The organism is Pseudomonas sp. SED1 (genome assembly GCF_034044025.1).
In the GTDB taxonomy this organism is placed as follows: domain Bacteria; phylum Pseudomonadota; class Gammaproteobacteria; order Pseudomonadales; family Pseudomonadaceae; genus Aquipseudomonas.
In genome coordinates this window covers 57,374-115,044 of record NZ_JAXCIS010000177.1, presented here as the reverse complement: position 1 = coordinate 115,044, position 57,671 = coordinate 57,374, and the positions used below count along the sequence as shown (strand labels likewise).

Sequence of the window (57,671 nt, the reverse complement as noted above, 5' to 3'; positions counted from 1 at the left end):
CGCCATGAAGGGAATCACGAAACCATTGTCACGGTACAACCAGGCCAGAAAACGATAGGCCGGATTCAGCTCCGCCATTTGCTGGTAGGTGGCGGGGCCGGGCAAATGCAGTTGGGCAAAATGTTCCGGGGTCATGGCCATGATGCCAACACCGATCAAGCCCACCACCACCGCGTAGAAACCACCGGCGCGCCACAGCGGCGCCAGCACACGGCGGTTCTCCACATCCTTGGTTTCAGCCAGGCCGAACACCGCATCACGTTGCCGGCCCTGGGCAATCACCGTCTTGCCCTCACGTTCGCAGGCGTCGCCAATCAGCATCACCTGCATATCCTGGGTGAGGAGCAGTTCGCCCTGGCGGCGGGAGCTGCTGATCCACTCATGGTCGCCAGGGCGCTTCTTGCCGAACAGGTCGATGCCTTCGGCAATCACCGTCACTTCCCCGGTGGCGTCCTGCAGGCGGAAGTCGTTGCAGCGAGCCTCGGCTGAGACCTGGCTCCAGCTCCAGTCGCCGTCCTTGTCTTTGGTGCCTTCTTCGATGATCCACACATAACCCGCACAAGGCTTGCCATTGACCGGGGAGATCAGCGGTGCGTCGACGATCACCTTGCCGTTCACTTCAACCAGGCCCATGGCCAATGAGCGTATCTGGCTGGTGGCCAGGCGTTGTTCGGTGCGATAGAAGTTGGGGCCGAAGCTGGCCAGCAAGCCAATCAAAATGCAGACGGGGAAAAACAGCGCAACCAGGATCGTCGGGGCGTAAACCATCAGGCCGATGAAGCCGGCGAGAAAGATCAGCGCCACTAGGGTTTTCCACGCCGGCTTTTTCGCGACAACACCCGCCTGAGTCGTTTTCATGCTCCCGGCACCTCAAGCTTCACGCCTTCGTAGCGGGTTTCTTCGGCACTGATGGCCAGCAGCGGGATGCGCTGGTAGCCGAGCATTTTTGCGAAGAACAGATCAGGGAAAATCGCGATGGCGATGTTGTAGAGGTTGACCGACTCATTGAAGAACTCGCGGCGGTCGGCGATACGTTCTTCCACCGCCGAAATCGCCTGCTGCAACTCCACCATGTTGGGGCCGGAGATCAGCGTCGGATAATTCTCGGCCACCGCAATCACCGACTTGAGTGCCGTATTGAGCTGGTTGGAGGCATCGACCTTATCGGTGAGGCTGCTGGCGTTGAGGTACGCGGTACGGGCGTCGCTGAGGCGGGTGAACAGCGCGTTCTCATGGTTCATGGCGGCTTGCACCACGCGCATCAGGTCGGGAATCTGGTCCGCCCGTTGCTTGAGCAGCACGTCGATGTTGGCGAAGGCTTTATCCACATCGTTGCGGCGCATCACCAGGCCGTTGTAGACCCCCACCAGCCAGCCGACCAGGCCGACGACAATAATCAGCACGACGATACCGGCGATCAGCAGTTCGATGTTCATGGTGACGGCATTCCCTGGCTAGTTATCCACAGGGCGCATTCTAGGGGTAAAGCGGGGGAATACTCCCGGAATTAGTCCACAGAAACGGCAAGAGCCGATGTTCGGTAGCCTGAAAAAGCAAAACCCCCGAAGAACGGGGGTTGGGTACCAACAACATAATTTGACACAAACCCTCGCGTAAATCGGGGCCTGTAGGATGATTCGGGGTAAAGACAACAGCAACATAGATTGACACAGATGGGCTGTGCTTCAAATACAGGGCCCGGCTGCTCACAACATAGTTTGACAACAGCTAGAGTAAGCAATCATGAAGGGTGGCTTTTGAGAATTAAAACTGTCGCGTGTGAATTATAACCATCGCAGGTGCCGCTTGATCTCGGTTGGCACCTCACGTGACCCAGCTGGAATCAGACTTAGCTCGTTCAACGAGTTTCCCTGGCGGTATTAGAAGAGATGCAACACACCAACGCGGGCTCAGGTGCTGCTTGGCCGAAACAGCGAGGACAACGTCTGCTCGCGGATCCCCGAATCAGGTTGCCGGACGAGCCTGGCAGCGCGGATTGGCTGAACTATATCGCTGAATGTCTCAGAGTGAGCCATGGCTACGTAAAGGCCGATGTTGGTGAGTTGGCCGTGAGCTGTACCGCTGTACTTTTGGTATCAAGCGACTGGTGGTATTGCTGTTGAAGCTGGCCTATGTGGAGTGTCGCAACTGGCGCTGAGCAGTCGCAAAAAACATAAGCACAAGGACTTGCAATGCCCGTTCGATCTACGTGCTGCAATGAAGACAAATGTCGTGAATTTCACTCGTGCTGATCGTCACAAACGTGTCATTGCTACGGTCTTTCACTCCTCGTTGCCCGCAAAAGAGCGAGCAGCGGTCAAAGATATCGAGGCTCTCGGCATGGACGCACCTCAGGCAGTCAAGCCGTGTCGTCGGGCTCCAGTCACGAATCTGACCGATGAGGAAAAAGAGAATGTTTTCCTTGAGTATATGGATAACGTGCACCTCCCAAGCCCAAAAAGCCGAAGTGACCACGCAGAGCATGTAGCGGAGAAGTAAAAGATCTACCGCCTACCTAAGAGTTAGTCGAAGAATCGCTTAATTTTTCTTTGACTCTGTCTTGTAGGTTTTACGCATCTCAGATCGGATTTCTTTTATGGCTCCGATCAGCGGAGCGAAATAAAGTCGTGGAGCGTTCTTGGCGATTTGGCGAAGCTCTGCGGCTAATGTGGATTTCATGTTCGGAGACTCAAAGGTTAGCATTTTTATATCTAGTCCCTTTTAGGTGGACTTTCAAGGGGCCGCGGCAGGGACGGTGCCGGCAGCTGGCTACGACAGTGGATTAAAATGAAATGCCTTCAGACACCTGAATCAGCATTTCTTCGACTAGATGTGTGCCGTGAGATGTAGTGACCATTGCCGATGGGCTTTTTCCCAAAAAACGGGCTTTGGGTTTGGAAAGCCATTGTTTGGCTTTCCCTTCGTCCCCGAACATGATCTCGGCCATGGCGGTGATGTGTGCGAACCGGAACAGGCGATCGCTCTCATCCAACGTTAAAAGCTGATTGCCTGCCAATTTTGTTTTGAGCGTTTTGGGGTGAATGATTCTGTCGCGTTCTTGCGGACTTATGGTTCCATTAGCACACAGCAACGTAATCAGGCCGGCCGAAAAGCCAGCTACTATCATGTCGTGAATGTCTTGATCCGATGCGTTGGAAGAGATATGGAGATACGCCTCCAAACGCTTGCGGTAAGCATGATAGGCATCATCACGCAGGACTCCAGCAAACATGGGCCGCACTGATGTTGCGTTGTGCACGGGCGTCAGCACTGCTGTGCCATTCGCTACCGTTAGCTCCAGGTCGTCCCCAACACCTAACCCCATTTGGTCAAGCAACTCTTGAGGCAGATCAATGATGATGTCGCCAGAACCGTCCTCAGTTTTCAGGCATTTGACTATCCAACGCTCAGTTTCACTCATGATCGTCCGGCCCTCATCCGCCCTCAGAGAATGACACACATCATTATGCTTGGGCGCAGAGCTGACCAAAGGAACGCGCAATCCGCTGTAGACAGGCACTGCCGCTGCTCGAACGCTGGATAGCGAGTGAAACAGCAAAAAATGGGTCAATGGCTTTACCTGCCTTTCCACCTTCACATGGTTAAAAGCCTGAGCGTGATCAGGTAACTATACGAAAAGGATATGACATGCACCCTGATGAGCTTTATGTTTCCGTCGACGTCGAGACTTCTGGGCCTATACCAGGCGAATACAGTCTGCTTTCCATTGGAGCTTGTCTTGTAGCCCAACCTGAAACGTCCATCTATCTTGAACTACGACCTGACAGTCCAAAACACGATCCCGAAGCACTGGCAGTATCGGGGCTGAGTCTGGAGAAGCTGGAGCGCGAGGGCCTTGCTCCGCAACAGGCAATGCTGACATTTGATCAGTGGCTGAAATCGTCCTGCCAAACGGGGCAAAAGGTCATTTTCGTAGGACTCAATGCACCGTTTGACTGGTCATTCGTCAATTACTACTTCCACAAATACTTGGAAACCAACCCCTTTGGTTTTACCGCTATCGACATGAAGGCCTACTTCATGGGCGCTGTAGGTTGCAGCTGGCAGGAAACAAAATCATCCAAAATGACCGCTGCGCTGAAGCCACTCAGCGAACCGAACCATAACGCATTGGATGATGCCCGCTTTCAGGCAGAGCTTTTCGCCCTAATGCTAGCGGGTAAAGGTAAACGCTGACCTGCCTCCCACCGCACGGACTTGAAGCTCATCTGACCCAGGTTGCCTCAACATATCTGCCGTCCCTGAACGACCACGCCTTGATACCTTCTGGTTTTTCGGACTTGCCGACGATAACGGCTATTGGGTGCGGCAGATCCTGCGTGTAACGTGCAGCAAATCTGGAGAAACTTTCGATGTCTGCCGGAGAGATCACCGGAACGGATTGGGGATGCGTATGCCAATAGCCCACCAGACGTAAGCCTTGTTCGTTGGCAGCCTGAATCTCCTGACGGCACCGCTCCGCATCCAACTCTAGCCAAGACCAGCCTGACCGATCGGCGCGATCAGGCAACGTGGCCAAGGCCAGCCGCAACCCTTTCGGATCAACCGGGTTGACGAATAACTGTCCCCCTCGCTCCACGCCAAAAAGGCCCTGCCGATGACTATCCAAGATGTCCGCGACAGCTTGGGACACCAACAGCTCGGAATTCACCTCCGGCCATCGCCAGCGCCATGCGATATCCGTCATACCGTTTCGTCCTTATCTTCCGGCCATCCGCGCTCGAGTAGGATTTGCTGCGCCCCCTCTGGCAGTTTGGGCCCATGGTATTGGCCTCCTAGGCTCAGCACATCTTCAGGCCTGTAAATGCTGCTGACCCAAGATGCAGTGGCGATGTTGCCCGTCAATGCGCGTAAGGCCGTGTGCGACACCATAGAGGCGATATTGGTCATTCCCAGCGAGCCGCCTGGGATAAAGCTCTCGCCACACGCGGGCAGTGGAACAACACCGCCTCCCGGCCACTCTGTAAATCTATGCAGAAAATCGCCGACGTCCGTGAACAACTGACGGCCATCAAAGGTGCCGGCTGGTGCGAATAGAGCATGGCCTACCTGGGTATACGGTTCGCTCCAGGCTTGCAAAAGCCCCCAAGGAGCGCCGCTGGATTTAGCTCGCCATACAGTGACCTCCGACTGCCAGTCTGCTGTCGTGATCACCACCAGATCTGCGTTATCGAACACTTCTGGTTTGCTGCTCATCACTACTTCGGCAAAAGTCGAATAAGCGGTGCATTCTGTCGTCGGAAGATCTAACAGAATCTTGTCCCTCAACGCTGAGGCTTTCAGTCTCCCTAGGCTATCCGCTCCCAGAACGTGCCTCCCCAGATTGGCTGACACCAAAGTGTCAGGATCGATGAGGGTAAGGTGGCCGACACCGGATCGTGCCAATTGTATTGCCACCGCACTGCCTAATGAGCCAACGCCAACACAAACGACTCGAGCATTTTCAAGGTGCTGTGCAGTGCCGCTTATATCGCGGGACAGGATGGACGCTCGATCAAGCACGTCCAGGGCAGTTGCTCGGACGAGCGCCGGAGTATCTGCATTTGCGATAGCTGGCCGGCGGCGCGCTGTACGCAAGCCAAACTTTGCTCCCCGCTCCTGCTGTACGCCGAGCGAGCGCACATTGAGGCAATATGTTGGAGCATCTGCCCCTCCTGGAAGCTCCAGAACAATCCATCGACTCGCCAACGTTCCATGCAGCTCAAACCATGCCAGCAATTGCTCGGCATCGTCTGGTTGAAGGTGTGGCTTTAGCCACAGCAATAAATCTTCTGGATCCGGGGTGCGGATATCCGGATAAGTCTGAAGCTTGACGTAAAAACCGGGAGTTTCGGCCGCGCGAATGACAGCAGAGCGCCCGACAACCCGTCGGTAATGCCCTTTGAGTGCAGCTACATTCGATGCTAACCAAACCGTTTCCTGACCGGATGGCACAGCTCGGCGCGGATCGCTGACCGCAAACAACTGCGAGGCAGCCTGAGGTCGATCCAACAGTAAGAGGTTCTGGAATGACTGACCGTGCTGAAACGACCAGTAGGTAGTGATCTCATTCTGAAATTCGATATCGCGCGTTGCCTGGTTTGATCCCATCTTGGACAACGAAACGATCTGGGCCAAGCGAGCAAGGCTGTCCTCCACCACGACCTCCGGGGAACCCATGATGGGGCGTTCCTGAAAGCCATGAAGGCAAAGCCCCGACTTGGTGGCATGCGGCCAAACCAGCCATGGAGAGGGTTCGACGTTCAGCCGCAAGAGTCCACGGGGAAAGTTGGAGGGGAAACCGATACGCAGTCGCCGCTCCTGCCCCGTGTAATCGATGGGCAAGGGGAAGTGAAAGCACGCCGCTTCGTCAGCCCGCATGGGTGCGGGCTGGAGCAATGCATCGGCAGCATCCTGACCTAGGGTGTTTCGCAGTGCGGCAATTCCGCGCTGCAATGGCGTCTTAATAGGATCAGCCAAGGCGTCCAACTGGCTTTACGCTCGACTGAGAGGTTCCGCCACCGCTGGCCCCTCCGAAGAGCGAACCCATCGAAGCAGTGTTTCGAGTAGTGCCATCCGGTCGACCGGGCATCGTCCAATTCGCAGGGATTTCATTGTTCACTGCTGTGATGAACGCCGGCGCAATACCGAAGTTCTTTTTCACTGCCTCGGCAAAAGAATCATTGGATTCAAAACTTTCCAAACCTAATGACACAGATGCACTGGCGTCCGCATGCCACTTGGCGAATGCCTGACGGTAGCCTTGCCCCTCGCCCGGTCGATTCCACTTCTCTGCAAAGTTTTCGCCGTTATCGGCAGGGTTGCAGACATAGCAGTCGCTACCTCTATGCGCGATGTGCTGCGGCATTCTGCGAACGATTTCCAAAATTGCATCGAGCGGTGCCAGAGGCTTCGACTGCGACTCCTTTACGACATCCAGGTATGCGTGCGTGGCTAGGGTGGTGATGACCGCAGATATTGGGCGAGTATCAGCGCTCCTTGTCTTGATGGCCCATTCATCGCGATGCCGCTTGAGCAGCTTAATGGTCGCACGCAGGGGATCTTGATCGATGTAATCCTGATAATGCGGCAAAGGATCTTGTGTCGCGGCATCAAGCATCCGCTGGCTTTTGGCAACTACCAAGCTTTCCAGAGAGATTTTTTGGGCAGAAGCAACCTGCAACCAATTCGAGTAAGGGATAGGGCTGCTTGCTTTCCACCCTGTGACCCGATCCGGAACCTCCAGCTTACCTTCGCCGTTTGCTTCGCCATTTCCGTTGATCGCGCGGGCAGGCGTGACATCGATGTGGAAACCTGGATTTTCGTCGGCATAAACGATCCGGATGCCACGACGTAATTGCTTAACTTCTTCTTGAACGCGGGAGCCTTCCCTAAAACGCTGCTCAATCGCTTCTAGAACTTCCTTTGCACCAGCGCCCTGAGCGTGGGGAAGCCAAATAATCGCGTCCGCATCAATGGTGTCCAGATCCGCAGGCGCGCCGGGGATTGGCTTGATAGTCGTTTTTAGCCGCATCGAGCCTTGAACGAAGATATGGGCTTCAGCGAGCAGCGGGTTGTCGGAAGCCGAGAGAATTTTTTCCAGTTGGGAGTAGCGGTCATTGATTTTTTCGTACTGCGCTTCCGACAGCGAGATTTCCCGCGCGGCGCGAAGCAGAAAATATTCCCAACTGCTGCGCTTGGTCTGTTCGTTGCTCAAAAGCATTTACCTAGCCTCCTGGGCCACCGAGCCCAATTGCAGTGTTTGCGTAAACCGATCTTGGTTTTCTTTGTCCCGATCGAAGATCAGGTACGTATGTTGATGCTGTGTTGTGAGCAACGCACCAAACTCGATGGCCAATGCCGCAGGAATGGCGGCGAAGACGTGGATAGGGTCAGGAGTCAGAGCCTCAAGCTGGCTCAGTCGTATTTGAAGTGCGTCGCGAAAGGCATGAATCACCCGACGGTTTTGTACCATCGCATAGCTTGGTTCTGGGATCGACAGCTCTGCAATACGTGCATCGGGCAGAGCGTCGGTCACGTCGCGAACTGGAACCTGCGCAGAAATGGAGAGCACCAGCGCCAGTGGCCCGTCGCCGTCGGGGGGAGGTGTAAACAAAAAAGCGGGCGGCTCAGCGGACTGATCGGGCCAGCGCAAGAGATGCTCGCGGTGAAAGGAGAAGATCAAGCGCTTTGAACGGTCGCCGATACTCTGGCCCAACATCATCAAAGCCGGGATGTCGGCCAAGCCGACTACTGCTAGCGCAGGCGAGTCGCCATAAGTGCCGCCGCGACGCTTGAGTTGCTGCTCCAGCTCATACTGGACGCTGTCTTTGACGTTCTGCCAATAGGTAGTGTCCCTGCCACGTGGTCCGGGCGCAGCGAAGGCGATTTTGATGCCTTGATCGAAGGCGGTTAATCCCTCGGCGGACATCGCAGTCAACAGATCGCGAACGGGGATATCGTTGATCGTCTGAAAATGCTGACTCTGGACGATGAGAGGAATGGCTCTGCCACCATCGGGGGTCGTTGCGGCGAGTCGGATGCGTTCGAGGTACGCTTGGTGCAAACCGCTCAGATCATTTTCAGGGTAGCCATCTGCGTCACGATCAATTTTGTCATGACAGCCTGGGCACAGGAGCATCAGGTTAGCAGTATCGTTAGTGTGCGCCTCAGCATCATGATCCGCGCGTCCCCGAGGCCCCTTGGGACTGGCGGGTAGGATATGCGCCACTTCGCCCCATTTCATTGGCTTGCCGGCACGATAGTCGAACGTTAGATCTGTGCCGCACAGTTCACAATGACCAGCGGTCTGTGTCCATACGATCCGCTTCGTCTCATCATTCGTGTTAAAGCGCCCGCTCGCGGGCTTAGCGTCTTCTTGTTCTGCCATTCGACCTACCCCCGAGAAACATCCATGATTGAAAACGATGATGGCAAGATAAGATCATATTAGGGTCATTTGTCCCGATTTCAAGAGAGATCTGAGGGTGACGAATGCTGAGTCGCCTTTAAGCAGGATGCTTTTTTTGGCTCATCGAAATGGAGTGGTGGCAGCGTTCGTTTTTCTGGCAAGTGCTGGTGGGTAATGGCACTGACCACAGCGTATGTATCGAAATTAGCGAGTTTATGCAAAAGACATAAACTTGCTAATTTCGATACATACCGCGCGTAGGACTGATGAAAACGGGCTATGCAGCTCAAACGAGGCTGCAAGCGCAGCCCCTTTCGTATGCATTTTTACGCGTCAGTGCTTGCCAGGCTCAACGGACAAGTGTCGACGACGCATGAGGTGATAGGCCGCCGGGATCACAAACAGCGATAGCAAGGGTGCCGTAACCATACCGCCAATCATCGGGGCGGCAATGCGGCTCATAACCTCGCTACCGGTACCGCTTCCCAAAAGTATAGGTAACAAACCAGCGATAACCACTGCCACGGTCATAGCCTTAGGTCGAACGCGCTGGACAGCGCCTTCACGAATCGCGGCCATCAACCCGCGTTCTGTGTTGTCACCGAGGTCTTGACGCTCGGTCCATGCATTTTTCAGGTAGAGCAGCATGATCACGCCAAATTCGGCAGAAACACCGGCCAAGGCGATAAAGCCGACCCCGGTGGCAACCGACAGGTTGAATCCCAACAGATAGAGAAACCATGCCCCACCAGTCAGTGCGAATGGCAGAGTGGCCATGATCAGCAAGGCCTCATCAAAGCGAGAAAACGTTAGGTAGAGCAGCACGAATATGATCAACAGCGTGGCAGGCACCACCAGTTTGAGTCGTGCGTTGGCCCTTTCGAGAAATTCGAACTGTCCTGAGTAGCTCAGGCTCATACCGGGCTGCAACTTAACCTGCTCGCTGACGATCCGTCGAAGATCGGCGACTACTGAGGCAATGTCCCGGCCACGCACGTCGATATACACCCAGCCTGAAGGTCGTGCGTTCTCACTCTTGAGCATCGGCGGACCATCGCTGACCTTGATCTTCGCCACAGTGCCAAGGGTGATCTGACTACCCAAAGGTGTGTAGATCGGCAACTGCTCCAGGGCACCGAGTGAGTCACGCCACTCGCGAGGGTAACGGACGTTGATCGGGAAACGAGCCAGCCCTTCAATCGTCTCCCCGACGTTTTCACCGCCGATTGCGCCGGCCACGATCGACTGCACATCGGCAATATTTAACCCATAGCGGGCCGCAGCTTTACGATCTATATCCACGTCAATATAGCGGCCACCGGTCAGTCGTTCGGCCAACGCTGAACTGACACCTGGCACGTCCTTGGCCACACGTTCGACAGCTTGGGTTACGGCATCGATCTCCGTCAGATTGGTACCGGCAACCTTCACACCAATCGGGCTTTTGATACCGGTAGCCAGCATGTCGATGCGGTTACGAATCGGCGGTATCCAGATGTTGGTCAATCCTGGGACACGCACCACTCGGTCCAGCTCCTCCACGAGCTTTTCCTGGGTCATGCCTGGCCGCCACTGTTCGTGTGGTTTGAATTGGATGGTGGTTTCGAACATTTCCAACGGTGCGGGGTCAGTCGCGGTTTCAGCGCGGCCGGCTTTACCGAAGACGTGTTCGACCTCTGGGACTGTCTTTATCAGACGGTCAGTCTGTTGAAGCAGTTGCGCGGCCTTCTGCGCCGATAATCCCGGCAGAGCTGATGGCATATAGAGCAGGTCCCCTTCGTCCAGCGGGGGAAGAAACTCACCACCCAGACGAGAGATCGGCCACAACGCGCTGACAAAGACCAGCAACGCAACCAGCAGCGTTACTTTGGGTCGACGTAACACGGCGTCCAGAGCGGGCTCGTAGATCCGGATCAGCCAACGATTTAACGGATTCTGCTGCTCATTGGGAATTCGTCCACGAATCCAATACCCCATCAACACCGGTACGAGAGTTACCGACAGTCCAGCCGCTGCGGCCATAGCGTAGGTTTTGGTGAACGCCAATGGACCGAATAGACGTCCTTCCTGAGCCTCCAGCGTGAACACCGGAATGAACGACAGGGTGATGATCAGCAGACAGAAGAATAATGCAGGTCCTACCTCGGCAGCCGCTTCGGTCATCACCTGCCAGTGATGCTCACCCTTGAGTTCCTCCCCAGGGTGGGCCACATGCCAGGCTTCTACCTTCTTGTGGGCGTTCTCGATCATCACCACTGCGGCGTCGACCATAGCGCCGATGGCGATTGCGATCCCACCCAAGGACATGATGTTGGCATTGATGCCTTGGTAGCGCATGACGATGAAGGCAATCAACACCCCCACTGGCAGGGAGATAATTGCCACAAGGGATGAGCGCAGGTGCCAGAGAAAGATCCCGCAGACCAACGCGACGACGATGAACTCTTCGATCAGCTTGTGGCTGAGGTTTTCCACGGCACGATCAATCAACTTGCTGCGGTCGTAGGTGGTGACGATTTCTACCCCGGCCGGCAGACTGCTTTTCAGCTCGTCGAGTTTGGTTTTGACCGCCGCAATGGTTTCACGAGCATTCTTACCGCTGCGCAGAATCACCACGCCGCCGACAGTCTCACCTTCGCCATCCAGTTCGGTGATGCCTCGACGCATCTCAGGCCCCAACTGAATCGTGGCAACATCGCCCAGAGTGACCGGCACACCGCCCGTGCCCAGTTTGAGTGGGATAGCGCGAAAGTCATTGAGCGTCTTCAGGTAGCCGGAAGCTCGTACGATGAACTCTGTCTCCGCCATTTCCAGCACGGCCCCACCGGTTTCCTGATTGGCCTTGCCGATCGCCTCGGTCACCTCAGACTGCGTGATACCCAAGTTCGCCAACTTAAGCGGATCGAGCTGGACCTGGTACTGTTTGACCATGCCACCCACGGTGGCCACTTCCGCAACGTTCGGCAGTGTCTTGAGCTCGAACTTGAGAAACCAATCCTGTAGGGCTCGCAGTTGCGCCAGATCGTGCCCACCGCTGCGATCAACCAGCGCGTACTGAAAAATCCAGCCAACCCCTGTGGCATCAGGTCCTAAGGCGGGCTTGGCACTGGCCGGAAGGCGACTCTGTATCTGGCTCAAGTACTCCAACACCCGCGAGCGGGCCCAGTACAAGTCAGTTCCGTCTTCGAACAGCACGTAAACGAAGCTGTCGCCAAAGAAGGAATAACCGCGCACAGTCTTGGCCCCAGGCACTGAGAGCATGGTGGTTGCCAATGGATAGGTCACCTGGTTCTCGACGATCTGTGGGGCTTGGCCTGGATAAGGTGTACGGATAATTACCTGAACATCCGACAGGTCTGGCAATGCATCGATGGGCGTACTTTGAACCGCCCAGATACCCCATGCCGTGACGAACAGCGTCGCCAGCAACACAAGAAAGCGGTTGGCCACCGACCAGCGAATAAGGGCCGCAATCATGGCTGGTTCCCAGAGCGTTCAAGACGCTCAACGCGCAGACCATCATCCGTCTGGCTGACAGCAATCCGAACCTTGTCGCCCGTTTTTAGGCCCTTCATCAGAGCTGGAGTGGCGAGAGGGAAAGTCATCGTCATGCCTGGCATACCCAATGTCTTGAAGGGACCGTGGGCGAGCGTGACTTCTTTGTCGTTGATCTCAACGATCTGACCATCGGCCTCATGCAAGGCTCCGACGGTTACAGTAGATGGCGAAACGTCCAATGAGCTTGCGACAACGCCCTTGAGGCTGGCCTCCGAGTCGAGCAGGAATTGGCCAGAGGTCACCACTTTCTGCCCCTCTTCCAAGCCTTTCAATATCGCCGTCTTGCCATCGTTATCCTGGCCTAACTGCACCTCCACCGGGCGATATCGACCAGCGTCTTCAGAGAGCATGACCAACGCACGTCGACCGGTACGAATGACGGCCTCGCTCGGCACCCACAAAACACTTTGCTCCGTCGAACGATTGAGGCTTACCTGTGCGGTCAAACCTGGTCTGAGTCGACCATCCGGATTGGGTAACTCAACTCGAACGCGAAGTGTGCGACTGTCCGAACTGGTTTCCGGAAGAATCGCACTAACGATGCCCTTGAGCACAACTCCAGGGAACGCGGAAAAACGCGCTACAGCTGCTTGCCCTACGACGATTGACCCAGCTTCCGACTCTGGTACAGCCACGGCCAGCCAGACACTGCTCAAACCATTAACACGAGCCAGCGTCTCGCCTGCGGCCACCGTCATACCTTCACGCACACTCAGTTCTTGAAGCACACCACCAATAGGGGTGGTCAGAGTCAGGTTCGGCTGAACCTTGCCACTGCGCTCAACTTGAGCAATTAACGAAGTTGGCATTCCGGTAAGCCGCAATCGCTGACGGGCCGCTGTCAGCAAGCCAGCATCGCCAATACGCTTGAGGGCGAGAAATTCCTCCTGCGCAGCTGCCCACTCCGGCACCAAGATATCTGCCAAGGCGGCATTCGCCTTCAGCACATCACCAGGTGCATGGGCATACACGCGCTCGACAAAACCCGCCGTACGGGCCTGAATGACTGCAACGTCCCGTTCGTTGAAGGCCAGCACACCTACCACGTTCAGTGTCGAGTCAAATACGCCTCGACTGACGCTAGCCAGTCGCACACCAAGGTTCTGAGTCAGGCTTGGATCAATTCGAATGGCAGCGCTGTCCCCCTTGGTATCTGCGTATTGAGGGATCATCTGCATGTCCATGAAGGGTGACTTACCCGGTTTATCGAATTTCTGTTGTGGGTACATTGGGTCATACCAATACAGAACTTTTCGATCGGCAGAGGCTTTGGGTTCCTGATCCGACACGACACCAGCTACTCCGCTCATTCGCGGTTGAGCAAACCAGTAACCACCGGCAACACCCAGGGCAATCGAGATGCCGACGACTAAAGTCCCTTTCCAGACTTTAAAAATCATTGAGCGGACTCCCCGTAAGAGAAATACAGGCGAGCGCTGGTAAGAGCACGTTGCTCTTCAACGTCAATCTGCTTGAGACGGGCTTCGATGAGTTCGCGTCGGGCGGCCACAACCGAGTTCAAATCACCCTTGCCGGAGCGGTAGCTGGCCATGGTGAGTTCGACCTTTTCTTTAGCCAGCGGCAACAAGCTTTCCTGATTACGGTTGACTGCACGATTGAGGCGCTCGTAGTCGGCCAGCTCATCCTCCAGTTGCTGGGTATGCTCGCGTGACAGGGCTTCGCGCTCAGCCTCAAGTTGGTTTAGTTCGGCGTGCTTGGCCGCAATCTTGGGGTTTTGCCGAGAGTCAGGAAACAGCGGGAGATCCCATGAAAACTGCACGCTGACCATGTCACCGAATTGTTGGCCTCGATGCTGATAATCGAATTCCCAGCTCCAGTCAGATTGTTTTTCCGCCTCAGCTTCACGGATCTTGGCTTGTGCTTCACGGGTCATCGGCACAAAAGCCGCTAATTCGGGGTGATGTTGCAGCTTATGGGAGTAACCAGAGGTTTCGATGGGCCAATCAGGCAAGCTGCCCACCGGTTTGTCATTGGCGGCAGGGCCAATCCAGCGCTTGAGGGCAGCCCGGGCCTGTGCACGTTGGCGAACTAAATCATCCTGCTGCTCCGCCAGTTGAGCAGCTTCCTGTTTAGGTGTCACCGCATCGGCGGGTTGGGCGCGGCCACCCGCAATCTGAGATCTGACGGTATCGGTCAGAAGACGGTTTTCTTTGTAGAAGTCCTGGAACATCGCATCTTTACGCTCAACCGAGTAGCTACTGATCCAGGCCAATGCCGTGGACTGTCGGACGTTTAGACGCGCCACTCGGCGCTCGGCGGACGCTCGATCAACAGCCGCATCCGCGACCTCGATACGTGCTTTGCGCTTGTCGCTGTTGGGCATCTCCTGCCTGATCCCGACCACTTGCATGGTCATGAAGTCCTGGTCGATGCTCCATCTGTCGGGACCACCAATGGGGTAGTTCTGCACGCCCAGCAGCAACTTGGGATCTGGAAGTTCGCCAGCGGGAATGGCCGCGCTGGTGGCTGCTTGAATTTTGGTGTCTTGTGCGGTCAACGACGGTGCATTGTTTTCGGCCAGCCGCAAAGCTTCATCGAGTGTCAATGCGCCAGCGAGGCTCGGCAATGCCAGTACGCTTACCGCCAGGCCGGCCACGAGGGACCAACCTGTGCAATAGCACTTGGAGTTCATGTTCACGATTCCTGTGATGATCCACCGCGCGCTTCATAAGACATGCGCGCAGATATGCCATCCCGCTAGCGCGGAATGAGGCTCAGTGTGGTACAGGAATCAAGTACGGGGCGGTCGCCATACCCCTGAAGGGGTTTGTACGAGAGGGAAATGGCTGGAGAAGGGCAGAACGAGAGGACTGGACAAGGTGATAGGAGGCTTAATGATCGAGACTTGCAGCATACCGCCAGTTTTGCATTCCTGACCCGGCTTACAAGGTTTGCCATGCTCGGTGGGACTTTTCATGTCGTGGCAGCAGTCTTGCCCCATACCATCCATCATCGCCATGCCCATGGTTTTCATCGGGCATGGTTCAGTCGATGCCTGAACACCCGCCATCCCACTGAGGGGAAGCGCCAAGCTAATCAGGAAAATCAGGCAAAACCGCAGATAGTATTTCATGGGCTGGAGTGTAGACGGTGCAAATGGCCCTTACAATTCACCCTTAAGACTCCTTTATTGGCTACCACCAACCGCTATGCCGCGCTCATTTCCATTACTGGGCTTAAAGTACCTAACCATGCGACGAGACAAATAATGATGACTGCCATTGAAAATTCGAGCTTCATGCTACGGCGCAAGGCATTGACCGCGACAGCATAGTCTCCATCTCGGACAGAACGTTCCAAGAGCGGGCTTAGGTGAAAGCGGTTGAGCGTCGCTAATACAATCATCCCGGCAAAGAGCAGGACCTTCAAAAATAGCAACTCGCCATAAGTGCTGAGCATCACCTCATCGAGATTTGGCCCAACGATAAATAGATAGTTCGCCACTCCCGTAATGCTGATGATCACTACAATCACCGCGCCGGCCGATTCAAACCCTGTCAGTACCCGAGCAAGAATTCGTGCTTCTCGCTCACCTTTCAGTGATTTCAAACGCAGCAGCAGGGCAAATGCCGCTAGCGCACCCAACCAACCGCCTGCGGCCAAAAGATGGAAGATGTCGCTAATAAAGTGCCAGTAGCGACTGCTTCCCTCGTCCATTGCTCCGTGCCCCGTCCATGCCAGCGTCGCTAGCGCAGTCGCGCCACATACGGTGACAATCCAAAGACTGAGTGTCGGAAAGCGCTTGTTGAGGGAAACGCCAATAATTGCCGTCACCAACGCCCCTATTCGTACCATCCAGGTCAAACCGACGTCCGTCCCCATGAGAATCATTTGAAAAATATGGTGATGTAGCTCCATGAAGCCAGATACGCCACTCATTGATTTCGCAAGCAACAACATGGCCGCAAGGGACAGAGCTACACCTACAACAGATGTACCGTAAAGAAGCGACTCAAAATTCAAAACCGCTCCCGATACTCTTTCTTTACCCCTCAGGCTATAAAGACCGAAAATTGCCAGTCCAAATAAGAGCATAAGGTCGAAATAAAGAGCAAAGCGAACAGCGATATTTATTGAGTCGCTCATGAATCATTTCACTTTGAAGGAAAAGTTACCGGTAATCGGGTGAGTGTCCGATGAGACGGCACGCCATTCGACTTTATAAGTACCCGTGGTCAATGGCGATGCGGGCGTGATAACCATCGTCTTCGGATCACCGCCACCTGCAACGCCGGCTTTTACGCCCATAGGGGAGTTCGGCATGCCAGGCATATCGGTCATGATCAGTTTGGCACCAGAGAACTGAGTCGTTAGATTCTCAGAAAAGTGCAGTTCAATTTTAGAAGGAGCCGCCGCATCCGACCCTTCAGCGGGAGTAGAAGAAACCAGCTTTGGATGCGCCTGAGCAACTGCACTCAGAAGCAAACCCGCAGTCAGCGCAACAGCTACGGTGGTAGTTTTAAGGAATGACATGCAAGACTCCTCACAGCAAGAGCTGTTGGTTCTAGGTTTTTTAGGGAATATCTAGTTTTTACTTTTTGACGCTTGTTAAAGCCACTGGCGAATACCTAGCAGATTCCGTGTCCTAGGGCGGGCTGGACAGGAAGAAATCACAAGAACTCTAACGTCACAGTGCGAGTACACGATGCCACATGAACGCAAACTATTCGATTACATTTCAGTCAGCTTGAGGCGGGATTTTGGACACTGATAAGCGCGTATACAGGTCCGAATACGTGACTCCCTTTGCGACGCGCCAAGAGGTTTCCGTCATCCACGAACGTTCCCTTTGAGCTAACCAGATGCTGCTAGATATACATGAGCAACGGGCCTTACGCCTTTTTTTCATCCGCACAAGGGAGTTCAATATGAAAGGCTGTTTTTCCGCTTGATGACGTACACCAAATCTTGCCGTCATGCGCTTCTATAATTGATCGAGTGATCGACAAACCTAACCCTGCATTACTTGGGCTCCCTTCTCTACGAGCCGGGTCCACGCGATAAAAACGATCGAACAACTTTTCAAGATGCTCAGGCGCGATTGGCTCTCCAGGGTTCTCCACGGAGACCGATATTGAAGTTCCCTTCTGCCGGATATCGACACTAATACACTCCCCTTCGGGGGTGTACCGGAGTGCATTTGAGAGCAGATTAGAGATGGCCCTGTCGAGCATAAGGACGTCACCTCGGACGCTCCCCCTCCCTGTGACTTTGAGGTCGATCCCTCGCTCATCAGCAAGCAAGCGGTAGTATTCGAGTAATTTCTCTACTACCGCTACCAGGTCTATTGGTTTGTTTTCATGTGTAATCAGACCGTTATCTGATTTCGCCAGAAAAAGCATGTCATCAATCATCCGGCCCATACGTTTTAAATCATCAAGATTTGAGTACAGATTGTCTTCGTAGTCCTCAATATTCCTTTTTCTAGATAAAACCACTTCAGTGTGAGTCATCAAATTACTGACCGGCGTTCGTAATTCGTGAGCAATGTCCGCAGAGAAGTTCGATAAACGAACAAACGCATCGTCCAATCTGGATAACATTGCGTTGAACGACAACACCATCTGCTGGAGCTCTTTAGGAACGGGACCTAACGGAATACGCTCTTTGAGTGATTTAGCTGACATTGAAGCCGCGACCTGAGTGACTAGGCGGATAGGCCGTAGGCCACTACTCGCGACCATCCAGCCCAGTGCAGCACTGACCAGCGCGCTGATCACCAGCCCTATCCAAAACCAGCGTTCAAGCGTCTCGAAGAAAGCCATATGTTGAGTAACATCAAAGATCAACATCACGGTTAATGGTTTTTCTTGCCCTGTCACAATGGCTTGTGCCGTCACGCCTCGAAATACCTGCTCCTCGTCTCGCCACTCCCAGACATTGCTGTTTGTGATCGTTCTGAAGTCCTCAGGAACTACGATCGGACCTGGATCAGCAAACAGGAGCTTGCCGTCACCATCGATGATGAGGGCTGTCAAATCACGATGAGCACCAAGCAGAGCCTCCAGCTCAGGCTTAACATCACTGAATTGATCAATGCTGTTCAACCCAGTCAAAATTCTTTGCGTCGAGTGAAGCTTTTCGTTCAGCGCCTGCTGATCCAGCATCTTGAAGTGATGCCGGCTGAGGTTGTTAAAACTGAGTCCGGCGACGGTGAGCACAGCTGTTACAGCAAGCATGAACATCAGGCTCATGCGGGTAGTCAGTGACATTCGCTTCATTCCGACCCCGAGTCCGGTGCGTCCAACATGTAACCCATCCCCCGAGAGGTGTGGATCAGCTTGACCTCAAAATCATCATCAATCTTCGCTCTGAGCCTCCTGACCGCGACCTCGATGACGTTGGTATCGCTGTCGAAGTTCATATCCCAAACTTGGGAAGCAATAAGTGACTTGGGCAGAACCTCGCCTCGACGACGGAGCAGCAACTCGAGTAACGCAAACTCTTTGGCTGTCAGATCTATGCGCTTGCCTCCTCGAATAACCCTGCGCTTGAGTAGGTCCACCTCCAGATCAGCCAATTTCATATAGGTTTGTGAGGGCGCACTAGTGCCGCGACGCAACAGCGTTCGAACGCGTGCCAGCAGCTCTGAAAAGGCAAAGGGTTTAATCAGGTAATCGTCGGCCCCCAGCTCAAGCCCTTTTACTCGGTCCTCAACGCGGTCTCGCGCCGTGAGGAAGAGCACCGGAACATCTTTCCCGGATGCGCGCACTTTCTGAAGTACTTCCCAGCCATCCAGCCCAGGCATCATCACATCAAGAATCAGCAGGTCATACGCCTCGCTCAAAGCGTGCTGAAGCGCGTCTTGGCCATTGGTAAAGCGATCAACATTGAACCCCGCCTCAGTGAGTCCTTGCTGCAAATAGATACCTATTTTTGGTTCGTCTTCCGCAACCAGAAGTCTCATGGGGGTGGCTCTCAAATAATTGTGAGGCTGAGTCTGCAACGAAATGCTTCTGCCAACCAGCAACTGACAGAAAAGTAATATTGGCTTCAGGTAGTTGTCAGCGAGCGGCGTCTAGGGTTCAAACATGAGTACTTCCTGGTGCTCGACCGACTCTTCAGCATGAAACCTAGGGGGAGCCGGAAAATAAATCCATAAGGAGCTGTCCCATGAATAGCCTAAAAGTCCTTTTCTTTGTGAGCTCCATACTCGTCTCGGCTTCTGCGTTGGCTGAAGGTGGCGCAGACCGGATCGCGGAGCGTATGGAGAGCCTGCGCGACAAAGCAGAAGCAACCTTGGTACAAGCTGAAAAAGCCCCTGAAGGACAGCGCCATGTACACATGGCCGAGCATATGAAAATGCTGGGCGAAATCATGAGCCAGCTCCATCAAGATCACCCAAACGCATCAATGTCACCTCAGCAGCACCTTGCCTGGATGGAAAAACACGATGCTATGGTTGATGACGTTTTGAGCCAAATGCAGCGCGAGCACAAACTGATGCTTTCTGAAAACCATCAGTGACCAACCGGTCTCATTGGTTTTTCGAACCGGTCCTCTAAACACGGCGTCATTCGGATGCCGCGTTTTCTTTTGAAAACTTACAGAAATGTAGTGTTCAGGTCAGTTAAGTGGCAGCTCCGCCTCTTTAGCATAGCCAGTGATTCGCTCTTAACCCACGAGGTCACCATGAAAAATAAGCTTATTACCCCAGTTATTGCGGCAATCACCCTACTCTTCGGTGCTACGGCGATGGCCAGCGCAGGTCATGGGAAAGAGGATATTGGCCAGCCTGGAGTCGCCTCTGAGGTTACTCGCACGGTTGATGTGGAGATGGGTGATATTTTCTTCAAAACTAAAAACATCGACGTAAAGCCCGGTGAAACAGTTCGCTTTGTACTTCACAACAAAGGGGCGCTGCTGCACGAGTTCAATATCGGCCAGGCCGCTGCTCATGCGGCGCACCAAAAAGAAATGGCGAGCATGTTCCAGAATGGAACGCTTACACCCATCGGTGCCGGGAAGATGGCGGGCAACATGGGCCACAGCATGGGAGGGATGAAGATGGTCGGGATGGAACACAACGACCCGAACAGCGTGCTGATCGAGCCAGGTGCAACCAAGGAGTTGATCTGGACCTTCAACAACACAGCTGGACTGCAATTTGCCTGCAATGTGCCAGGCCATTACCAGTCTGGGATGGTCGGTCAATTTGACTTGAACTAAACCTGAGCCGACCGCTAAAAGCGCGTCGACGCAAGAGTTGGCTACGCTCTGTGGCAGAGATCAGAGCAACTCGCACATTAGGGTTTAGATCATGAATAACCATAAGCATTCGGTTGGAAGCACCACTTCTCCATTCTGGAGGCGCAAAACAGGCGTTGTACTGATCATGCTCATTGCGATCGGTGCCTTCTACGTGGTGCGGGAACATTTCAGCCACGTTTATCCGTATTTGCCCTATCTCATTCTGTTGATCTGTCCATTGATGCATTTTTTTGGGCATGGACATAGCGGACATGACCATGGCGATCAGGCAGCAACCAACAAGGACGAGAAATAGCTATGCACACGACACCGAGCCACCACGATCACGATCACGGTCCCGCCCACGCTGCCTCGCCCCCTGACGGCGATATACGTGACCCGGTGTGCGGTATGACGGTTACGCCTCCAAGTAAATTTAGCGAGTCTTATCAGGGACAGATGTATCAATTTTGCAGCCAGAAATGCCAAGAGAAATTTCGGGCAGATCCAGAACACTACAGTGGCAGTCATCCCAGCACTGAACCCAGCATCGGCGCTACAGAGCCGGCGCTACAAGTAGCCACTGAATTTACCTGTCCTATGCACCCGGAAATAAGACAGCCAGGGCCCGGCAATTGCCCTAAATGTGGCATGACATTAGAACCGGTCATGCCCGTGCTTGATGAAGATGATCAATCTGAACTCCGGGATTTCACCCACCGCTTTTGGTGGTCGCTGCCTTTAACCGTGGTAGTGACCCTTCTAGCCATGGCGGGTCACTCATTACAACTGTTCCATGGTTCGGTCCAAAACTGGATAGAGTTCGCTCTTGCGACGCCGGTCACCTTATGGGCAGGTTGGCCCTTTTTTGTAAGGGCCATAGCATCTGTTAGAAATCGCGGTCCAAACATGTGGACTCTGATTGGTTTGGGTACTGCCGCAGCCTATCTTTACAGCGTCGCGGCAACCCTATTTCCCCAAAGTTTTCCCACCACCTTCATGCAAGATGGACGTATCGGCGTCTACTTCGAAGCCGCTGCGGTCATCATCTCGCTCACCTTGCTTGGGCAGATTCTTGAGCTCAAAGCACGTTCACAAACCTCCGCCGCCATTAAGTCCCTTCTAGGCCTGTCTCCCAAGACTGCACGCAAGATCAACGCCGATGGTCAGGAGGAAGACATTCCTCTTACCCATGTTCACTTGGGAGACCATTTGCGGGTCAGACCTGGTGAAAAGGTGCCAGTTGATGGCTCCGTACTCGAGGGAGAAAGTGCGGTGGATGAATCCATGCTCACTGGTGAACCGGTGCCGGTAATGAAAAGAGCAGGGGATAGTTTGATCGGCGCCACGCTTAATACTCATGGGAGCTTGGTGATGGAGGCGCAAAAGATCGGCGCCGACACCATGCTGTCGCAGATAGTACAAATGGTCGCTCTAGCCCAACGCTCCAAAGCGCCAATGCAACGAATGGCCGACTCGATTGCCGGCTACTTTGTGATGGGGGTTATCGCGATTGCGTTGCTAACACTCTTGGGCTGGGGGATCTTCGGTCCAGAACCTAGCTGGGTCTTCGGCCTGATCAACGCTGTCGCCGTACTTATCATCGCTTGCCCCTGTGCACTGGGTCTCGCAACACCCATGTCGATCATGGTTTCGACGGGTAAAGCCGCCAGTATGGGTGTGCTGTTCAGGGATGCCAGTGCCATCGAAAACCTTTGCAAGATCGACACACTGATTGTCGATAAAACGGGGACCCTGACAGAGGGACGGCCGGTATTTCACAGTGTGGAGGCCACACCAGATTTCAACCCACACGATGTTCTTCAACTGGCCGCTAGCCTTGATCAAGGCAGCGAACACCCTTTGGCTCATGCCATCGTCGATCACGCCCGAACTGAAAATGTTGCGCTCACCAAGCCTGAATCGTTTGAGTCCGGGTCAGGGATTGGAGTCAGTGGCCTCGTTGATGGTAAGAAAGTACAGCTGGGCAACACTGCACTGATGGAAGCTGCCGGCGTGAGCACTAAGGTCTTACAAGACCGTGCAGAGTTGTTGCGCCTTGAAGGCATCAGCATCATCTATCTAGCAGTTGACGGGGTCTTGGCAGGATTACTGGCGGTCTCAGACCCGATAAAACCGACCTCTAAAGAAGCAGTCACCAAGCTTAAGGCTGATAACGTAAAAATCATCATGGCCACCGGAGACGGGCTCACCACCGCACGTGCTGTCGCCAGGGAGATGGGTATTGAAGAGGTTCATGGTGAAGTGAAACCTCAGGACAAGGAGCGCCTGGTGGCGGACCTCCAGCAATCCGGTCGAAAGGTTGCCATGGCCGGCGACGGTATCAACGACGCACCGGCCTTGGCGCGAGCAGACGTGGGCATTGCCATGGGTACAGGGACTGACGTCGCGATGAATAGCGCGCAGCTCACGCTGGTAAAAGGCGACCTGATGGGGATTTTACGGGCACGGGCACTTTCGGTTGCAACGGTGAAAAACATGCGGCAAAACTTGGGGTTCGCCTTCCTTTACAACTCAATGGGTATTCCCCTCGCCGCAGGCCTGCTCTACCCACTGACGGGGCACCTTCTGTCGCCAATGATCGCTGCGTTAGCCATGAGCGTCAGTTCTGCATCTGTAGTTTTCAATGCTTTGAGACTGAGGAATACCCGAATAGATTGAGCGTAACCGATGCTCGCAGCCCGTTAATACATAACCCTTGACCTTGCCATTGTGTCAACGTTGATGCTGGTGTTGCGGTGAAAAGAGACCGCTCAGCACAAGAGGAATAACCATGTTCGTCTTAAACGTATCAGGCATTGGTTGCGGTAGCTGCGTCAGCAAAATCACCAAAGCAATTCAGTCACTGGACAGCAAGGCTACGGTTTCCGTGGATCGCGCGGCAGGTAAGGTAACCGTTGAAAGCAGCGAAAACCCAGAGCAGGTCCGTAAAGCTGTGGAAGCACTGGGTTTCCCCTCCCAAATCAGCGCCTGAGGCGCTGATTCCATCGCTGGGTGAGGTTTATTAGTCACCTCGTAGAGCTTTGAGTAGCCCCTTAAATGCTCCATTCAATCGAGTAAAAGCAGTTTCGAAATGAATCGAATTTTCCGTATATTTTGCGACCTCGACCTGTTGATCCACAGTATTTTGATCAATGGAAGGTTGGTTCGGCGTGCTGTAAAGCAACGCGCCGCTATGAATATCACTTGCTAATTCGTTTACGGCAATATGTTTTGGGTTTGTTGTTTTCAAAGAGAACGGAGTAGCAAAACCTCCTTTTGTCTGGCTAGCCAGGACAGCGGAAAAGTCCAAATCTCTGGCCTTAAAATTAGGAGTGTCGGCATTAGCGATATTATTGCTAAGCACCTCAGCTCGTTGGCTGCGAAAAAGTAATGCTCTTTCTGCGGAGCCAAGCGCTTTTTCAAAATTAATACTCACCGGTGGCCACCTTTAGTTACGCTAAGTTACGCTGCCATTTAACATTCCCACCTATATCAAACACTCAAGTGCTTAACGTAGTGCATCCGAGTCGAGATACAATTCAAGTGCGAACGAAAAAACGTCAAACCTCCGCGAAAGTGACCGGAAGCTTACACAACGCACAGGTAAGTTTTAAAGAATAAATGTCGGTTATGTGACGCTGGATGGCTTAGACCTTACGGACTAATCACTCTGTATCTCAAGAGAAATATCGCAACCTGACACAACTGTAATATTGGCCTAAGCTTCCTGTCAGGGGATGAGTCTTATAGTCCTATTGAGCCTCAAGCTCACCCCTTAGAGTCAACGATTGATGTGGATTCAGGGGGCATCAATACTCATCCGAGGAACCCCAAATGAATCCTATCAAAACCTTGTTCGTCATCGCTGCTCTGACCGTCTCTTCTTTGGCTATGGCCGAAGGCGGTGGTGACCGGACTTTCGCACGCATGGAAGTGGCCAGGAATAATTCGATGGAATCGTACAGAGTGGCTCAAACGCAAAATGCCCAACCTCCTGTCGCTGAAAGCAAAGCCAAGGCGATGGACCACAAGAATTGCTAAATAGCTGGGCCCTCCAAGCTGACAGAAATGTAATCACTGCGGTGGTTTAAATGTGGCAATTTCTGAACTCGCTTGCCGTAAGAGTTTGTCTTTTATGACGGTGGGCAAAGCTGATCCGGGCAACTCATGATCGGTTGTTTCGCACGGCTTCCCTTTTGACTGATTGGAAATAAACGGCATGCATTCCAAAACCTCTAGACGGACATTCGTAAAAGGCTTGGCCGCTGGTGGCATTCTCGGCGGCTTTGGCCTTTGGCGCACTCCTGTATGGGCGGTGACAAGTCCTGGTCTGCCGAGCGTACTCACCGGCAATGAATTTGATCTGTTTATTGGTGAAACCCCGGTAAACATCACCGGCTCGCCGCGAACAGCCATGACTATCAATGGATCATTGCCAGGACCTTTGCTGCGTTGGCGCGAAGGAGAGACGGTCACTCTGCGTGTAAAAAACCGCCTGGACCAAGACACCTCAATCCATTGGCACGGGATCATCCTGCCGGCCAATATGGACGGTGTACCTGGCTTGAGTTTCCATGGCATTGCACCCGACGGCATGTACGAGTACAAGTTCAAGGTTCATCAGAATGGTACGTACTGGTACCACAGCCACTCGGGCTTACAGGAGCAGGCAGGGGTTTACGGACCAATCGTTATCGACTCGAAAGAGCCTGAACCTTTTCAATACAACCGCGACTATGTGGTGATGTTGACTGACTGGACCGATGAAGATCCTAGTCGTGTCATGGCCAAGCTTAAGAAACAGTCGGGCTACTACAACCACCATAAACGCACCGTTGGTGATTTCATCGACGATGTCAGTAAGCAAGGTTGGTCAGCAACAGTAGCTGACAGGAAGATGTGGGCTGAAATGAACATGAGCCCAACCGACCTTGGAGACGTCAGCGCAGATACTTACACCTATCTCATGAATGGCCAGGCGCCCAACGGTAACTGGACCGGTATTTTCAAGCCGGGTGAGAAGCTACGCCTACGCTTTATCAACGGCTCGGCGATGAGCTATTTCGACGTCCGCATTCCTGGTTTGAAAATGACCGTTGTGGCCGCCGACGGCCAACACGTGAACCCAGTGAGCGTTGACGAATTCCGCATCGCCGTAGCTGAAACGTATGACGTGATCGTAGAGCCTGCCAGTGAAGAGGCTTACACCATCTTCGCCCAGTCTATGGATCGGACGGGTTATGCACGCGGAACCCTCGCACTTCGTGAAGGGCTAGTTGCTCAGGTACCTGCTATAGATCCACGTCCAATCGTCACTATGGATGACATGGGGATGGGCGGTATGGCTGGTATGGACCATGGCAGCATGGCCGGTATGGGCGGCGCCGAGAAGAAGTCAGGTGAAATGTCGGGCATGGCTGGCATGGACCACAGCAAGATGACCGGTATGGACCAAAGCGACATGACCGGGATGACCGGCATGGACAGCGGTGACATGACTAACATGGCGGGTATGGATCACAGCAAGATGGCGGGCATGGACAAAGGCGACATGTCCAGCATGGCCGGGATGGACCACAGCAAGATGGCTGGAATGGGTAGTGGTGATATGTCAGGGATGGCTGGCATGGGCGGTATGGGTGGAGAAATGCAGACACACCCTGCCTCCGAAACCAACAACCCCCTGGTTGACATGCAAGCCATGAATCCAACGCCAAAACTAAACGATCCTGGAATAGGCTTGCGGAATAATGGTCGTCGAGTGCTCACTTACTCCGACTTGAAAAGCACTTTCCAAGACCCTGACGGCCGCGAGCCAAATCGTACCATCGAGCTTCATTTGACCGGTCACATGGAGAAGTTTTCGTGGTCGTTTAACGGCATAAAATTCTCTGACGCCGAGCCGCTTCGCCTGAAGTACGGTGAGCGTCTGCGCATCACCTTGGTGAACGACACCATGATGACCCACCCCATCCACCTTCACGGCATGTGGAGTGACCTCGAGGATGAGAACGGCAAGTTCATGGTGCGCAAGCACACGATCGATATGCCGCCAGGTACCAAACGCAGCTATCGAGTTACCGCTGATGCCTTAGGCCGTTGGGCCTATCACTGCCACCTGCTTTTCCATATGGAAATGGGCATGTTCCGTGAAGTACGGGTTGATGAGTAAAGGAGACGATCCGTGAGCACATACCTTAATCGTAATTCCCTGGTGGGTTGCCTCTTTGCCATTGGCCTGCTGGGTGGACTCTCGTCCATGGTGCTGGCAGAGGAAAATGGCGGCGATCATTCAACCAATGTTCCTGCTACAGCAACGGACAAGCCAGCAATGACGGCGAACGATTCAAAGCTAGATCACGGGGCAATGGACAATAGCAAGATGAGCCATGAGTCGATGGATCATGACCAAAAAACCAGAAAGGCAGATTGAGATCATGACCAGTAAATTTTTACGCCCAACGTTGATGGCACTTGCAGTCTCTACCAGTCCTGCATTTTTCTTCATGGCCCAAGCTGCTGAGGAGATGGATCCGTCGATGGCGATGCCATCAAGTGCGAACGCGAAGCCTTCAACTGCGCAGAAATCCAAACCAGCCAAAGCAAAAGATGGCGCAATGGATCACTCCAAGATGGACCACGGCTCAATGGGAACTATGGACCATAACAAGATGGGGGCCATGGATCACAGCAAGATGAGCATGGACGACGGGCAAATGGACGGTATGGAAAGCATGGCTGGAGGGGCAACGACCACAAGCCGAACCCCTGTCCCCGTACTTACCGACGCTGACCGTGCAGCCGCCTTTCCAGATGTGGCAGGTCATGGTGTACACGACAAAAAAATCAACTCGTTCATCCTTCTGGATAAGTTTGAGTACCAAGACGCTGACAACGGGAGTGCGTTGGCCTGGGATGCCAAAGGGTGGATCGGCGGTGACGTTGATCGCCTGTGGCTGCGTTCGGAAGGTGAACGTACCAATGGCGTGACGGAAAACGCCGAACTCCAAGCACTCTGGGGGCACGCCATCGGTCCATGGTGGGATGTCGTCACGGGCGTTCGGCAAGACTTCAAACCCGGGTCGCCTCAAACATGGGGAGCGCTCGGTATTCAGGGCATGGCCCTCTATAACTTTGAAGCTGAAGCGACTGCCTATATCGGTGAAAACGGTCAAACCGCTGCTCGATTTGAAGGCGATTATGACATCCTGCTGACAAATCGCCTGATCTTACAGCCGACAGTCGAAGTAAACATGTATGGAAAAAATGATCCCCAGCGCGGCATAGGATCTGGATTGGCCAACACCGAAGTAGGGTTCCGGTTGCGTTACGAGATTGTTCGCCAATTTGCCCCTTATGTCGGGGTTACCTGGAATCGCTCCTACGGCAAGACCGCCGATCTGGCCAGCGATGAAGGGGAAAAGACCAACGAGGCTCGATTTGTAGCCGGTATTCGGATGTGGTTCTGAGTGGTTTGAGCAAAAGCCCTACGATTTTTGAATAACAGGGGGGCGGCTCCCCGACTCAAATATAATACCTTCAACCAAACCTTTGCAGCGGCATTCATCTCGCCGCCGCCAAGGGAAAAGGAAATATCCATGACAGGTAGCTTCCGACTCTCAAGTCGACTTCTGCGTATCGCAACGTTCGCCGCACTGTTCATCGGTTCAACCGCTCAAGCAGCACAGGCGTTGGCCATCGATGTTCACCGAGATGCTAACTGCGGATGCTGTAAGAAGTGGATTCAGCATCTTGAGGCCAATGGCTTCACCGTCATAGATCATGTAGAGACCAACATGAGTGCTGTCAAACAAGATCTGGGGGTCGCTCCACGACTCTCGTCTTGCCACACTGCGATGATCAACGGAAAGTTTGTTGAAGGTCACGTGCCTGCCGAGCAAATAATTGCGATGAGCAAACGTGACGACCTTCTCGGAATCGCCGCCCCTGGTATGCCAGCAGGTTCTCCAGGAATGGAAGTCGACGGAGTGCATGAGGCTTACCAGATCATCGGCCGGTACAAAGCTGGCACAGATCAGGTCATTGCTGAATACCCCGAAAACTAAACCCCCCGATCCCTCCCGTTACAGCATGGTCACCGTTCATGGCCATGCAGTGGGACTTGCTCTGTCGACATTATTCTCAAACAATTCGCCAAGGACGATCAGCAACAGTTGTACAGGCGCACTGAAACCACATCGGATAACCCCGCACCGCTGTCCTCAATAACAATTTGAGATGAGTTCAAGTAATTGGTGATGACGCCGTGCTCCGTATGCTGACACGCACTGCGCAGCAGATTGCTGACCGCGATAGTGATCGGTTTGGAAATGGCGTTGCCCCTCAGCTTGCCCTCCCAAACCAGGACATCTGTCTCGGCTGAAAAAGTTGAAAATGTAAATGACGGTGGTTTAAGAGTTCTTTTTTTGCAGGCTTTTCAGGCGCAGGGTCGCCCGTTGTACAGAGGCCATTTTTTCTGGACGCTTCATTCGTTTCCATTTTTTGATGTCTTCCTTGGTGCGACCGCAGCTGACGCACAGTTCGCTGTTCAGCTGGCAAACAGAGATACAGGGATTTTCGATGTCCTTGGCCATTGTTCAATTCCTCGTCGAACTCTACGTGCTACGGGTTCATTGCGAAGCAAGCACGGCGAGCTGATCGGGTGAATCAGCGACCAACTTCGTGCGGTACTCAACTGTCAAATGAGTGATCTCATGAACCGTTGCAAGCCGTTCTCGTATGTTTTCCGCATTCACTGCTGGGCTGCCCAGAACACTCACAATCGCAGCGCGGGCTTGCGGCCCCACCTGCCAGACATGAAGATCAATGATCGAAGCATCTCCCGGTTGCTCAACCAGTTCACGAATCTCTTCAGCGACATGATCATCTGTCTGATCGAGCAATACACCCGCAGTCACCCGCATCAACGACCAAGCCCAGCGCGCAATGACAACTGCACCCACAATCCCCATTGCAGGATCGAGCCATACCCAGCCAAGGTATCGACCAGCAAGCAGTGCTGCGATGGCCAGAACCGAAGTCAGTGCATCTGCAATGACGTGAACGTAAGCAGAGCGCAAATTATTGTCGTGACCATGCGCATGGTGAGATTCATCGTGGCCGTGGTCATGCCCATGGTGATGATCATGACCACCAGACAGCAAAAGCGCGCTCACCACATTCACTGCTAATCCTACAATTGCGATAAAAGTCGCTGTTCCGAATTGCACTTGAGTCGGTTGAAAGAGACGAAATAGCGACTCTCCGGCAATTCCCAAGGAGACCAGTCCCAAAATCAGAGCAGAGGCGAAGCCACCCAGGTCTCCCACCTTGCCAGTTCCAAAACTGTAGCGCGCACTTGAGGCATGTCTTTTTGCGTAACCGTAAGCAGCTGCGGCTATGCCAAGTGCTCCGGCGTGCGTTGCCATGTGAAAACCATCTGCCAGCAATGCCATTGAGCCAGTGAGATAACCGGCAGTGATTTCAGCAACCATCATTACGACGGTCAGAGCCACTACCCACAAGGTTCGCTTGGCGTTTTCTTCATGTGATTTCCCAAGGAACATATGGTCGTGGGAATAGTCGATGTACGCATTACTCATTTGGGTAAATCCTATTTGGAATAGCGGCGAATGGCTTCGAGAAGCTCATCGACGCCTTTCGCTCTTTCTTCGTTGCTGAGTGTCGGATTCGCGACGTGTTCACGAGCGTGGTCTTCGATGATTTCATCCATCAGCCCATTGATAGCGCCACGGGTCGAAGCGACCAAAAGCAAGGTTTTCGAGCAGTCATCATCAGAGTCGAGTGCTCGCTCAATCGCCTGGATTTGCCCAGCGATTCGCTTCACGCGCTTAAGAAGATTGTCTTTGCTCGATCTCACATGACCCATACCATACCCCCCCTACCTATAATAAAAATATGATCACACGTTCCAACTAGCCATACAACCCAGGGAGCAAATACATCCGACCGGCAGCGTTGCAGCATTTGAACGCTGCAATCGAAACATTGAGCACGTCGCCTCGCCTTGCAGAACCAGTACAAGCCGTATGGGCAGGCCCGCACTCCAGTAATTCAATAGATAACGTATCGCCTATTTCTTGAGCTGCCATGGTCTATGGTTTAGGATCGAACCATATCCTCCCTGGGAGGATGCTCGCGCTCTTTAGAGACGAAACCAGCTGATTGCGTCTGTTCGTAAAAAGTCGGTAGCCACCTGCTTACGTACTTCGCCAATTGAGATATTTCATGTTGAAAATCTTAGCCAACCGAACCTACCGTCATCTCTTTCTCGCCCAAGTGATCGCGCTCGTAGGTACTGGTCTTGCCACAGTCGCGCTGGGCCTACTGGCGTTCGATCTCGCAGGAGCCCAAGCGGGCGCTGTCCTCGGTACGGCGTTAGCGATCAAAATGACGGCCTACATCGGCGTAGCCCCCATTGCAGCCGCTTTTGCAGAGCGCCTGCCCCGTCGGGCAATGCTGGTATCGCTGGATCTGGTGCGAGCACTGGTCGCGCTCGCTCTGCCGTTTGTGACGGAAGTCTGGCAGATCTACGTTCTGATTTTTGTTCTCCAGTCAGCCTCGGCAGCGTTTACCCCTACGTTCCAGGCGACCATTCCAGACATCCTGCCCGACGAGGACGACTACACCCGCGCCTTGTCGCTATCGCGTCTGGCCTACGATCTCGAAAGTGTCGCCAGCCCGATGCTCGCCGCCACGTTGCTGACCGTGATCAGCTTTCATAACCTGTTCGCCGGCACCGTCATCGGGTTTCTCGCCTCGGCGGCCCTTGTCTCCACAGTGCTTCTGCCAAAGGCGAAGCCAACGCCGCGACGGAGCATCTACGAACGAACCACCCGAGGCATGCGTATATTCCTGGCCACACCTCGCTTGCGAGGGCTGTTGGCTCTCAATCTGACGGTAGCGGCCGCCAGTGCGATGGTCATCGTCAACACGGTGGTGCTGGTGCAGTCGCGCTTCGCTCTGCCGCAGAGTTCTACGGCATTGGCGCTGGCTGCGTTTGGTGGCGGCTCGATGGTCGCGGCCCTGGTCTTGCCTCGACTCTTAAAAAACATCAAAGACCGAACGGCCATGCTGTTTGGCGGAGGAATATTGGTCGCGGGTTTAGCGGTTGGCATCAACCTGACCACCTATAACTTACTGCTGCCGCTGTGGATGGTGCTCGGGCTTGGCTACTCCCTAGCCCAGACTCCGAGCGGTCGACTGTTGCGTCGCTCGGCACATGCCGAAGATCGCCCGGCGTTGTTTGCCGCCCAATTTGCTCTATCCCATGCCTGCTGGTTGATTACCTACCCATTGGCGGGATGGCTGGGTGCCAATATCAGCCTCACCGCATCGTTTGTTGGGCTAGCTGTCGTGGCAGGCAGCGCACTGGTGATCAGCATGGTGATCTGGCGCCCTGCTCATGACCAAGAGACGATAAAACACACCCATGAGAACCTGTCAGACGATCACACACACCTAGAAGGTCAGGATGGCGTCGATCACGAACACCTGTATGTGATCGATGATCAGCATCGCCGATGGCCAGATAGACGTCAGTGAGTTCCTAGGATCTGCTAAGGCTGGTTGGTCAGCCTTCAGACCAGAAGACGTAGCGCTTGCAGAGCGACAAGATGGCCAGGATAGAACCAATAACCCCATTGCCGCACAGGCCAGACCTTGAAGATGAATGTTTGACGTAGAAGCCAGAGTCCAATCAGGGGGGCAACGAACGCAGTGCTCAAAGCCAACATTGAATAGATTTCCAAGTCCAACGCCCTGGTTACGATGCTACTGCGGGTATTGCTCAACAGGCATAGAGCCGCTGGCAGCAACCAAAGAGCACCGGGGGTTTTTATTGATACTAAGACAGCCGCTGGAACAAGTGAACCGTAGAAGCCGTACATCAGAGAATCATCCAGCACGTAGGCAACAGCGGCGGCCATCAACGCGATAGCGCCGCTCAACAAGGTGCGATGTTGCCATCCCAAGGCAATCACCAGCCCCAATGCAAGCGTCACCAACACATTGAATGATCCCGAGGTGCTGATGTAGCGATAAAGCACTTCTGAAATGGCGGCAAAAAACAGCATCAACGCAAGGTATCGACCATTCGTCGCCGTCAGCAATTCGCCCGGTTTGGAGCGCGCTACGTTGGCCGCAATGGCGACACAGAACAGCGGAAAGGAAAGCCTACCCGGAATGAACAGGTTGCTCATTTCCGGCCACACCAATCGTAAGTGGTCGATAACCATTTTGAGCATTGCCAGCCACTTGATCAGATCCAGGCTACTGCTTCGACTCTTGAGTGGGGAGAGCGGGGTTGTATGAGCCGTCTTCATGTCCACCCCAGCGTGACGGCGGTCAGCACGAGATAACGCATGCCCTTGGCAAGGGTGACGATCAGTAGGAAACTCCAGAGTGGTTCGCGCATGACTCCGGCGACTACCGTCAGCGGATCGCCAATGATGGGCACCCAGCTCAGCAACAGTGACCAGCGCCCGTAGCGCAGATAGGAGTGCTGGGCTTTTTCTAACTTGCTCTCGCTCAAGGGGAACCAGGGCTTGTGGCGGAATCGCTCAACAGAACGGCCCAGAAGCCAGTTCAGTGCGGAGCCAAGAACGTTGCCAAAAGTGGCGACCGCCAAGAGTGTAGATACGACGTATCGGTCGGAGAGCAACATTCCGACCAGCACGGCTTCAGACTGCATTGGCAATAACGTGGCGGCACCGAATGCAGCCAGGAAAAGGCCAACGTAGCTGGTGAGTTCGAACACTCAGACGTCGCCTTATGCGTTCAGGCCGATCCAGCCATGGAAGCCAACGTACAGACCAACACCGATGATCAGCACGCTGGACAGATAAGGGGCTCGACGCGCGACGGTGCCCATCCAAGGCCAGCGGTTGGAGGCCTGCTTGGCGCCAATTGCGGCGGCTGCACCGACGGTTACCAGTGTGAGCGCCAGACCAATACTGAAGCACAGGACTAGCACGCCACCCAACGCGACTTCTTTGACCTGAAGGCAGAGCAGCAGAACAGTAATGGCCGCTGGGCAAGGAATGAGCCCCCCCGTCAAACCGAACATGATGATCTGTCCCGTGGTGACCTCACGATTGGTGAATCGCTTGCGGATATCGTTGGCATGGGCACGCTCATGCGCATCCTGATAACCATCAATCGATAACTCCAACCCTTCCAGTTCTGAATGCGCGTGCCCGTGATCATGCTCCTGGAATTCCAAGTCGTAATCATGGGAATGGCCGGCATGGCCCAGACTCAAGCGTGCACTGAATTCATGGGGTTCCGGGATATTGACCGTAGACTCCAGGAAACCTTCGCGCTCAACAAATGAGAAGGTTTGCGTAATGCCATCAGGGCGGGTCGTCATCAAGCGAACGTCTGATGCTGACCAAGTATGCCCACTCAACGTTTTCACACGCCAGTGGGGAGGTATCCCCTCCTCGAATATCGACAGTTCTACGCGGCCATGGCCGGTATCAATTCGATGGGTTTCATCATGATGACCATGGTTATGCTCACCGTGGTGGTGATCATCACCTTGCTCGAACTCGAACATCTGCTCACCACGCCAGGTACGCCACAGCATCCAGAGCGCAATCACAATGATCAGGGCAGAGGACGCGAGCTGGAAGTACGGCTCCGTGGTTTGAGCGTCCAGGCCTTTGCCCAGATACATACCGCCGATGGCGACCAACCACACTACAGCGGTGTGCGACAGCGTCGCGGCCAGGCCCAACAATACGGCCTGTTTTACCGAGCCCCGGATGGCCACGATAAAGGCCGCCATCATGGTTTTTGAGTGGCCTGGTTCCAGGCCATGCAAGGCTCCGAGCAGAATGGCACTCGGAAAGTACAGCCAGGCGTGAGAACCACCCTGTTGCAAGAGTTCAGCGAAGTTGGGCATGTCAGACCTAGAGGTACTTGGTGATTTGTTTGAAAGCTTCTAGCGGAGCGCGCTCGCCGTTGTTCAGGGCCGACACGGTGTCCTCCAGACAGTGATCAATGTGATCCTGGATGAGCGTTCGCTTGGCCTGACATACTGCCTTCTCAACGGCATGCAACTGCTGAGCAATGTCCACACACTCACGACCCTCTTCGATCATGGTGATGATGCCGCGTAAATGGCCGTCCGCCCGCTTGAGGCGCTTAATGATTGCCTCGTGACTTTGGTGGGTGTGGGGATGGCTATGTTCGTGTTCTTGCTCACTCATGACTTGAGCCTCGGGCCTCAATGAATTACGCTGGCATCCTATCCCCCCCAGGGGGATATGGTCAAACGTATTGCGAACACGACAAACGAGTTAGAACCCCGGACACTATGCTCAGCAGATCCCTGACAACGACAGTGGTATTCGTGCTTGCTCTCGCCATGTTTATGGCTTGGGCTGGGCATGCCTATACGTTGTCGGTAACGACGACGTCACCTGCCTGGGAGATCGCGCAAGACACCTATCACGCCCATGACGGGCAGGCGGAGATGTCGAGCTTGAGCTACTCGGATCACTACCATTCCCCGCTGACTCCTGACCATCAGCATGAGACGCCGCAGCTCACCTCCGACTTGAGTTTGGCGGCACAACCAAAGCTCTCCATGCGAGTCGATGCCCCTCAATATTCCGTTCCTCGTCCGCCGATTTTCTTGATCGAGCGTCCACCCCGTCCGTCGTTCGCCTCCTGACCATGGCCGCACTGCGGCCTTCGATCTATGCAACGTAGGATTGATCTATGCATTCGCACTCGATGAGCGGCGTTGTCGCATTCACTGCGCCATCGCACCGCCCGCTACTGCTGTTGTTTTTACTTGTCGCTGCACTTTTCCTCGGGATGCCCGAGGCGATGGCTCACGCCGTCGCGGAAGGTGACAAGGGCTTCATCCAAGAAAATTCCGGCGTAATGTTGCTGCCCTTCATCTACATGGGCGCCAAGCACATGATGACGGGCTACGACCACCTGCTGTTTCTGTTCGGGGTGATCTTCTTCCTCTACCGCCTGAAAGACGTGGGGCTCTACGTCACGCTGTTTGCTGTAGGCCACTCGGTCACGCTGCTGCTTGGCGTACTGACCGAGGTCAGCATCAGCTCCTACATCATCGACGCTATCATCGGTTTTTCGGTGGTGTACAAAGCGCTCGATAACCTGGGTGCGTTCCAGCGCTGGTTCGGTGTCCAACCCAACACCAAGGTGGCCACGCTGATCTTCGGCCTGCTCCATGGATTCGGGCTGGCCACCAAGATCCAAGAGTACGAAATCTCGCCTGATGGCCTGATTCCGAACCTGATCGCATTCAACGTCGGCGTCGAGATCGGCCAATTGCTGGCTCTCAGCGCGATTCTCATTCTGATGGGGTATTGGCGGCGCACCGGCAGTTTCTGGCGCCACGCCTATACCGCCAACGTCGCCATGATGAGTGCTGGTTTCCTGCTGATGGGTTACCAGATCACCGGCCTGTTTGTCTCTGCGTAAGGAATTCTGACCATGTTCAATACTCCGCTTCCAACTGTTAATGAATTGCCAAGCACTCGCAAACTGGTGCGTTCGACCGTCATTGCACTGCTGACTGCCGTCGGCCTGCTGGTGACCGTTGTCATGCCTTCGGAATACGCCGTTGATCCAACGGGTGTGGGCCGAGCACTGGGGCTGACCCAAATGGGCGAACTGAAGATCATCCTTGCCCAAGAGGCTTTAGCGGATGCAGCTCCGCAGCAAGCATCAGCTCCAGCTCCAGCTCCAGCTCCGCATGTTGCGCAAGTTCAACCAGTTGCGAAACCTGCCCCTCAACCTGAAGCAACATCAACTCCTGCTTTGAAGGCGACCCAAATCACCGTAACGCTCAAGCCTGGTGAGGGGAAAGAAATCAAACTGGAAGTGCTGAAGGGCAAGACTGTCATCTATGAATGGACAGCATTTGGTGGGCCTGTGAACTACGACACCCATGGCGAGCCCTTCAACGGGGTAAAGGGTTACTTCCACAGCTACAACAAGGGCAAGCAGGTCAAAAGTGATAAAGGTGAATTCACCGCCATTTTTGACGGCACCCATGGTTGGTTTTGGCGTAATCGCAGCGACAGCGACGTGACCATCTCACTGAAAACGGCCGGCGATTACTTAAGCGTCAAACAGTAATTCGAAGCGCGCTGAATGTTCTATTTCCGAAAATGCAGCGTTCAGCCTGACCACAGACCATTTATCTCATCCATTTTTTGAAGAGTCATTCCATGAAAACTCCAGCAACGCTGATTCGTTCGATGCTCCTGATCTGCTTTCTTGGCCTGATGACGGCATGCGGTGGCGGTGGCGGTGAGAAAGGAACAACCTCCGAGAGCGCTGAGCACGGACACGCACACGAATAACACCCTGAATCAAACGAGGCCGCATATGCGGCCTTGTTTGTTTCTATATCTCAACCTACGTACCCAGTTCTATCACTCGGTTCAGCGGCAGATTAAAGTATTTAAGGTTGCCGTTGACGTTCTTCAATAGAAAAGTGAACAAGCTTTCTCGCCAACGAGCCATCCCGATACGCTTGATCGGAATAACCGTTTCACGGCTAAGGACGTAGGTAGAATGCATCGGGCAGAAATCCAGCTCATTCAAGTGTCAGAGACTCAAGGCTGCGGGTACGTCAGGCTCCACGATAAAGCCAAAGTGCAGGCTAACCCGGGAAAATCCTTCACCATAAGCATCAACTTCAAACCGCCGATCATCTGGCACGCACGGCTGTCTCCAGGTTCCACAGTTGGTAACACCACCTGCTCGTGCAGAACTTGTTTATGCAATAGATTGTGCGAAAGCGTACGAAGGGCAACATCAGCACTGGAATGACAGCCGGGACATACCAACAGTTATGTCAATCCACAAAAAAAGGCGCCACTAGGGCGCCTAAGCCGTCTCCAAAACCAAAGGAGAAACAAAGAGACGGGTGTATCTGGTAATCGGACACCTGGTGCCGAGGGCTAGTGCCCGTTAAAGGAGTTGCAGTGGATATTCGACAATCAGTCGGACCTCGTCCAAATCAGATTCGAAATCGGTGGCTCGTGTCGTTGCCTGGCGAACACGCAAAGACATGTCCTTCAGAGAACCTGACTGGATGACGTACTTAGCCTCAATGTCTCGCTCCCAACGCTTTTGGTCCTGTACTGGGGCACCATCCGCTCCGCGACGCATGTACACGCTGTTCGCGTTGGAATAGTCCGCGTCCCAACCCTTCGCGTAACGAGTCATGAAGCTAAGACCGGGGATGCCGAAAGCCTGCATATCTAGATCATAGCGTAGCTGCAAAGATTGCTCTTTCGGGGAGTTGAAGTCGCTGTACTGAATAGAGTTATCCAAGAAAATCGAATCTGATTGACGTAGGTAGTCAAAGTCGTCGTTGCCATTGTTACGCTGATACCCGACGGTCACCGTATGAGCTCCGAATTTGACCCCGGTCTTGCCGCTCCAGATGTTGTTATCGAAGCTCCCCAGAAGTTTTTTTCCCTCATCAACGGCTCGGTAATAATTAAAGCCACCAATCAGCGATACGCTGTCTGAGAGTGGATAGCTCAATGAGGTGCCCGCGTAATACTGGTTCCAAACATCCTTGAATTGGCTGGTGTAAAGACTTACACCTACGTGCTCATTGACGGTGTAATCGCCCCCTAGATAAGCAATCCACGGAGCATCAACCGCCCCGGCGTAGAAAGTCGAAAAGCCATCACGCATGCCACTGGAGTTGGGTTGGCTCATCGCATGCAGCCGACCACCCTGAAGGGTCAGGTCTTTGATGCTGGTGTTGGTAAACGTTGCACCACGGAAACTTTCCGGGAGGAGTCGGGAATCCCCATACGCCACGACAGGAGTCGACGGAAAGACATCCCCTACCTTGACGACTGTATCCAGGAAACGGACCTTTGCGGCGCCGCCTACTTTTGAATAGGAGTCTTCAGGTTGGCCTTTACTGTTGTGCGGCAAGACATCGACTGAACTTCGAGCTCCTGAGCGACCATCGCCTGAGTCAAGCTTGAGGCCTTCCATTGCAAACGCATCGATGCCGAACCCGACGGCGCCTTGTGTAAAACCAGACTCAAAACGACCGATAATGCCATGAGCCCACTCTGCTGAGTAGCCATTGCCCGTAGGACTTGACTGGCCTTTTCGATAATCTCGATTGAAATAAAGATTTCGATTGAGAATACTAAAGGTGCTCCCCTCAATGAACCCTTCAGGCTTTTGTTCAACGCCCACTGCAACTTGCCCCATGCTCATGCCAAGGGCAATGAGAGAAAGACCGTAAAAGCTTTTATTGTTCATTTAACACTCCAGGCTTTAGCTTGGCAGAGTTTCTTTGTGAAATATTTTTATCATTATAAAAGCCACCGGCACGTGAGGGTTTCCTCTACGCGCCGGCAGACATAATTTCATACAATAGATAACTCCAGCGTGACCTGAAAATTACTTCTATGTCAGCGAACAGTAAGCATGCCTAAAAATATATCGAGTAGTCTGGTGCAGACATCGCTTATCTCTACTAGCTTCCGTGCGGGCAGTTTGTGCCCATGACCATGTACTCCAAGGTGTTGAGCTTGCCCGCCGAATCTTCATATGTCATGCGCGAAGGGCCTACGCTACAGGTTTTGTTAGCTTGCGTGACACTGACCACCTTCTGAACATCGAGGTTCATGCCATATTTATAATGCACAACTTCAGGTGCCGTCTTTCCGTTTTTTAAGGCGTACTGCTCCATCGCCTTCTGGTTCTCTTGCATCATTCGACCATAAACACGGTCACCGCCTCCTTCAGCCATGGCCAAAGAAGACAAGGTCAAAATGGAAGCGGCAAAAAACACTTTTAATGATTTCATGATTTTCTCCTAGAGTTCACTTACTTCTGACTAGAGGATAATCAATGATGCCTTTCAGAAAGCTGCCGCCAATATTACATATGTGTAAGGTGTCCCATAGTACTCGTGAGCTCGACTATTAAAAATTTAACTTTTTAGCGGAGTACGCTGAATGCGTCATACGAGCATCAGAAATCAACTCGCGTTCCACATGGAGTATCTACAAGCTTTTTATTAAAAACTACATATCCTCCAGCTCATGGAGAGGTGCTTTACCGCTCCAGGTGGATAAGTCGTCTGCGCGCAGCTAGATGAGACAGCGAACGTACTACAAAAGCCTTATGGGCTGAGAAAATTAGGGGCTATGTTGAGCACCGAAAACACAATCGATAGGCTGGTCTTTAACAGCCATACAAAATCGTCCCTGTATTTTATCGCGGCCAGCAGCAAAGCCCCGACGATTGGCAGCAGGGACAGCGCCTTCAGCAACCGAAAGGTCCTGGTGAGGGTTCGGCCCTGCTTGTCGACTTGGTCGATGGTGATCCTGAGCAAGCCCTGAAGTTTCGGGGGATAGGTTTTTATCTTGTCCTTAAAATCATCGAAGATGACATTGAAGCTGTGCAGCAGGCGCTCCGTTTGCAGCATTTGATTTTGAAGGATCGCAAGCAGCACCACAGAGACCACTGCCAGCCCAAGGACAAGGATAAAACCTTCGAATCTTGAGGTTGTTTTCTCCAGAACGACCAAACCCGCTAACGATATCGGCAGGGCGAGCATCTTGCCGGCGATGTCGCCCAGCACCCCGCTAAGCTTAGTGCCATAGTCAATTTCAGCTTGGGCCACCTCGCGCCGGGCCCGCTCAAACGAGAAGCTATAGACATAGGTTTGCAGATTCGCACGGTACGTGGCGAGGACCTCCCGCCACTCCCGCACGATCACCAAGAACAGATTCGGCTCGCTCTCAAACTTCTCGATGACGCTAGCCACCGCCATCCGAATCATTAATTTTCGTTCGGAGAGGTGTGCCTTGTTTTCGTTTTTTCGATTGAGTATTTCTTCCAACAAGCTCAGGTGGTTGAGCTCATAGTCAAGAACCTCGATGTCAACCTGAGTAGGCAACAGAAAAGTTCTCGGAGGCTTAGCCCCATCAGGAGGCAAGGCAAAGAACAGATTATAACCATCTTGGCTGCTGTCTTTGTCGACACCGATCGCTAGCAGTGCAAGCAGCTCGATCAGCCGGCAGATGCGTCTGAGCGCCTTAATCGTCGGAGGTTCAGTGTCATCACTGTCCGCCCAACTGAGCTCAACAATGTATACGTTGCTCGGGAATTGGCCCTTGCCCAGTGAGCCATTGCGAGCGACAAATTCGCCTAAGTTAGTGTAGAACCGGCCCGACTCGTTCGATGGCAAGCGGAACTCAATATCGAGAGAGTCTGCTTCTTCAGAGCAATGCTCGAACTTGCCATAGGCTGCGGGAAGGCCATCACACATTCGCAACGCACCGATAATGTCAGGCGTTGGCCTCCCCTCATAGCGGATGACCCCGTCCTCAATGGCGGGCGCTCCGATGGCGCGGTAAAGAGCTACCACATTAGAAAACATTCTTAGCCGACCCTTGCCAGCAATTCTTTCTCGATCACACCAACCAGTTCGGCAGTCAGATTGGACAGGGTCAACTTCTTCCGTCCCTCATCATAATAAACGTCTGCGGCCGGATCCTTACCTAACGCTCCACGCTCGAATTGCAACGACCAGTTAGCCGCGTCCCCCTTGATACGGGTCTTCTCTTTCAGCGATTTCGCATTGACCGTAAAGTCGTCTGGCACCTTATGTTTCTCACTATTCAAATAGTCTTTCAGCCCAACAATTTCATCCACTAAGTCAGCGGGTACGTGTGCGACAGCGACGTGGCAGATAGCGTCCAAGCGCGCAGACTTGCCTGCGGCCAACTGCTCCTCCAGATACTTGATAACCGACTCTTTGGCCTTATAACCAAAGCCTTTTAACGTTTTGTTGTCGCGAAAAAACCGTGCAACGTTATCAATGGCATTTTTGGTAGCGCGTCCGGAAGCTACTCCTTTCGCACAACCAAGTGCGGAAATGAAATAGTCGGATGCCTGACTATCACGGCCCCGACTGATGAAGCACAGATAGGTTGAATCCACCTCATCCTCCGCGTCATCCTCATCCTGCTCAGGCGCAGCAACGGCCGCAGCTGCCATAGCCTTTATGGCCACGAAGCTCGCTAAGTTTATCCTGGCGGCCTGCTGAACCTTGTTGAGATCGACCTCTTGAATTTCCTTAGGCACATAGTTCTCGTCCAGCTGAATACCACCGCGTTCCTTCATGCTGGCGACCAGGAAAAAATCTGTTGCGCCCGCGGTGTACTGGGCGCAAAGGATATGGCCACCGGTCGATAAGACTTGATTACCGGCTTGCTCCACCAGTTGGTCCATTGCCAAGTGGGTCAAGTCGATAAATTGCGCTTCATCATCTTGTACTTCTACGAACGCGGTGAAGCGCTCTGGAAACGGCCCCTGACGGTCATCATTGGCAAACTGGCCGTAAACTACACTGTTGCCTTCTTTGCCGATGAGGCCGTGGATACCATTGACCAGAAAATGCAAGGCGGGATTTTCAGTATCGAGCGCCACATCCTTCTTGACCACCTCGGAGATAAAGCTGGTCTTGGCCAGCTTCTTGAAGCTGTGAATAATGGCAGTTTTCAGCGTGATCATAGGTCGAATTCCGTTCCGATAGTATCAATATGGAATCACTGAAAATAACACCTTAACCAGCAAACTTCAGGGCTTATCTCGACACCCGACAACACTTACGGGCTTCAACGCCTAGGTGATCAGTAAGACCGCACGAACCCATTAACTGTATATACATACAGCTTAATAAGCTACGCCGTTCATTAGCAAGAAGTTCGGAGCGTTGAAGCGCGGACCGCGTCATCTCGGATTGTCACAGACCATGGTCTTTATCATAGACTCAGTCTGAGAAAATTTTCCCAGCCTTATCCGTCGGTGCTGGAGCTCAACAGGGGAGTGTGGACCACTATCGCGGACTCTCGCGCTTGATCGCTCGGACCCTTCGTTTGAAGCAACTCTTCAATGGAACATATCCCAAAGATCACTCATGGTTCTGTGTAATGCCGCAGGAGGCCTTTTGCCTGCTGACGAACAGATTCTGGGAGGGTCTGATCTCGAGACAGCTCACGCAAGAACTCGCCTGCTTGGACAATACTCCGGGTACGCTCGCAGGGCATGGTCATGTGTCGCCACTCCGCTAGAATTTGCACTTCACCTTAGAAAGCCCATCACCATCGCCAAGGGCTCTGTGGGTGCGAGCCATTCGTTTGAATTGAAGCAAGCACGCCGCTTGGCTCACCAGAATTAAACAAGGTCTCCATGGGCCTATTTTCAAGGACGAATACTGATACGTGGCCATCACAACGTTTTGGTAAGCACCGAGAAAAAACCGGGATAGTTGAGTCGGTCGAAGCCTAAAATATTAAACGACTCTCAGTACAGGCTCTGCGCGACGTCCAGGTTTGCTCGTACCCTTTGGCCGGGCCCCATCAACACATAAACGGTGTTTTTTGTCTCGAACAGGCAATCGTGAGTGAAGGAAACACCCAATGAGGTTCTTACCCAATGACCCCGTGGGAAACGTCCATTGCTATCGTGGAGAACAAATAAAGCGTTGACCAGAGTAGGAGTCACTCCTCTGCTAACAACGACCTTTAACTGACGGGGGGAGACCGCTAAATCAAACACCGCCCATTCAGCGACTAGGCAGTAGGGGCGTCCTGGGAAGTGAAATCCGACCAGAGCCACCGCGTCTGAATGAGCAAGGTCACATCCAGGTATTTTTTCACCCCCGGAAAGCAGTTCTACTAGGTCCGCCAGATTCATTCGTCCCTCCGACCCACTTCAAAAATCGAGTCGAATGATCAATCACACCAATCAGCATAGCTGCCCGTAAATCGCCCGGTCTTAACTCCGATGAACAGCAGGCAAAACTTCGCTCATCTCCTCAACAGCTGACGGTTAGCCCTTTCGCTATGGTCTGATTTACGCCGAGATATCACTGATTGTGGGCTCACGTTCTCAAGACCTACAGCTCTACGTATACCCCGCCTCACTGAACACCACTATTTCAATGGGTGGTGTTGCCGTCTGGAGTGGATTGCGCCAGCTACCGACGTAATGCCATTGCACATGCTTGAATCCGACGTAGAGATAGATGCCGATGTCTGCGGCATTGACTGGGCGATATTGGCGTGTGCGGCATAGACCCGTATCTGCGGAAGCCGCTGATATCGGTGCACGTCCAATGCCCCATCGATACGCAATTGGCGTCGGTATAAATAGTGACATCCACCGCGCAGCAATTCGCCTCAGAGATCATCGGATCCAGAGCATTGCTGTGCCATTCCATAAAAATGTCTACTAGAGCTTTGTATTGGACGCGATCATCTCTAAGTATGCATTGCCACCCATGGGAATATCATAACCTGGTGGCCCTTCCCATTGCCGAGAGACGCCGGTATTTCTAAGCGTAACTTCACAATCAATACCTTCTTTAACCATGTTATCTAAATCCCACTCAAAGTGATTTATGAAAGCTTGGCAGGCCACATGAGGTACTGTAGTCAATAACCTTAAGCTGGAGCTGTTTGGGGGTAACTTAAGTCTCGCGATCTCCGACATCGTCCATATAAATCTCCGTAACCGGAAATGCCAAAGAGATTCAAGATGAAGTTCAAGTTGTTCTGACACCAACGGAAATGACTTACGAGTCGCACGCTCCCTACTTAATTTTCGCGGCAAAAGTGCAAGCATGTTAGTGATATTTACTCGAACCTGTTTTTGGGTGATGCGGTACAAATTTTCAACACCTTTCTTAAGAATGGTTGCGTATTTTTCGTCCTCATCGCTCACCACCGACTCGATACGATTCTTCTGCTTTACGTCCCTAGTAATTACACTCAACAACCAGTCCTTATCGTTTTCGTTGAGCCAGCGTGTTACTTGATAGGCATTGACCCAAAGATAGTCCATACCAATACCTGGCTTAACCTCAAGTAGTATTGAGATTTTCTCTCGATAAGCCTTTTTTTTACTCTCTGGCAAAGCTTTCCCTTTAAGACGGACCGTCGGGTTTACTGAGCTAGTAAGTAGAGACTCTTCCGCTAAGCATTTCTCAAATTTCTCTGCACTATCAAAAAGATGGAGAGATATTAGAAGGTGCCGCGCCAACGGCATATCGATTTGACCTCTTGTTGTCGATAGTCTAATCCATTGGCGTCGGATGCCAGCTCCGTATGCCAGGTCAATTTTCGAAATAGTTTCATCGCCGAACTTATCGCGAATACTGCTAAACAATTTAGCAGTGCCAATGAGATTTCCGTGAACAAACCCACGTTTCTTTGCTTGACGCCGATAACAGGCCGCCAAAACCTTATAATCCACCGATGGCAGATTGCATTGCAGAATATCGTTTACAAAAACTGCATACTGTCGCTCTTCAGATGAGGCCAGTAAACGGTTCGCAGGTGTAATAGCGTTCCATCCACAAATACAATCCTCGGTTAAAACAGGTAATAACTTGTTTTTACGAAAGAAAGGGTGAGAGCAATTCGGACAAGATTGAAGAAGCTCCTCGCCGTGCCGCCAGCAGGCCGTAACGCCCGGCACATGATGAGCGCGGTGCCAATATGCATAACCTGACTCTATGAGGTCGGCTTGCACACAGGCTAAGCAAATCTTGGCTCTGCTATTTTTGGTGCCCTCCCACCTAGGCACTCGAGCAACATCTGACAAAACTCTGTCCAGTTCCTTAGAGGGGTCTTTTGATAACCCTATAAAAGGCCTGTATGCAGGAAAATGAGTATTAATTTCAAGCAACTCATTAAAATTGCTTTCTTTAATTCCTGGTAATCGAGATGCAAGATTTTCTAATTGCTTCGGTATAATCGAAAGTTGAAATGGGGCAACGCCAAAAAGATCATGAAACGTTTCTGCCTCAGTTTTGTTTCCGGACAAAAAATGGTACCGAGTAATACGAGATAACAGTGTCTCGTCTGGCATCGATATTGGGAAAAAAAGAATGCTTGACATGAGTAGCCGACTTTCTAGCGTGGGTTCTGGTAGGACGTGGATCCTGTGAAGGAGTACTTTTATCACATATCACCCTGTACCCAGGCAAGGATTTTTATGAACGCAGCACAGAGCGAACAGCCATCAACTACAACTTTAAAAATCAGCCGTTTTTATTCGGTGTCATAATATAATACCGAACACATATAAATATCCTTCGTGTATCGCTTCGCCAAAAACTCACACAGCGAATCTATTTTCTGCTCATTGACGGGACTTCTGGCGATGGCGTTACAGAGCAACACCCATACTAGAATCAGAATGCAGTCCGCCTGTGCGCGGTTTTCTGATACACGCTGTTCGATATATAGATGATTGAGTAATTGGTCTGCCGTCCAGTTTTATCTTTCGCTCGGCCCAGCTCAAACGCCTCCTATGGAATGCATCAAGGGTTTCGCATTCAGCTGCCAGTGCAGCCTCACAGCGCGGCAGCTTGTTGAGCTGCTTTTCAAACCTAGATAACACATGAAGCTCTCTGCCTATTTTTGTCCGTGAGATACGGATAGGTTTACCTGGAAGCGTTCGTAACATTTCAGCGCATTGAACCACTTCGTTGGCAAGGTTAAGGTCGAGGGCTTTGAATCTTTCTGCCTGCTGTCCGCGCGGTCTGTGGGCTTTACCTGGCTCTTGTGTACGCTCGGACAGCCATTGCCGATCGTTTCGATGAAGCCACACATAATCTCGACACTCATGAGCTAGGCGAGCTCTGTAATCCCCCTCAAATCGATTCCTCCTATCATCCAGCTGTTTCGAGAACCTTGCCTCTTTCCATCGGTCAGGTCCATCCGAAATCGCGCGTATCATTCGGTAGACGCACGTAACCGAGTTCCTTGTTTCTGACGCTATGGTCTTCGCGTTAGCCCCCGAGAGCGCCAGCGTCCAGATCGTTTCAGATGCCTCACCCATATACTCATTGGTGCTTGAGCGATTGGTTGAAGATCCGTTGGCAGCTCGTCCACCAGGAGTTTCGGTAATGGCAGTTCGATTAAGCGACTCGGTAATACGCCCGTTCTGTCGCAGTATCCTTTCCATGTCGACCTTCAGCGCACAGGCCAGCAGGATGAATTTCAGCGGATGATGGGTTCCCCTCGGCTTACGCAAAAGCTTCAGAACCCAGGCCGCCGGTATATCCGCAGACGATTTGCTCAGTATCGAGTACTCCCCTGAGGAGGGAAGAGCCTCAAAGAACGCAGACATGTGCCGCGCCAATCTACCTAAGTGCAGCCGACCAATGTCAGAAGCCATTTCCAAGGCAATAGCGCTATCCAGAAACACCGATCGAATCGCATCAGGACACAATGGAGGAACATCAGTCTCAAGCACCTGCATCGAACGTTGCGCTATTTCGTGCAGAGCACTTTGTAGATTTTGAGGGATGTCTAACGAAATGGAGTGAGACTGAACGTCCTCATCGTCCGGTAAGTGCATTCTTCGAGAGTTTCGGCTTAACCAGCGGTAATCAAGGAACTTCAACGTGGTTCCATGGTGGGGACAGATCAAAACGCCTGGAAGCTGATGCACACGGTGCCAGTACGCTGCTCCCAGACAGGCCATGTCCTGGGCAATACAGTCGAAGCAAAATCGCACTCTCGAAGCGAACCCGAGCCGACTCGCGATTAACCCCAACTTTAGCATCAACCCCTCGCCGTTTCCCGCCATCAAGGTATTGGCGTCGTCGACCTGTTGCTTGGTCAAAAAAGGTTCGTAGTAGGGCAGCTGCGTATGGCGCTTTATGACCTCGTCTAGCGATAAGCCCGTGCCACACGGCAGCGCGTCGGCAAGCTCAGCTAGTCGACATGGAAAAGCTACGTTCTGCGAGAAGAAGTTCGCGGACCGCGCGCCATCAAAAACTGCTCCGCAGCTACGTACGCCACAGAGCCGGGCGTATCTCGAAAGGACACTGTGAAGCGTCTCATCGGGAAAAACGGCCGGAAAGAAATGGAATTTGAGCCCCATTTCGTCACCTTTTATTCACCCCTTCCGATACAACGGGGAGAATTCAAATAGATCGCTGTTTATCCAACCGGCGCTTTTCAACGCCTCAATGGAGTCTTCACTTTCACTTAGCGCCTGTGCCTCTGACGTCTCAACTGCCACCGCCGCAGGCGACTGCGATTTGACTTGGTTAACAGCCGCCACATTAGGTTTTTTCGCACTATTGTCGCTACGACTTATGACACTGCGCAGCAACGCCAGTCGCTCCGGCCGAGCCAGACCATCGAACGTCATCATGTCGCTTAGTTGGTCTTCAATCGGGAGCAAATCATCGAACTGCCGCATCCGTTTCGGATCTCGGCTTCGCAGGGCGGACAAAGCTGGCTTCAATATTTGCATCTTGGTGTTGCTGACCAACGCGATTGTCTCGGCGGTAACGCATTCCGAACCACTCTGGATCGCATACCTCTGACTGAGCACCAAAAGCTTCACCAAAAAGTCGGTGACGCCTTGTGTATGCTCATACAGCGCATCAAACACATCCTCGGTCAGTTCGGCCGGCTGCTGGTACCACTGATAGCTCCAGAGGTTTTCAACGAGCATGTGCCACTCGTCATCGTCCTTCTCAAAGCGTTTAAATTCGAGTACCCCGACGCCGCAGCAACGCCTTGCGTTGCGCATGACGTCCGAAAATAGGCTGATCATCGAATTTGTCCCGATGAACACCACGGGAATGCCGATGTTGTTCACTAGATGGAGGAAGAAATTCAACATGTTGTCCTTGCCCCCGGTTTTCGCCAGGTGCAGGTTCTGAAGTTCGTCGATCAGCAGAGCTCCGATGAAAAATGTACTCGCAACTTGTTCCATTTGTTGCAACGAGTCATTGATGTTCCGAGCCCGATACCGCTTGTAGTAATCCTCATCACCTAACGCTCGCCCGACCGCATAGAAAAATTGCTGACAGAAGCCAGCCAGCGACCCATCTCGGGGGCAGTCAAGCTTGAGCCAGGTGATCTGGGTATGGACGAACTGCTTTCCTTCATAACGCTCGTGTCGAATCGTTTGAGGGTAGAGACTCAAAATGGCTTCGAGTGCGGTGGACTTTCCAATGCCACTAAGGCCAACCAAACTGAACGTTTCGGCAGTGGACTTGAATCCATCATGGTAACGCTGCGCGCCAGAAAGCGAGTGTAGATGTCTGACAGTGTCTGGAGAGGTCGGGTTGCGTCCGACGTACCCACGTCGGACCAGCAATGAAAATACGGACTCCAGATCAATATGGACTAACAGAGGCTGAACCACCGTCCTCAACCGGTCGATACAGTGGATTCGAGCCGACGGGGCAAGGGTGAGCTCCTCGGGATCAACACGACGGGGAAAATTAGAGATCAACTGGCCTGCCACCTCTTCTGAGAAGATCGGTGGCAGCGCTTCGATGAGCGGATTACCCGCGTAATCGGAAATCGCCTGCTTGGTGTAGCTTGCGAAAACTTGGGCGCCTTTCATTAGTTTTTTCCTGGGCGGAGTCGTTTGAGCATATCGATGACCTGAGCGCTGCGAGGGCCGGCAAAGTTCTCCGAGCGTTCTCGGGCGGTCTCTGCCTTCTGCCCAGACGGTTCAACCCTCACACCCTCTGGCACATGGGCGGTCTCCCGCTCCTTGAGGCGTTCAACAGCGCGGTTCTCACGAATATTTCCAATCATCTCGGCCTTGGTCGCAGGTGCTGGCTCTTCCTTTCGCTCAGCCATCGCACCGCTGACGATTTGATTAACTTCCTCTAGAAGCGAAATCCGACTCTCCAACTCAGCGCGTTTATGCGCCGGAGGAGTCTGGCGGTAAGCTTCGAGCAGGTCGAAAACTTCATCGGATCTATAATCAGCATATTTGCTATCAGACTTACGCAAGTCGCAACGGATGAACTGTTTGTTGTCTCCCCGGATCCAAATATGTGCTGAGGAATTCGGGTCATACCAACACTCTATCGACCAAACCCCGCGGCTACGGGCTTTCGCAAACCAGTTGTTCTCGATTGCTACATCACAGACGTAGTGCATCCCTCGGAATAGCACACCACCCTTTTGCACCGTTGCTTGCTCGCGCGGAAGCAAATGGAGATAGACCAGCTCGTCGGGATGATTGTTTGGTTCGACATGGCCATTTTCTAATGCCCAAGTCCAGATACCTACCGGCGTCGGATCGACACCGTCGTTCATCATCTCTTGAGTGAGCCTGTCGGGCTGCCTGTTGAAGCGGTTATAGTGAAGGACGCACTGGATGATGATCTTGGTGAACTCTTTAATACTCAGCGTCGCGTCGAGTCGGTAATCTCGCTCGCCACGCTCCTTCTCCCTAGCCGCTACACCACCTGGAAGCCACCTGATACCTGTCAGATCGTTCAGGATACCGAACCGGCTCTCCACCATCGACTTCCAGTCCGGTCGGTAAGGCGGAGCGATTCCCAGCTCGATATTCAGGCCAGTGGCAAGACCTTCAGCTGCTTTCCCCAACATCTCGCCTCGATCAGCGTAGATGTGATGTGGGAGGTGGTGACAGGCCCATTCCTCTGGATCGATCGTGACCCCATTGGTAGCGCAAAACTGAACCTTCGAAGTGAAAGCGTTGAACAACGCTTGCCTGGCTCCGTTCCAACTCGGCCCCTCCAACCCGATGTAGAGACCGACGATCATGCCGGAAAAGCTATCAATGACGACGTACACAACCGGCCGTCCAATGAGCATTCGCCTGGAGTAGCCGTTCACGAGATAAATGTCAGCAATGGTGGCATCGATCTCAAACTGATGGCAGGGGCCGCGAAGCCAGTCACGCACGGTTCCGGAAAGGGGGCGGCAATCTTTTAGCCACTTCCGCATTCCCTTACGGCCACGTTCAGTTTCAACCTCGTCGAAATATTGCTTTCCCCAATAATCGAACTGTCTAAAGGAGGGAATTTCCGATTCGGGTAGGAGACGACCACTCGATTCTGGATTTTTCGACAGGTCTTTCGCTGTGTAGAACCTCCTGAGCATCTCGACATAGGAGCTGGTTATCGTAGAGGTCTTATCCCCCACAAATAACGAGTAACCGATACGGATACAGCGCTTATCCAAGGTATCGATAACCTTGGTCGGTGAAACGGCAATACCTTGATACTTTGGTTTCCTACCCGGGGGTTTTGCGGGATCATACTTGCGCTCAGGAACTCCGACGCCCGCGTAGTTTTTCAAGAGCGCATTTCGAACTTGGCCATTGATCCAGTAACGGTACAGAAGTCGATAGATACTCTTGCGCTGTAAGCCGAGCTCAACAGCTCTAGCGCCGACCATTCGCCCCATCTCACCGGGAGCAAATATCTGACCTGGATAACCTGAGTCGATCAGGGGTGCGATGATGTTCCACTTTTCATCCCTTTCCCGCTTCTTTTTCTCATCCAGGTCATCCTCTAATACTAAGAGAAACTCAGGCGTAACAATCTTGGCTGGCTTCGTATCACCTGCAATGAGGGAGCCGCGAAGCTCCTCCAAGCCCAAACCAATCGGTTGGCGGGGCGGGTCCGTTAATTGGATCAAAACGACCGCATCGTATAGCTCATTGACGTACAAGACCCTAACAATGCCCGGCACAACTGAAAACTCAGTGAGCGGTTCGAAACAATCATTGACTTGGACTTTCATGATAAGCCCTCCGCCGCCAGTGAAATTTTTATTGGGCTTTCGATGATTTCAAAGGTTGGTAGTGGTGCAGTCATTTGAATTGGAGTACCAACCAAATCTACCTTGATCGACTTAGCCCATATCAGGTGATGGTACAAAGCCCGAGAATCTTGATAGGTGATAAATAAACGTGCCGCAATCTTTCGCAGACTTTCAGCAGTACTCCACGGGTAAGGACGACAACTCGCTAAGTGCCCCAAAAAATCTGAATGCAATGATGGCTCTGACAAGGCGCGCGGCAGCTGAGCGAACTTCCTGAGTAAGCCTAAATTCTTGATCAAATCGGGGCTGAACATTTCTTCAGTGACAATGGCCCACTCAACGTGTTGGCCAGCCCAGAAACGCTTTTCGATCTCAAATTTTTCCAACGTCCTCTTGGCTGGTTTGCCTTCGAGGTCGCTGCGGTATTTGATTGTTCGGGCTACAGATTTAAAGCTGCCGTCAGGCTTTTTTATTGTTAATAAAAAATCCGTGGTCATGACGTAAGGAAGCACTGTCTTCGGATACCTGGGGTATCGCACTCCGATAGAGCTCGCGATTGCTTGAGCGCTTTCTCGCGGCAGCAATGGATACTGCTCGCGTATATCCACAACATCTTCCGAAAATTCGCATACCAAAAAATAGGCGCGTTCTAGGTCAGAAAAGAGGTGGTGGAGGCGATCGATCTTCACACCTTGGATCTTGTGGGAGCGTCCTCTGGAAGGCACGTCTTGGACGCGCAGCCACGGCAGATAACTGGCACCAGCTCCGCTACCGAATCCATTCGAAATATGCCGCTGAATATCTGTCTCAGACGAAAACCTACGACCGCGCAATGCTACCTCCTTCGTCCGCCGGGACCGCCTCTCCTCCCCATGAAAATAGTTATAGGAAAAAATCGTCCACCATCTACCGATGGTACAGCGATCTTTAGCCTACTCCCGGAGCGGAACGAAGCGGAGAATCTAGACCGATGGCTCAGCCCCAAAATGGAAACCCCCGTAGATACGGGGGTTTCGGCCTTGTGTCAATCTATGTTGTGTCGTGTCAATCTTTATTGTTTTGTGTCAATCTTTATTGTTAGAAACCAGGGGTTTTGCTGGTTCTGGTGAGGCTTATTCCACCGTCACCGACTTCGCCAGGTTGCGCGGCTGGTCAACGTCAGTGCCCTTGAGCACGGCGACGTAGTACGACAGCAACTGCAGCGGGATGGTGTAGAGGATCGGCGACAGGGTGTCGTGGATGTGCGGCATGTTGATGACGTGGGTGCCTTCGCCATTGGTCATGCCGGCCTTTTCATCGGCGAACACGATCAATTGGCCGCCACGGGCGCGCACTTCCTGCAGGTTGGATTTGAGCTTCTCCAGCAGTTCGTTGTTCGGCGCGACGGTAACGACTGGCATGTCGTCATCCACCAGGGCCAACGGGCCGTGCTTCAGCTCACCGGCCGGGTAGGCTTCGGCGTGGATGTAGGAGATTTCCTTGAGCTTGAGCGAACCTTCCATCGCCACCGGGTATTGCGCGCCACGGCCGAGGAACAGAGTGTGGTGCTTGTCGGCGAACAGCTCGGCGACTTTTTCCACCGTGCTGTCCATAGCCAACGCTTCGCCCAGGCGGGCCGGCAGGCGGCGCAGTTCTTCAACCAGGTGCGCCTCGACGCCTTCGCCCAGGGTGCCGCGAACCTGGCCAAGGGACAGGGTCAGCAGCAACAGGCCGACCAACTGGGTGGTAAAGGCTTTGGTGGAGGCCACGCCGATTTCGCGACCGGCCTGGGTCAGCAAGGTCAGGTCGGATTCGCGCACCAGGGAGCTGATGCCGACGTTGCAGATCGCCAGGCTGCCGAGGAAGCCCAGTTCCTTGGCATTGCGCAGGGCGGCCAGGGTGTCGGCGGTTTCGCCGGACTGGGAGATGGTCACGAACAGGGTGTCGGCCTGCACCACCACCTTGCGGTAGCGGAATTCGCTGGCAACTTCGACCTGGCACGGGATGCCGGCCAGTTCTTCGAGCCAGTAACGGGCAACCATGCCGGCGTGGTAGCTGGTGCCGCAGGCGACGATTTGCACGTTACGCACTTTGGCGAACAGCTCGGCGGCTTGCGGGCCGAAGGCTTGCACCAATACCTGGTTCTGGCTCAGGCGGCCTTCCAGGGTGCGTTGCACCACGGCCGGTTGCTCGTGGATTTCCTTGAGCATGAAGTGGCGGTACTCGCCCTTGTCGGCGGCTTCGGCACCGTCGCGGTACTGCACGGCTTCACGTTCCACGGACTGGCCGTTGACGTCCCAGATGGACACGCTTTCACGGCGGATCTCGGCGATATCGCCTTCTTCCAGGTACATGAAGCGGTCGGTCACCTGGCGCAGGGCCAGTTGGTCGGAGGCGAGGAAGTTCTCGCCCAGGCCCAGGCCGATCACCAACGGGCTGCCACTGCGGGCGGCGACCAGGCGGTCGGGCTGGCTGGCGCTGATCACGGCCAGGCCATAGGCGCCGTGCAGTTCCTTTACGGTGGCCTTGAGGGCGATGGTCAGATCGCCGAGGTCCTTGAGCTTGTGGTTCAGCAGGTGGGCGATGACTTCGGTGTCGGTGTCCGAGGTGAAGACATAACCCTGGCCTTTCAGCTGCTCACGCAGCACTTCGTGGTTTTCGATGATGCCGTTGTGCACAACCGCCAGGTCACCGGAGAAGTGCGGGTGGGCGTTGCGTTCGCACGGTGCGCCATGGGTGGCCCAGCGGGTGTGGGCGATCCCCAGGCGGCCTACCAGCGGCTCACCGGCCAATGCCTGCTCCAGTTCGCTGACCTTACCTGGGCGACGCATGCGCTCAAGTTTGCCGGCGTTGGTGAAAAGCGCCACACCGGCGCTATCGTAGCCACGGTATTCCAGGCGTTTGAGGCCTTCGAGCAAAATGGCGGTGACGTTTCGTTCAGCGACTGCGCCAACAATTCCACACATGGTTTCTCTCCTAGATGACTGCCGCGCAAATCAGCGTGATGCCGCGGGCTTGAATCTGGTCGCGGGCCTCAAGCGGCAGGCGATCATCGGTAATAAGGGTATGGACGCTGCCCCAGGGCAGTTCCAGGTTGGGGATTTTGCGGCCAATCTTGTCGGACTCGACCATCACCACCACTTCGCGGGCGACCTCGGCCATGACGCGGCTCAGTCCCAGCAATTCGTTGAAGGTGGTGGTGCCGCGCTCCAGGTCGATGCCATCGGCACCGATAAAGAGCTGGTCGAAATCGTAGGAACGCAGCACTTGCTCGGCAACCTGGCCCTGGAACGAGTCCGAATGCGGGTCCCAGGTGCCGCCGGTCATCAACAGCACCGGCTCATGCTCCAGGTCGCTCAAGGCGCTGGCCACGTGCAGGGAGTTGGTCATCACCACCAGGCCGGGCTGGTGGCCCAGTTCGGGGATCATGGCGGCGGTGGTGCTGCCGCTGTCGATGATGATGCGTGCGTGTTCCCGCAAGCGCCTGACGGCCGCACGGGCGATGGCGCGCTTGTAGGCCGAAATGGGCTGGGCCGGGTCGCCGACCAGTTCCTGGGGCATGGTGATGGCGCCGCCGTAGCGACGCAGCAACAGGCCGTTACTTTCGAGGGCGGCCAGGTCCTTGCGGATGGTCACTTCCGAGGTTTCGAAACGCTTGGCCAATTCGTCCACACTGACTTCGCCTTGCTCGGTGAGCAGGGCAAGGATGTTATGGCGACGTTGGGGTGTATTTCGTTTCGACATGGTAATTATAAGTTTCGTTTCGAAAGATAACGAAGGCAATCAAAACCTATTCACTCAAAATGGTCAAGCATGCGACTGAGTTTTTTGAATCAACACAGATAAAAATGTGGGAGCGGGCTTGCTCGCGAAGACGGTTTGTCAGTCAGCACATGTATCAACTGAAAGACAGCCTTCGCGAGCAAGCCCGCTCCCACATGGGCACTACAGTGTTTCGCGGTTGTGGATAACTCAGGTCTTCTTGATTTTGACCGGGCGCTTCCAACCGTCGATGTTGCGCTGACGGGCGCGGGCTACAGCCAGTTGGGACTTATCCACATCCTGGTTGATAGTTGAGCCTGCGGCTGTGTTCGAGCCATCACCAATGGTGACGGGTGCAATCAACGAGTTGTTGGAGCCGATAAATACGTCTTCTCCAATAGTCGTCTGGTACTTGTTGGCGCCGTCGTAATTACAAGTGATGGCGCCAGCGCCGATATTGCTGCGGGCACCAATCACTGCATCACCGAGGTAGGCCAGGTGCCCTGCCTTGGCGTCATTGCCCATCTGTGCGTTTTTCAGTTCTACAAAGTTACCCACATGAGCCCTGGCACCCAGCACGCTGCCCGGACGCAACCGCGCGAACGGACCGGCATCGCTGCCCTCGCCCATCACCGCACCGTCGATATGGCTGTTGGCCTTGATCACCACGCCTTTGCGCAGGGTGCTGTCCTTGATCACACAATTCGGGCCGATCACCACGTCGTCTTCAATGACCACGCGGCCTTCGAGGATCACGTTGATATCGATCAGCACGTCGCGGCCTACGGTGACATCGCCCCGCACATCGAAACGTGCCGGATCACGCAGCGTCACGCCCAGCGCCATCAGGCGACGACCTTCACGCAGTTGATAGTGACGCTCCAGCTCCGCCAGTTGCTTGCGGTCGTTGGCGCCCTGCACTTCCATTGGGTCGTGGGGCTGCTCAGTGGCGACCACCAGGCCATCACTGACGGCCATCTCGATGACGTCGGTCAGGTAGTACTCGCCCTGCGCGTTGTTGTTGGACAGGCGGCTCATCCAGTCAGCCAGGCGATCGGCCGGGACCGCGAGGATGCCGGTGTTGCCTTCGGTGATGGCGCGTTGGGCTTCGCTGGCGTCTTTATGTTCGACGATGGCAGCGACCTTGCCGTCAGCGTTGCGCACGATGCGGCCGTAGCCGGTGGGGTCGTCCAGCTCGACGGTGAGCAGGCCCATTTGGCCTGGCACTACGTGTTTGAGCAGGCGCTGCAAGGTTTCCACTTCGATCAACGGCACGTCACCGTATAGAATCAGCACGGTGTCGGCCTTGATGAACGGCACGGCTTGCGCGGTGGCATGGCCGGTACCCAATTGCTTGTCCTGCAATACGAAATTCAGGTCATCCGCCGCCAACCGCTCGCGCACCACATCGGCACCGTGGCCGATCACAACATGAATGCGCTGTGGATCCAGCTGCCGGGCGCTGTGGATAACATGGCCAAGCATGGAATTGCCGGCAACCGGGTGCAGCACCTTGGGCAGGGCCGAACGCATACGGGTGCCCTGGCCTGCGGCAAGAATTACGATTTCGAGAGACATGAATGGCTACCAATCCTGGGCGGTCAGACTTCAGACCAAAGAAGTGTTTTGCAAAAAAAGAAAAAGGGTAGCCGAGGCTACCCTTTTTAATCAATCACGCATGAGGCTTGACGGCTTAGCCGCCAAACTTCTTGCGGATCTGCTGGACGGTGCGCAGCTGAGCTGCGGCCTCGGCCAGACGTGCAGCAGCAGAACCGTAGTCGAAATCTGCGCCTTTTTCGTTCAGGGCCTTCTCGGCAGCCTTGACGGCTTCCTGAGCGGAGGCTTCATCCAGGTCAGCAGCACGTTGCACGGTGTCGGCAAGTACCTTGACCATGTTCGGCTGAACCTCTAGGAAACCACCAGAGATGTAAAACACCTCCCTTTCCCCGCCCAGCTTGGTCAGAGTGATCGGACCAGGCTTCAAGGATGTAATCAATGGCGCGTGGCCAAAGTTAATACCCAGGTCGCCCAGTTCGCCGTGTGCAATCACACTCTCGATCTGACCGGAGAAGATTTCCCCTTCCGCGCTGACGATATCGCAATGGAATGTCATAGCCATCTGATTGCCTCAACCTGATGAGCGCCCGTTACCGGGCGCCGGAATTACAGTTTCTTGGCTTTCTCGATCGCTTCTTCGATGCCGCCGACCATGTAGAACGCTTGTTCTGGCAGGTGGTCGTAGTCACCGTTGAGGATGCCTTTGAAGCCAGCAATGGTGTCTTTCAGGGAAACGTATTTACCCGAGGCACCGGTGAAGACTTCAGCCACGAAGAACGGCTGCGACAAGAAGCGCTGGATCTTACGAGCGCGGGATACCAACTGCTTGTCGGTTTCCGACAGCTCGTCCATACCCAGGATCGCAATGATGTCCTTCAGTTCTTTGTAACGCTGCAGAACGTACTGGACGCCGCGAGCGGTGTCGTAGTGTTCCTGACCGATTACGTTCGGGTCCAGCTGGCGCGAAGTCGAGTCCAGTGGATCGACCGCTGGGTAGATACCCAGGGAGGCGATGTCACGGGACAGTACGACGGTGGCGTCCAAGTGGGCGA

The 57,671-nt window shown here is 53.6% G+C and carries 54 protein-coding genes and 2 pseudogenes (2 of these 56 running past the window's edge); 15 read left to right on the top strand and 41 right to left on the bottom strand.

Annotated features, from left to right (window positions below; translation table 11 throughout):
- On the bottom strand, nt 1-858 hold the 5' portion of the coding sequence (locus SNL23_RS23115; RefSeq protein ID WP_318303658.1) for a hypothetical protein. It extends 309 nt beyond the left edge of the window; only the first 858 of its 1,167 coding nucleotides appear in the window; the start codon lies at nt 856-858; its stop codon lies off the left edge, out of view.
- On the bottom strand, nt 855-1,436 hold the full coding sequence (locus SNL23_RS23110) for a LemA family protein (protein ID WP_076013254.1): 582 nt from the start codon (nt 1,434-1,436) through the stop codon (nt 855-857). The genes SNL23_RS23115 and SNL23_RS23110 overlap by 4 nt, the downstream gene beginning before the upstream one ends.
- Nucleotides 1,437-2,139: 703 nt before the next feature.
- Here SNL23_RS23110 and SNL23_RS23105 point away from each other — a divergent pair.
- The gene (locus SNL23_RS23105) at nt 2,140-2,499 is read left to right on the top strand and encodes a hypothetical protein (protein WP_318303657.1); all 360 of its coding nucleotides are present in this window, start codon (nt 2,140-2,142) and stop codon (nt 2,497-2,499) included.
- Between the two features lie 283 nt (nt 2,500-2,782).
- Here SNL23_RS23105 and SNL23_RS23100 read toward each other — a convergent pair whose 3' ends face one another.
- Entirely contained in the window at nt 2,783-3,421 is a 639-nt protein-coding gene (locus SNL23_RS23100) for an antitoxin Xre/MbcA/ParS toxin-binding domain-containing protein (RefSeq protein ID WP_318303655.1), read from the bottom strand.
- A gap of 227 nt (nt 3,422-3,648) precedes the next feature.
- On the opposite strand from SNL23_RS23100, the gene SNL23_RS23095 reads away from it, so the two are divergent.
- Nucleotides 3,649-4,197: a 3'-5' exonuclease gene (locus tag SNL23_RS23095; RefSeq protein ID WP_318303654.1), complete on the top strand. Its 549-nt coding sequence runs from the start codon at nt 3,649-3,651 to the stop codon at nt 4,195-4,197.
- Between the two features lie 28 nt (nt 4,198-4,225).
- Here SNL23_RS23095 and SNL23_RS23090 read toward each other — a convergent pair whose 3' ends face one another.
- The 12 genes from SNL23_RS23090 to SNL23_RS23035 form a co-directional block, all read right to left on the bottom strand.
- Nucleotides 4,226-4,708, bottom strand: coding sequence for a Mov34/MPN/PAD-1 family protein (locus tag SNL23_RS23090; protein ID WP_318303653.1), 483 nt, complete (start codon nt 4,706-4,708; stop codon nt 4,226-4,228).
- Nucleotides 4,705-6,489, bottom strand: coding sequence for a HesA/MoeB/ThiF family protein (locus SNL23_RS23085; protein WP_318303652.1), 1,785 nt, complete (start codon nt 6,487-6,489; stop codon nt 4,705-4,707). The genes SNL23_RS23090 and SNL23_RS23085 overlap by 4 nt, the downstream gene beginning before the upstream one ends.
- Nucleotides 6,473-7,723, bottom strand: coding sequence for a nucleotidyltransferase domain-containing protein (locus SNL23_RS23080; protein ID WP_200624118.1), 1,251 nt, complete (start codon nt 7,721-7,723; stop codon nt 6,473-6,475). Before SNL23_RS23080 ends, SNL23_RS23085 begins: the two co-directional genes overlap by 17 nt.
- Entirely contained in the window at nt 7,724-8,890 is a 1,167-nt protein-coding gene (locus tag SNL23_RS23075; RefSeq protein WP_200624119.1) for an SAVED domain-containing protein, read from the bottom strand.
- A 354-nt stretch (nt 8,891-9,244) separates the two neighbouring features.
- A complete protein-coding gene (locus SNL23_RS23070; protein WP_200624120.1) occupies nt 9,245-12,388 on the bottom strand; it encodes an efflux RND transporter permease subunit in 3,144 nt (1,047 codons plus the stop codon).
- The gene (locus SNL23_RS23065) at nt 12,385-13,869 is read right to left on the bottom strand and encodes an efflux RND transporter periplasmic adaptor subunit (protein ID WP_318303650.1); all 1,485 of its coding nucleotides are present in this window, start codon (nt 13,867-13,869) and stop codon (nt 12,385-12,387) included. Before SNL23_RS23065 ends, SNL23_RS23070 begins: the two co-directional genes overlap by 4 nt.
- Nucleotides 13,866-15,122 carry a TolC family protein gene (locus SNL23_RS23060; protein WP_318303648.1) on the bottom strand — a complete coding sequence of 419 codons (1,257 nt, stop codon included), beginning with the start codon at nt 15,120-15,122 and terminating at the stop codon, nt 13,866-13,868. Before SNL23_RS23060 ends, SNL23_RS23065 begins: the two co-directional genes overlap by 4 nt.
- 99 nt (nt 15,123-15,221) lie before the next feature.
- Complete coding sequence (locus SNL23_RS23055) at nt 15,222-15,563, bottom strand: hypothetical protein (RefSeq protein ID WP_318303647.1); 342 nt, start codon at nt 15,561-15,563, stop codon at nt 15,222-15,224.
- A 74-nt stretch (nt 15,564-15,637) separates the two neighbouring features.
- Nucleotides 15,638-16,576: a copper homeostasis membrane protein CopD gene (copD, locus tag SNL23_RS23050; protein WP_318303646.1), complete on the bottom strand. Its 939-nt coding sequence runs from the start codon at nt 16,574-16,576 to the stop codon at nt 15,638-15,640.
- Nucleotides 16,577-16,579: 3 nt separating this feature from the next.
- Nucleotides 16,580-16,963 (bottom strand): copper homeostasis periplasmic binding protein CopC, encoded by a 384-nt coding sequence (copC, locus tag SNL23_RS23045; protein ID WP_200624124.1) that lies wholly within the window; start codon nt 16,961-16,963, stop codon nt 16,580-16,582.
- Nucleotides 16,964-17,322: 359 nt separating this feature from the next.
- Entirely contained in the window at nt 17,323-18,711 is a 1,389-nt protein-coding gene (gene copS / locus SNL23_RS23040; protein ID WP_318303645.1) for a copper resistance membrane spanning protein CopS, read from the bottom strand.
- Nucleotides 18,708-19,397 carry a heavy metal response regulator transcription factor gene (locus SNL23_RS23035; protein ID WP_034116561.1) on the bottom strand — a complete coding sequence of 230 codons (690 nt, stop codon included), beginning with the start codon at nt 19,395-19,397 and terminating at the stop codon, nt 18,708-18,710. Before SNL23_RS23035 ends, copS begins: the two co-directional genes overlap by 4 nt.
- A gap of 206 nt (nt 19,398-19,603) precedes the next feature.
- Here SNL23_RS23035 and SNL23_RS23030 point away from each other — a divergent pair, with 206 nt between their 5' ends.
- From SNL23_RS23030 to SNL23_RS23010, 5 genes are all read left to right on the top strand, one after another.
- Nucleotides 19,604-19,957 (top strand): co-regulatory protein PtrA N-terminal domain-containing protein, encoded by a 354-nt coding sequence (locus SNL23_RS23030; RefSeq protein ID WP_200624127.1) that lies wholly within the window; start codon nt 19,604-19,606, stop codon nt 19,955-19,957.
- 165 nt (nt 19,958-20,122) lie between these two features.
- Nucleotides 20,123-20,659, top strand: a complete 537-nt coding sequence (locus SNL23_RS23025) for a cupredoxin domain-containing protein (protein ID WP_318303644.1) — start codon at nt 20,123-20,125, stop codon at nt 20,657-20,659.
- A gap of 91 nt (nt 20,660-20,750) precedes the next feature.
- The gene (locus SNL23_RS23020) at nt 20,751-20,996 is read left to right on the top strand and encodes a DUF2933 domain-containing protein (RefSeq protein WP_318303643.1); all 246 of its coding nucleotides are present in this window, start codon (nt 20,751-20,753) and stop codon (nt 20,994-20,996) included.
- 2 nt (nt 20,997-20,998) lie between these two features.
- Nucleotides 20,999-23,362 carry a heavy metal translocating P-type ATPase gene (locus tag SNL23_RS23015; protein ID WP_318303642.1) on the top strand — a complete coding sequence of 788 codons (2,364 nt, stop codon included), beginning with the start codon at nt 20,999-21,001 and terminating at the stop codon, nt 23,360-23,362.
- Nucleotides 23,363-23,474: 112 nt separating this feature from the next.
- A complete protein-coding gene (locus SNL23_RS23010; RefSeq protein WP_200624131.1) occupies nt 23,475-23,675 on the top strand; it encodes a heavy-metal-associated domain-containing protein in 201 nt (66 codons plus the stop codon).
- A gap of 30 nt (nt 23,676-23,705) precedes the next feature.
- Here SNL23_RS23010 and flgB read toward each other — a convergent pair whose 3' ends face one another.
- Nucleotides 23,706-24,119 carry a flagellar basal body rod protein FlgB gene (gene flgB / locus SNL23_RS23005; protein ID WP_200624132.1) on the bottom strand — a complete coding sequence of 138 codons (414 nt, stop codon included), beginning with the start codon at nt 24,117-24,119 and terminating at the stop codon, nt 23,706-23,708.
- Between the two features lie 398 nt (nt 24,120-24,517).
- Here flgB and SNL23_RS23000 point away from each other — a divergent pair, with 398 nt between their 5' ends.
- The 5 genes from SNL23_RS23000 (at nt 24,518) to SNL23_RS22980 (ending at nt 28,749) form a co-directional block, all read left to right on the top strand.
- A complete protein-coding gene (locus SNL23_RS23000) occupies nt 24,518-24,724 on the top strand; it encodes a co-regulatory protein PtrA N-terminal domain-containing protein (RefSeq protein ID WP_010565102.1) in 207 nt (68 codons plus the stop codon).
- A gap of 178 nt (nt 24,725-24,902) precedes the next feature.
- On the top strand, nt 24,903-26,855 hold the full coding sequence (locus SNL23_RS22995) for a copper resistance system multicopper oxidase (protein ID WP_016963499.1): 1,953 nt from the start codon (nt 24,903-24,905) through the stop codon (nt 26,853-26,855).
- A 12-nt stretch (nt 26,856-26,867) separates the two neighbouring features.
- On the top strand, nt 26,868-27,116 hold the full coding sequence (locus SNL23_RS22990) for a hypothetical protein (protein WP_318303640.1): 249 nt from the start codon (nt 26,868-26,870) through the stop codon (nt 27,114-27,116).
- Complete coding sequence (locus SNL23_RS22985; protein WP_318303638.1) at nt 27,088-28,152, top strand: copper resistance protein B; 1,065 nt, start codon at nt 27,088-27,090, stop codon at nt 28,150-28,152. Before SNL23_RS22990 ends, SNL23_RS22985 begins: the two co-directional genes overlap by 29 nt.
- Nucleotides 28,153-28,281: 129 nt before the next feature.
- A complete protein-coding gene (locus SNL23_RS22980; protein ID WP_318303636.1) occupies nt 28,282-28,749 on the top strand; it encodes a DUF411 domain-containing protein in 468 nt (155 codons plus the stop codon).
- Nucleotides 28,750-29,094: 345 nt separating this feature from the next.
- On the opposite strand, the gene SNL23_RS22975 is transcribed toward SNL23_RS22980, so the two are convergent.
- Genes SNL23_RS22975 through SNL23_RS22965 form a run of 3 tightly spaced genes read right to left on the bottom strand, consistent with a single transcriptional unit; the run spans nt 29,095 to nt 30,572 of the window.
- Nucleotides 29,095-29,277, bottom strand: coding sequence for a DUF1289 domain-containing protein (locus SNL23_RS22975; RefSeq protein WP_010565098.1), 183 nt, complete (start codon nt 29,275-29,277; stop codon nt 29,095-29,097).
- 36 nt (nt 29,278-29,313) lie between these two features.
- Nucleotides 29,314-30,285: a CDF family Co(II)/Ni(II) efflux transporter DmeF gene (gene dmeF, locus SNL23_RS22970; protein ID WP_200624136.1), complete on the bottom strand. Its 972-nt coding sequence runs from the start codon at nt 30,283-30,285 to the stop codon at nt 29,314-29,316.
- Between the two features lie 11 nt (nt 30,286-30,296).
- The gene (locus tag SNL23_RS22965) at nt 30,297-30,572 is read right to left on the bottom strand and encodes a metal/formaldehyde-sensitive transcriptional repressor (RefSeq protein WP_028621219.1); all 276 of its coding nucleotides are present in this window, start codon (nt 30,570-30,572) and stop codon (nt 30,297-30,299) included.
- A 359-nt stretch (nt 30,573-30,931) separates the two neighbouring features.
- On the opposite strand from SNL23_RS22965, the gene SNL23_RS22960 reads away from it, so the two are divergent.
- Complete coding sequence (locus tag SNL23_RS22960; RefSeq protein WP_318303633.1) at nt 30,932-32,248, top strand: MFS transporter; 1,317 nt, start codon at nt 30,932-30,934, stop codon at nt 32,246-32,248.
- A 35-nt stretch (nt 32,249-32,283) separates the two neighbouring features.
- Here SNL23_RS22960 and SNL23_RS22955 read toward each other — a convergent pair whose 3' ends face one another.
- The 4 genes from SNL23_RS22955 to SNL23_RS22940 are packed head-to-tail and all read right to left on the bottom strand — an operon-like array spanning nt 32,284 to nt 34,917.
- Nucleotides 32,284-33,027 (bottom strand): TraX family protein, encoded by a 744-nt coding sequence (locus tag SNL23_RS22955; RefSeq protein WP_318303632.1) that lies wholly within the window; start codon nt 33,025-33,027, stop codon nt 32,284-32,286.
- Nucleotides 33,024-33,461: a YqaA family protein gene (locus SNL23_RS22950; protein WP_318303631.1), complete on the bottom strand. Its 438-nt coding sequence runs from the start codon at nt 33,459-33,461 to the stop codon at nt 33,024-33,026. The genes SNL23_RS22955 and SNL23_RS22950 overlap by 4 nt, the downstream gene beginning before the upstream one ends.
- Before the next feature lie 12 nt (nt 33,462-33,473).
- Nucleotides 33,474-34,610, bottom strand: a complete 1,137-nt coding sequence (locus SNL23_RS22945) for a nickel/cobalt efflux protein RcnA (protein WP_318303630.1) — start codon at nt 34,608-34,610, stop codon at nt 33,474-33,476.
- A gap of 7 nt (nt 34,611-34,617) precedes the next feature.
- Complete coding sequence (locus SNL23_RS22940) at nt 34,618-34,917, bottom strand: metal-sensing transcriptional repressor (protein ID WP_200624141.1); 300 nt, start codon at nt 34,915-34,917, stop codon at nt 34,618-34,620.
- Between the two features lie 514 nt (nt 34,918-35,431).
- Here SNL23_RS22940 and SNL23_RS22935 point away from each other — a divergent pair.
- Together SNL23_RS22935 and SNL23_RS22930 are read left to right on the top strand one after the other, a co-directional pair.
- Nucleotides 35,432-36,169, top strand: a complete 738-nt coding sequence (locus tag SNL23_RS22935) for a HupE/UreJ family protein (RefSeq protein WP_318303628.1) — start codon at nt 35,432-35,434, stop codon at nt 36,167-36,169.
- A 12-nt stretch (nt 36,170-36,181) separates the two neighbouring features.
- Nucleotides 36,182-36,829 carry a transmembrane anchor protein gene (locus tag SNL23_RS22930; protein WP_200624144.1) on the top strand — a complete coding sequence of 216 codons (648 nt, stop codon included), beginning with the start codon at nt 36,182-36,184 and terminating at the stop codon, nt 36,827-36,829.
- Nucleotides 36,830-37,111: 282 nt separating this feature from the next.
- Here the strand turns inward: SNL23_RS22930 and SNL23_RS22925 are convergent.
- From SNL23_RS22925 to atpD, 18 genes and pseudogenes are all read right to left on the bottom strand, one after another.
- A pseudogene (locus tag SNL23_RS22925) lies at nt 37,112-37,497 on the bottom strand (KUP/HAK/KT family potassium transporter); the annotation flags it as partial.
- Between the two features lie 172 nt (nt 37,498-37,669).
- Nucleotides 37,670-38,995, bottom strand: coding sequence for an OprD family porin (locus tag SNL23_RS22920; RefSeq protein ID WP_318303626.1), 1,326 nt, complete (start codon nt 38,993-38,995; stop codon nt 37,670-37,672).
- A 217-nt stretch (nt 38,996-39,212) separates the two neighbouring features.
- On the bottom strand, nt 39,213-39,545 hold the full coding sequence (locus SNL23_RS22915; RefSeq protein ID WP_318303625.1) for a DUF2790 domain-containing protein: 333 nt from the start codon (nt 39,543-39,545) through the stop codon (nt 39,213-39,215).
- A 318-nt stretch (nt 39,546-39,863) separates the two neighbouring features.
- Nucleotides 39,864-41,126, bottom strand: a complete 1,263-nt coding sequence (locus SNL23_RS22910) for a hypothetical protein (RefSeq protein WP_318303623.1) — start codon at nt 41,124-41,126, stop codon at nt 39,864-39,866.
- Nucleotides 41,127-41,128: 2 nt separating this feature from the next.
- A complete protein-coding gene (locus SNL23_RS22905; RefSeq protein WP_318303622.1) occupies nt 41,129-42,262 on the bottom strand; it encodes a nucleoid-associated protein in 1,134 nt (377 codons plus the stop codon).
- A 404-nt stretch (nt 42,263-42,666) separates the two neighbouring features.
- Nucleotides 42,667-42,798 carry a BPSL0761 family protein gene (locus SNL23_RS22900; protein WP_318303679.1) on the bottom strand — a complete coding sequence of 44 codons (132 nt, stop codon included), beginning with the start codon at nt 42,796-42,798 and terminating at the stop codon, nt 42,667-42,669.
- 256 nt (nt 42,799-43,054) lie between these two features.
- Nucleotides 43,055-43,447 carry a DUF6957 family protein gene (locus SNL23_RS31650; protein ID WP_412104261.1) on the bottom strand — a complete coding sequence of 131 codons (393 nt, stop codon included), beginning with the start codon at nt 43,445-43,447 and terminating at the stop codon, nt 43,055-43,057.
- 537 nt (nt 43,448-43,984) lie between these two features.
- Complete coding sequence (locus SNL23_RS22895) at nt 43,985-45,655, bottom strand: TnsD family Tn7-like transposition protein (protein WP_318303621.1); 1,671 nt, start codon at nt 45,653-45,655, stop codon at nt 43,985-43,987.
- 270 nt (nt 45,656-45,925) lie between these two features.
- Nucleotides 45,926-47,167 (bottom strand): TnsD family Tn7-like transposition protein, encoded by a 1,242-nt coding sequence (locus SNL23_RS22890; RefSeq protein WP_318303678.1) that lies wholly within the window; start codon nt 47,165-47,167, stop codon nt 45,926-45,928.
- A gap of 9 nt (nt 47,168-47,176) precedes the next feature.
- Nucleotides 47,177-47,650 (bottom strand): annotated as a pseudogene (locus SNL23_RS22885) (TniQ family protein); the annotation flags it as partial.
- A gap of 15 nt (nt 47,651-47,665) precedes the next feature.
- On the bottom strand, nt 47,666-49,135 hold the full coding sequence (locus SNL23_RS22880; protein WP_318303620.1) for an ATP-binding protein: 1,470 nt from the start codon (nt 49,133-49,135) through the stop codon (nt 47,666-47,668).
- On the bottom strand, nt 49,135-51,300 hold the full coding sequence (locus SNL23_RS22875; protein WP_318303619.1) for a Mu transposase C-terminal domain-containing protein: 2,166 nt from the start codon (nt 51,298-51,300) through the stop codon (nt 49,135-49,137). Before SNL23_RS22875 ends, SNL23_RS22880 begins: the two co-directional genes overlap by 1 nt.
- Nucleotides 51,297-52,154, bottom strand: coding sequence for a TnsA endonuclease N-terminal domain-containing protein (locus tag SNL23_RS22870; protein ID WP_318303618.1), 858 nt, complete (start codon nt 52,152-52,154; stop codon nt 51,297-51,299). The genes SNL23_RS22875 and SNL23_RS22870 overlap by 4 nt, the downstream gene beginning before the upstream one ends.
- Before the next feature lie 279 nt (nt 52,155-52,433).
- Nucleotides 52,434-54,266, bottom strand: coding sequence for a glutamine--fructose-6-phosphate transaminase (isomerizing) (gene glmS / locus SNL23_RS22865; protein WP_318303617.1), 1,833 nt, complete (start codon nt 54,264-54,266; stop codon nt 52,434-52,436).
- 10 nt (nt 54,267-54,276) lie between these two features.
- Nucleotides 54,277-55,044 (bottom strand): DeoR/GlpR family DNA-binding transcription regulator, encoded by a 768-nt coding sequence (locus SNL23_RS22860; protein WP_076013256.1) that lies wholly within the window; start codon nt 55,042-55,044, stop codon nt 54,277-54,279.
- A 228-nt stretch (nt 55,045-55,272) separates the two neighbouring features.
- On the bottom strand, nt 55,273-56,640 hold the full coding sequence (glmU, locus tag SNL23_RS22855) for a bifunctional UDP-N-acetylglucosamine diphosphorylase/glucosamine-1-phosphate N-acetyltransferase GlmU (RefSeq protein ID WP_318303616.1): 1,368 nt from the start codon (nt 56,638-56,640) through the stop codon (nt 55,273-55,275).
- A gap of 115 nt (nt 56,641-56,755) precedes the next feature.
- Nucleotides 56,756-57,181, bottom strand: a complete 426-nt coding sequence (locus SNL23_RS22850; protein ID WP_008439541.1) for a F0F1 ATP synthase subunit epsilon — start codon at nt 57,179-57,181, stop codon at nt 56,756-56,758.
- Nucleotides 57,182-57,225: 44 nt separating this feature from the next.
- A protein-coding gene (gene atpD, locus SNL23_RS22845; RefSeq protein WP_076013259.1) for a F0F1 ATP synthase subunit beta crosses the window boundary here: on the bottom strand, nt 57,226-57,671 show its end. 934 nt of this gene lie beyond the right edge of the window; only the last 446 of its 1,380 coding nucleotides appear in the window; its start codon lies off the right edge, out of view; its stop codon occupies nt 57,226-57,228.

What these genes read in the sequence shown, in the direction of transcription:
- SNL23_RS23080 (WP_200624118.1), bottom strand. Translation starts at nt 7,723, where the DNA reads ATGCTTTTGAGCAACGAACAGACCAAGCGCAGCAGTTGGGAATATTTT.
- SNL23_RS23090 (WP_318303653.1), bottom strand. Translation starts at nt 4,708, where the DNA reads ATGACGGATATCGCATGGCGCTGGCGATGGCCGGAGGTGAATTCCGAG.
- SNL23_RS23055 (WP_318303647.1), bottom strand. Translation starts at nt 15,563, where the DNA reads ATGAAATACTATCTGCGGTTTTGCCTGATTTTCCTGATTAGCTTGGCG.
- SNL23_RS22860 (WP_076013256.1), bottom strand. Translation starts at nt 55,044, where the DNA reads ATGTCGAAACGAAATACACCCCAACGTCGCCATAACATCCTTGCCCTG.
- SNL23_RS23100 (WP_318303655.1), bottom strand. Translation starts at nt 3,421, where the DNA reads ATGAGTGAAACTGAGCGTTGGATAGTCAAATGCCTGAAAACTGAGGAC.
- copD (WP_318303646.1), bottom strand. Translation starts at nt 16,576, where the DNA reads ATGAGCGACTCAATAAATATCGCTGTTCGCTTTGCTCTTTATTTCGAC.
- SNL23_RS23070 (WP_200624120.1), bottom strand. Translation starts at nt 12,388, where the DNA reads ATGATTGCGGCCCTTATTCGCTGGTCGGTGGCCAACCGCTTTCTTGTG.
- SNL23_RS23035 (WP_034116561.1), bottom strand. Translation starts at nt 19,397, where the DNA reads ATGAGACTTCTGGTTGCGGAAGACGAACCAAAAATAGGTATCTATTTG.
- SNL23_RS22875 (WP_318303619.1), bottom strand. Translation starts at nt 51,300, where the DNA reads ATGAAAGTCCAAGTCAATGATTGTTTCGAACCGCTCACTGAGTTTTCA.
- SNL23_RS22960 (WP_318303633.1), top strand. Translation starts at nt 30,932, where the DNA reads ATGTTGAAAATCTTAGCCAACCGAACCTACCGTCATCTCTTTCTCGCC.
- SNL23_RS22910 (WP_318303623.1), bottom strand. Translation starts at nt 41,126, where the DNA reads ATGTTTTCTAATGTGGTAGCTCTTTACCGCGCCATCGGAGCGCCCGCC.
- SNL23_RS23025 (WP_318303644.1), top strand. Translation starts at nt 20,123, where the DNA reads ATGAAAAATAAGCTTATTACCCCAGTTATTGCGGCAATCACCCTACTC.
- SNL23_RS22980 (WP_318303636.1), top strand. Translation starts at nt 28,282, where the DNA reads ATGACAGGTAGCTTCCGACTCTCAAGTCGACTTCTGCGTATCGCAACG.
- glmU (WP_318303616.1), bottom strand. Translation starts at nt 56,640, where the DNA reads ATGTCTCTCGAAATCGTAATTCTTGCCGCAGGCCAGGGCACCCGTATG.
- SNL23_RS22920 (WP_318303626.1), bottom strand. Translation starts at nt 38,995, where the DNA reads ATGAACAATAAAAGCTTTTACGGTCTTTCTCTCATTGCCCTTGGCATG.
- SNL23_RS23065 (WP_318303650.1), bottom strand. Translation starts at nt 13,869, where the DNA reads ATGATTTTTAAAGTCTGGAAAGGGACTTTAGTCGTCGGCATCTCGATT.
- SNL23_RS22975 (WP_010565098.1), bottom strand. Translation starts at nt 29,277, where the DNA reads ATGGCCAAGGACATCGAAAATCCCTGTATCTCTGTTTGCCAGCTGAAC.
- SNL23_RS22880 (WP_318303620.1), bottom strand. Translation starts at nt 49,135, where the DNA reads ATGAAAGGCGCCCAAGTTTTCGCAAGCTACACCAAGCAGGCGATTTCC.
- SNL23_RS23000 (WP_010565102.1), top strand. Translation starts at nt 24,518, where the DNA reads ATGAATCCTATCAAAACCTTGTTCGTCATCGCTGCTCTGACCGTCTCT.
- SNL23_RS23030 (WP_200624127.1), top strand. Translation starts at nt 19,604, where the DNA reads ATGAATAGCCTAAAAGTCCTTTTCTTTGTGAGCTCCATACTCGTCTCG.
- SNL23_RS23110 (WP_076013254.1), bottom strand. Translation starts at nt 1,436, where the DNA reads ATGAACATCGAACTGCTGATCGCCGGTATCGTCGTGCTGATTATTGTC.
- SNL23_RS22955 (WP_318303632.1), bottom strand. Translation starts at nt 33,027, where the DNA reads ATGAAGACGGCTCATACAACCCCGCTCTCCCCACTCAAGAGTCGAAGC.
- SNL23_RS22900 (WP_318303679.1), bottom strand. Translation starts at nt 42,798, where the DNA reads ATGCCCTGCGAGCGTACCCGGAGTATTGTCCAAGCAGGCGAGTTCTTG.
- SNL23_RS22935 (WP_318303628.1), top strand. Translation starts at nt 35,432, where the DNA reads ATGCATTCGCACTCGATGAGCGGCGTTGTCGCATTCACTGCGCCATCG.
- SNL23_RS23010 (WP_200624131.1), top strand. Translation starts at nt 23,475, where the DNA reads ATGTTCGTCTTAAACGTATCAGGCATTGGTTGCGGTAGCTGCGTCAGC.
- SNL23_RS23095 (WP_318303654.1), top strand. Translation starts at nt 3,649, where the DNA reads ATGCACCCTGATGAGCTTTATGTTTCCGTCGACGTCGAGACTTCTGGG.
- SNL23_RS22850 (WP_008439541.1), bottom strand. Translation starts at nt 57,181, where the DNA reads ATGGCTATGACATTCCATTGCGATATCGTCAGCGCGGAAGGGGAAATC.
- copC (WP_200624124.1), bottom strand. Translation starts at nt 16,963, where the DNA reads ATGTCATTCCTTAAAACTACCACCGTAGCTGTTGCGCTGACTGCGGGT.
- glmS (WP_318303617.1), bottom strand. Translation starts at nt 54,266, where the DNA reads ATGTGTGGAATTGTTGGCGCAGTCGCTGAACGAAACGTCACCGCCATT.
- SNL23_RS22995 (WP_016963499.1), top strand. Translation starts at nt 24,903, where the DNA reads ATGCATTCCAAAACCTCTAGACGGACATTCGTAAAAGGCTTGGCCGCT.
- SNL23_RS31650 (WP_412104261.1), bottom strand. Translation starts at nt 43,447, where the DNA reads ATGAATCTGGCGGACCTAGTAGAACTGCTTTCCGGGGGTGAAAAAATA.
- SNL23_RS23075 (WP_200624119.1), bottom strand. Translation starts at nt 8,890, where the DNA reads ATGGCAGAACAAGAAGACGCTAAGCCCGCGAGCGGGCGCTTTAACACG.
- copS (WP_318303645.1), bottom strand. Translation starts at nt 18,711, where the DNA reads ATGAAGCGAATGTCACTGACTACCCGCATGAGCCTGATGTTCATGCTT.
- SNL23_RS22905 (WP_318303622.1), bottom strand. Translation starts at nt 42,262, where the DNA reads ATGATCACGCTGAAAACTGCCATTATTCACAGCTTCAAGAAGCTGGCC.
- SNL23_RS23015 (WP_318303642.1), top strand. Translation starts at nt 20,999, where the DNA reads ATGCACACGACACCGAGCCACCACGATCACGATCACGGTCCCGCCCAC.
- SNL23_RS22985 (WP_318303638.1), top strand. Translation starts at nt 27,088, where the DNA reads ATGACCAAAAAACCAGAAAGGCAGATTGAGATCATGACCAGTAAATTT.
- SNL23_RS22930 (WP_200624144.1), top strand. Translation starts at nt 36,182, where the DNA reads ATGTTCAATACTCCGCTTCCAACTGTTAATGAATTGCCAAGCACTCGC.
- SNL23_RS23020 (WP_318303643.1), top strand. Translation starts at nt 20,751, where the DNA reads ATGAATAACCATAAGCATTCGGTTGGAAGCACCACTTCTCCATTCTGG.
- SNL23_RS22895 (WP_318303621.1), bottom strand. Translation starts at nt 45,655, where the DNA reads ATGTCAAGCATTCTTTTTTTCCCAATATCGATGCCAGACGAGACACTG.
- SNL23_RS23060 (WP_318303648.1), bottom strand. Translation starts at nt 15,122, where the DNA reads ATGAACTCCAAGTGCTATTGCACAGGTTGGTCCCTCGTGGCCGGCCTG.
- dmeF (WP_200624136.1), bottom strand. Translation starts at nt 30,285, where the DNA reads ATGAGTAATGCGTACATCGACTATTCCCACGACCATATGTTCCTTGGG.
- SNL23_RS22965 (WP_028621219.1), bottom strand. Translation starts at nt 30,572, where the DNA reads ATGGGTCATGTGAGATCGAGCAAAGACAATCTTCTTAAGCGCGTGAAG.
- SNL23_RS22915 (WP_318303625.1), bottom strand. Translation starts at nt 39,545, where the DNA reads ATGAAATCATTAAAAGTGTTTTTTGCCGCTTCCATTTTGACCTTGTCT.
- SNL23_RS22945 (WP_318303630.1), bottom strand. Translation starts at nt 34,610, where the DNA reads ATGCCCAACTTCGCTGAACTCTTGCAACAGGGTGGTTCTCACGCCTGG.
- SNL23_RS22940 (WP_200624141.1), bottom strand. Translation starts at nt 34,917, where the DNA reads ATGAGTGAGCAAGAACACGAACATAGCCATCCCCACACCCACCAAAGT.